Raw genomic sequence first — 56656 nt, 5'->3', positions numbered from 1 at the left:
GCTCCGGGTCGAGCAGGGCGGCGGTCAGCCATTCGCCCCAGGTCGTGTGGACGACGGCCCGCCCCACGGATTCGAACCGGTCGCACACCTCGTCCCAGGGCCCTTCGGGCCCGGCCACGTGCAGCGGTGCCCCGGAGGCCTCCACGCCGGTCATGTCCCACCCCCGCCCCGCCGCCGACCGGCCGCTGTCCCCGTCCCTGCCCCTGCCCCTGCCCCTGCCCCTGCCCACAGCAACTCCGAGCCGTACACGTCGCAGTCGACGCCCTGCCGGGTCCGCTCGGCGAGTTCCGCCCACACGTCGCCGGCCGGGTCGACGGCGGGCTCGGGCAGCGGGGCGCCGAGCCGCCGGGTGACGCGGGCGAGCGCGAGCAGCGCCCAGTGCGGGCGGCCGAGGAACCCCTCGGCCTCCTGGCCGACGCCCAGCACCGCCGCGGCCAGCAGCAGCAGGGCCTGACGGTCCGCCAGGGCCCGGGCGACGGGGTCGGCCGGGCCGGTGTGCCCGGCCGCCGGGTACGGCAGGCGCAGCGTGCGCTGTTCGGTCGCCAGCCGGCGGGCCACGCGGGTGAGCGCGGCGAGGGCCGGGTCGTCGTCGGTGCGCTCGGCCAGGCGGTCGGCGGCACCGGGCAGGGCCGCCGCGACGTCGGCGGTGGACAGCGCACCCACGCGCGTACCGGTAGGTGCCGTACCCGTCTGCCCGAGCCGGAACAGCTCGCGTGACGCGGGGTGCTTGTATCCCTCCCCCGCCCGGAAGGCGCCGTCGGCCGGGTCGGCGAGTGAGGGCAGCGCGCGGATGAGCCGTGCCTGGCCGTCGGCCGCGGCAGCGGGGTCCGCGCCGGTCGCCACACGGTCGGCGGCCAGCTCGGCGAGGGCCCGGCGTTCGGCGGTGTCCGGCCCCGACCCTGCCTCGTTCAGGACGAGTTCGAGATCGTCCAGCACCTGGCCGACCAGTTGCGGCACGACGTAACCGGCCGCGGCGGTCAGGGCCGGCGTCCCGCCCGCGGTCAGGTCCGCGGCCCGCAGCGCCACCGCGGTCAGGCTCTCGCAGGCCAGCAGGTCGGCGAAGTCCGCGGCCAGCACGGGCTGCCACTGCCGTACGCCCGGTTCGCGCGCGGCGACAGACTCCACGAGCCGCGCGGTCGTGTGCAGCGCGCCGCCCGCCGCCCCGATCAGCGCGGCCGGACCGAGCAGCGCGCCCAGCTCCGTACCCGGCCCGCCCGCCTCCGCACCGGCCAGGGCGCCGGACAGCGGGCGTACGGCCCAAGCGTGGCCGAGCCCCAGGTCGCGGCGGAAGAGCGGACGCAGCACGCGCACGACCCCGTCGGCGCCGAGGCGGCGCACGTCGGCCGGCCCGGGGAGCGCGGCGCCGAGCGCTCCCGAGGGGGCGGGGACCTCCCGCGCGGCCGCCGACGCCGTACGGCCGTAGAGCCCCGTGGGGCGGAGTGGATCGCCGAGCAGCACCTCCAGCCACCGCGCGCGCAGCACGACGTCGGCGGACAGCGGCCCGTCGCCGAGGGGCGGCATGTCGGCGTACGGAGGCGTCCCGGGGACTGCCGCGGGGACTGCCGCGGCCTCCTCCGGTGCGAGCGGACCCGGTCGGGTGAGCGTCATCGCCTGCTTCCTCCTCGTCCTCAGCGCAACCGTCGTACAGGGCTCTCGGCATGCCACTTGGCCAGGCGCAGCGTCTCCCGGCTCTCCCGCCCCAGCCGCTCGCGCACCTGCCTGCGGGCGTCCACCGGCAGGGCGCCCGCCCCCAGGGCCGCCTCGACCGACTCCTCGCCCAGCAGCAACCGGTGCGCGCACACCACCGTCAGCCCCGACTCGTCCGGTACGAGGCTCCACTCACCGCTGTGCGCGGCGATCGGCGCGGGCGGGGCCGTCTCCTTGAAGACGATGCGCCCGGCGTGCGGGAAGCACAGCCGTACGGTCTCGGAGCCGGCCGTCCCGTCGTCGGGGCCTGCCGTGGGAACGGCCTCGACCGCACCCGTGTCGAGCACCACGACCTGCGTGCCCGGCCGGTCCTCGCGCACGCTGCTGTCGTCCACGTGGGGGAGCAGCTCGGGCCAGTCCTCGACGCGGTACAGGAAGTCGTAGACGAGTTCGGCGGGGCCCTCGACGCGCACCCGCTCCTCGAAGGCCAGCAGCAGTTCGTCCAGCCGGTCCCACCGCTCGGCCGCCTCCCGCAGCCGGGCCAGCCGCTCGGCCGCGTCCGCGTCGAGGCCGTCCGGCCCGGCGGACGTGCCGGTGTGCGCGTGCGGCGTCTCCTGCCGCAGGGTCACCAGCGACCGTTCGGCGCCGTCGGGTTCGACACTCCAGGAGCCGGCGACCGTGTCACCGGGCCAGGCGGGGTCGTCCTGCTCGAAGTCGACGGAGTGCGCCTGCGGTCGCAGCGTGCGCCGCAGCCGCGAGGAGCGGACGCGACCGTCCTCGTACTCCCAGGCCAGCAGCGTTTCCCCGGCACCGTCGAAGTCCATCCGCTCGACGTGGACGTACGAGGGCAGGAGTACCGGCCAGCGCGGGGCGTCGGCGAGCATGCCGTAGACGACGTGGGCGGGTGCGGCCACGGAGACGGTGCGCCGGGCGGAGTGCACTCGCTGGGACGGCATGAGTGACCCCTTTTCTCGCAGTGCGCCGCCAGGCTGTCCCGCGCGCCTCGAGCGCCGCTCGAGCCCCGGCCGATCCGTTCACCGGAACCGGCCGAACGGATCAGGCGACCGGACCCGGCGACCGGACCGGTCGCCCGGATCAGCCGACCGGGGCGAGGCGGCCGGCGGCGGACGTGGCGGCGGCGGACGTGGCGGCGGGCGCGGGTGCGCCGGCCGGACCGGACATCAGGATGGAACGCTGGAGCTTGGCCAGTGCGGCCGACGGCTCCAGACCCAGGTTGCGCACCAGCCTGGCGCGCAGCTGCTGGTAGGCGTTGAGCGCCTCGCCCCGGCGCCCCGAGCGGTGCAGGGCCAGCATGTACTGGCCGCACAGGCTCTCGTGGGTGGGGTACCTGCTGACCAGCACGGTCAGTTCGGCGAGCAGCTCGCGGTGCCGGCCGAGCCTGAGGTCGGCCTCGATCCGCTGGTCGAGGGCGCACAGCCGGCTCTCCTCGAGCCGCCTGATCTCGGTCTCCAGGTGGACGCCCGCGTGCACGTCGGCCAGTGCGGGCCCGGTCCACAGCTCGAGCGCCTCGGACAGCCGGGCGGCTGCCCCGGCGTAGTCCTCGGCGTCCATGGCCCGGTAACCGAGCCCGGCCAGCCGCTCGAAGTCCCGCAGGTCGCTGGTGCCCTGCCCGCTCTTGAGCAGGTAGCCGCCAGGGACGGTCAACAGGACGTCCTTGGCACAGCGCTGCCCTTCCCCGCCGCCCTCGCCCTGCCGGAGCGCGCAGGCGATGTGCTCGCGCAACTGGAGGATGTAGGTCTGCAGGGTGGGCCGCGCGCTGCGGGGCGGCGCGGCGCCCCAGAGTTCCTCGGCCAGCATGCCGACGGTCACGACCTGGTCGGCGTGGAGCGCCAGCAGGGCGAGCACCTGACGCGGTTTCGGAGCGGTCGGCGTGATCGAGACGCCGCTTACACGTACAGCTAATGAGCCGAGTATGCCGATGTCCACGCTGTCTCCCCCGTCTGCTGCGGCGTTACGCACCGTGCCAGGCATCCGAGTAAAAAACAGCGCGTGCGGTTTGTCAACGACGCGGGCGATACCCCCGTGCCGCTCGAGCGACTCTCCAGCCACCGCCGGAATCGGAGCCGCCGCATCACGTGCGCGCGTGGCTGCCTGCTCTCCGTCGACATCCCCGGCCCGGACTAGGGAAGCCCTTCCTTCACCCCGAGACTCGTGCCGTCGGGGATCAGTTCCGGCGACACCGCCATCCGCGGAAGGACGAATTCCCAGAACCGCGCCGCCCGCTCGGTCGAGAGCCAGTCCTTGTCCCACCCGGCCAGCGCCTCGAAACCGACCGTGGCGGCCACGATCGCCGCGACCGCATCCTCGGGCGAGACGTCCTGCGCCAGCTCCCCCGCGTCCCGCGCCCGCAGGACGAGTTCGCGAACCGAGGCATGCCACCACTGGAACAGCTCCGCGCCGCCCTTGCGCGAGGGGTCACCGCTCAGCCGGAACCCCGCCCTGACCACGGGGTCGGAAACCATCGCGAGCATCAGACCGCTGGTGACGTCCACCATCGACTGCAACGCGGTGCCGGCTGCGGCCCGGTAGCGTTCCGCCAGCTTCTCGGCCGCGTCCACCGCCGCGCTCTCCACCTGACGGGCCAGGGCGTCCTTGCTGGCGAAGTGGAAATGGAGAGCCCCGGAGCTCACGCCGGCCCGTTTGCAGATCAAGGGCAGGGAGGCCCTGACGTAGCCCTCGTCGGCGAAGACCTCCGCCGCCGCGACGATGAGGGCCTGGCGCGTCCGCGCCGCCCGTACCTGCATGACCATCGTGCTTCACCTCCTGGGCCGACACCGGTCCGCCACCGTCGCGAACACCTCCGTCGCGAACCGCGCATGCCAGTACACCGACCGAGCGCCGAGCCCTGCCAGAAAACAGCAGGATAGGTCGGTTTTTCGGTCCGCAGGCGCCCCGGTCGCGCGATCAAGTCCTTCTCGAGTCGACCCCTAGCCCCCTACGCACTCCCACACTCGCGCGGACAGCGCGTCGCGACGCCCCGGATGAATCGGTACGCACGGTCAACTCCCTTACGAAACAGCCCCGTTCACGTCCCGGTCCAGGTCGAGCCCACTTCACGGAGGGAGGGGAGCCGCCGCCTCACCTTCTCCGGCGAACGCCTGGTCCGGCGCTGGGGAACCACTCAAGGACCGCTCGAGAACCGGGGCGCCGGCTCCGGGCCGCGCGCTCGCGAGCTGCGGCCCGGAGCCCTCGGGGTACCCGTCCCGCCGCTCGGACACCCTCCGCGCGCGAGGAGGCAATGCCAGGTCAGAACGTTTCGCCAACCCCCGCGGCGGACCATCGGCGCACCACTATGAGCCACTCTGGAAAACCCCTAGGCGGAAGGACTCATACCGCTAGAAACTAAACCGGCTGGTATGTATCTTCTCGGCCTGAGGACCCACACGAAAACTTCGCATACCGCGGCCCAGGGGGAGCAGGCATGTCTGCGAACACACTTCGCGTCGAACGTGCAACGCCCGGCGCACAGCGCACGGAGACCGACCGCCGGGCGGCGACAAGATCCGCCGCACTGCGTTACCCGTCCCTGACCACCACCGTTCCCAAGGAGTTCGTCCACCGGGCCAGCGTCGCCGAAGTCATGCTCACCGACTGGGAGCGCAGGGACGAGCACCGGTTCACCGTGACGGCCCAGTGGCCTCGCAGTCACACATTCTTCACCAGTGTGAACGGCTGCCACGACCCGCTGATCGCGGCGGAGACGCTGCGTCAGGCAGGCACCCTGCTGGCGCACGCGGAGTATGGGGTTCCGCTGGGGCACCACTTCCTGATGTGGGACCTGTCGCTCACGGTGTGGCCGGAACACCTCCTCGTAGACGGCGCGCCGACCTCCCTCGACATCGACATCGTCTGCAGTGACTTCAAGATGCGCGGGGACAGCTTGGCCGGGTTCCGCTACCAGACGGTGATGCGCCGCGCCGGACAAGTCGTCGCGACCGGCGGCGCATCCTTCACCTGCATGGCTCCCAAGGTCTACCAGCGGCTACGCTCCAACCGGCGGAACAGCGCCGGGCCCCAACTCCCCCTCACCGCCCCGGCGGCACCCCAGAACGTGGGCCGGGTCTCGCCCATGGACGTCGTGCTGTCACCTGTCGGGCAGGAGGGCCGCTGGCAGCTTCGGGTGGACACCCGGCATCCCGTGCTCTTCGAGCACCCGGTGGATCACGTGCCGGGCATGATGTTGCTCGAGGCCGCCCGCCAGGCCACGGTGGCGACCACGGGGCAATGCGCGACCCCACTGTCCGTCACCGCGGAGTTCAGCCGCTATGCCGAGCTGGACACACCCTGCATGATCGAGGCCCGCAGTCTGCGCCGCACAGGGGATGAGGAGTCCGTGGAAGTGACCGGCCATCAGAGCGGTGAACTGGTGTTCCGGTCCACCGTGACCGTGGCGGTGCCCCTCACCTGACCTCGCCGGGACCACCCCGCACCGGGGAGCCCTCGCACCCGCAGTTCCCGGGACCGCCGGTTCTCGGCTTCCCGCCCGGGACTCGTCGACCGAGCGCACGATCGTGGGCCGGCCGGAAGACACGGATGGGGCCTTCCGGCCGGCCCAGTCGCCGTTGACGACCAGATCACCGCGATCTCGGCCCTCCTACCTCCTCTGCCTCCCCACCCCTCTCTCCCCACCCCTTTCCACCGTCCAGGGGACGCCGATCAGCGCATGCATCCGGGCCCCTTTTCCGACCGGAGGGTCTTCATTCGCCGTGTGACGGCATATCGGTACCCGGAACCAGGCTGTTAAAATACGGACTGGATGGTTTGCAATGGGGCATCATCGAGTACGTAGATCGACCTGGAGGGGCAGCATGGCTGAGCAGGAACGGGCCATCCGTACACGCAGGACAATCCTGTTGGCTGCGGCCAAGGTCTTCCAGGAGCACGGGTACCAGGCGGCGACGATCTCCCAGATCCTCTCGGAAGCCGCCGTCACCAAGGGGGCGCTGTACTTCCACTTCCCCTCGAAGGAGGACCTGGCGCAGGAGGTACTCCTGTCCCAGAACCGGGACTTCTTCGTTCCCGAGTGCGGGTCCAAGGTCCAGGAAATCGTGGACATGGTGCTGCTGCACACCCGCCGCCTACAGTGCGACCCCATGGTCAAGGCAGCGGTAAGGCTGTCCGTGGACCAGTTGGCCCACGACCTCGACCGCGGTGAGGCGTTCGTGCGCTGGGACAGCCTGGTCCAGGAGCGGCTCGAGAAGGCCCAGGCACAGGGCGAGCTGCTTCCCCATATCGTGCCGGACGAGACAGCGGGCGTTCTCGTGGGTGCCTACGCGGGCATCCAGTCCCTGTCGCAGGCGGTCAGCGAGCACCGGGACCTCTACACGAGGGTCACCGCACTGCTACGTCATCTGCTGCCCAGCGTCGCGGTCCCCTCGGTGCTGGCGTCGGTGGACATGAGCGAGGACCGCATGCTGAGGCTCCACGCCGAGATGACGGCCCGGGCCCAGTAGGACACCCAGTAGGACGGCAACCACCTCCGTGACGACCGGGGCCGCCACGAAGCCGCCGGGCCGGTCAGACGCCCCCCGGCACATACGGTCGGCCCCGGCCGGCGAGATGGTGCGCGTACCAGTCGGCGGACTCGGCGAACCGTGCTTCGAATCCTGGTCCGGGGTCCTCGCCGATCCGGGCCCACAGGCGGTCGCTCCGGTACCAGTGGTCCTGGGTGAGCAACGCGTACTGGTGGTCGGAGAATTCGGGTACGGCGCGGGCGACCTGGGCCCGGTGCTCCCGCAGGGACGTGTCCCGGCGGGGCGCGGAAAGGCCGAGATGGCGCCGGAGAGCCAACAGGACATGGCTCATCGGCACGGGCCGGGGGTGGGCCGCGTGGTAGATCGTGGAGCGGTCCGCGGTCCCGGGCGCGCGCACCAGACCCGCCACACCGCGCGCCAGGTCGCTCACCGCGATCATCGAACTGTCAGCAGCAGCGCCGGACGGCCATGTCGGCACCCGGGCGAGAAGGCGTGCCACGGTGGGGATGAACCACGCGTCACCGACGCCGTACACCAGATGCGGACGCAGCACGGTGCCGCCCGCGTCGAGCACCGCCTGTTCGGCCCGCAGCCGTGACCGGCTCGCGGCGGACGCGGGATTCGGTGTCAGTTCCCCTTCGCCCGTCGCGCGGTGCGGTCCGGAACCGTAGACGGAAGCCGTGCTGACATAGATGACACGCGCGACGCCGGCGCGCCGTGCCTCACGCAGAAGGGCGAGGGTGCCCAGGTGGTTGACCGCCTCGCAGCGGGCGGGATCACGGCCCACGTAGGCGGCGGTGTGGACGAGAGTCCTCACACCCTCGCACGATCCGCGCAACGTGGCCGGTCGGGTCAGGTCAGCGCGGACATGGCGCACCGCGCGGTCACTGGACAACGGTGTGCGCCGTGCCAGGACATGGATCGCGGGCATGCCCCGAGATGCGCCGCCGGCAGCCAGTTCCTTGACCACCGCGCTTCCGACGAAGCCACTGCCGCCGGCGACCAGGACGGTGCCCGCGCTGTCTGACGGCGAACCGGCACCGTACGCCGGCTCGGGCTCCTCTCCCGACCGGGACGTCCGAGGGCGCATCACAGCCGAGACCCTCCGGACGCGTCGATGCACTGGCCTGTGATCCACCTCGAGGCGTCGGAGGCGAGGAAGGCCACGATGTCGGCGATGTCTTGAGGGCTGCCGAGCCGGTCGAAGACGGACCACGCGGCGAGCCGCGCCGCCTGCTCGGGGGTGCTTCGCTTGGCCAGGTTCATGTCTGTCTCGACGAAGCCCGGGGCGACCGCGTTGACGGTGATGCCGCGTTGACCGACTTCCTTGGCCAGGGCGAGCGTGAAGGTGTTCACCGCCCCCTTGCTCATCGAGTACACGACGGACTCCGGGTACGCGATCCGGGTGGCCGCCGACGAGACGTTGATGATGCGGCCGCCGTCGCGCATCCGTCTGAGCCCCAGCTGGGCGACGAACAGCAGGGACCGGGTGTTCACGCTGAAGAGGCGGTCGAAGAGTTCAGGCGTCACGTCGTCGATGCGGGCGGACCCGCTGATTCCGGCGTTGTTGACCAGGATGTCGAGACTCCCGGCCGCTCCGTGCTCGGCCAGTCCCGCGTCGAATCGCTCATAGAGCCCCTGGGCGTCCCCCTGGGCACCCAGCTCGGCACGCAGGCCGAAAGCGCGACCGCCTCCCTCCCTGATCGCCGCGAGTGTCTCGGCGACCGCGGCCTCGTCGGTGCCGTAGTGAGCGGCGACCAAGGCGCCTTCGCTCGCCAGACGGAGTGCGATGCTTCTGCCGATGCCGCGACTGGCACCCGTGACCAGCGCCGTCCTGCCCTGAAGCACGCCCATGCCCTACCCCCCGCTGAAGCCCGGACTGTGATCGCCAGGAAATATACCGGCTGGACGGTTCTTTTGTAATGTACGTACGCCTTCCACCTGGTGGCCGGCTCCTCAACGCCCGGCCGCTGGTCCGGCCGGGCGGGAATCCGTGGAACGCACCTGCGGAGCCGCTGGCTACAGCGGCAGCGTGTCCCCCAACTCCCAAGCCGTCACCGACGTAGGACCCCCCTCGGACCGCTCGGTCTTCCGCCCCTTCCTACCGGCCGCCAGCGTCCGAGGGTCCACCGCCTCGGCGGGCGCGCCGGTGGCGTACAGGCCCTCCGGTTCGGAGTCCCGGTCGTGCGGCAGCAGCCAGAAGACGCGGCGGCGGAAGGTTCCCGACGAGCGGGAGGGCTTGGCCCCGGGTCCCAGCAGGGCGTACCCGACCATGCGGCCGTCCCGGTGGTACCGCGGCTTGCTCTGACGGTTCGGCAGCCGGTCCAGGCTCTGGCGCACGTAGTCGAGAGAGCCGATGTCCTCGAGCCAGACGAGGTCGACCTCGTTGTCGATCTCGTCCTCGTCAATGAGGGCGCTCATGCTGTCTCCTCGTCGGCGACCAGTCCGATGCCCGGGTAGTACTTGCGCTGGTTGGACAGGATCATCTCCTTGGGAGAGGCCAGTCCCACCACTTCTCGGACCCGTGCGGCGAAGGCACGCGACGAGACGGCCGGGGACCCCTCATTCTGGCACCAGTCCCTGTAGGCCGCGTAGAGCCTGGCCTGTTCCGCCTTGAGTCCGCCCTCCATCCGGCAGGACTCGCCGAGGAAGCGCCCGGTGTGGTCCTCGGTCTCCGCGTAGGCGTTGGTGGCGATCCGGACGCGCTCGGGCCCGGTCAGGTCCCTCTCGCCGCTCAGATACCGACGGGCGCCCAGAATCAGCCAGTTGAGGATGCCGGGGCCCTCCTCGGTGACGAGGACGTCCGCCAGATTGTCGATCTTGCGGTCGTAGGGAACGACACGCTCGAACGGGACCATGCGCATACGCCGCCAGAACGCGAAGCCGCCGGTGCCCACCTCGGGCCGGTGGTTGCCCAGCAGCCACAGCTTGTGCGTGGGCTCGAAGCTGAAGAAGTCCTGGCGCATCCGCCGCGCCTTGATGCGGTCCCCGCCGGTCAGCAGCTTCACCCTGGCCTCGTCGAAGCGGTCCCCGGGCTTGACCTCGCTGCACACGACCACCCGGCGGCCGTGGAGTTCCGCGAGGTCGGTGGGGTGACCCTCGTAGGGGCGGGCCATCAGGAAGCCGGGCGGCGCGGCGTCGGCGTAGTCACCAAGCAGCTTCATCAGCACGTCCAGCAGGACGGACTTGCCGTTACGGCCGGAACCGAAGAGGAACGGCATGACCTGACCGCCCACGTCGCCGGTCACCGAGTACCCCAGCAGCAGGTGCAGGAAGTCGATCATCTCCGCGCCCTCCTGGTCCTCGCCGAAGGTGTCGGTGAGGAACCGGTGCCAGCGGGGCGTGGGCATCGGCTCGGGGGCTGCCGTGGTGCAGCGCGAGTGGAAGTCCTTGTGGGGATCCGGTGTGCTGATCACTCCCGTACGCAGGTCGACAACCCCGTCGGGGGTGCACAGCGCGTACGGATCGGCGTCCAGCATGGCCGCGTTGAGGACCATGCCGGGCGCCGTACGGGCCTGTGCGAGCAGCGCGTTGAGGCCGGTGGTGCTCAGGGCCCGCCGGCGGTGCTGCTGGAGCGCCGCGGTGGTGAAGAGCCCGCGCGGATCGGTCGTCGCGAGGGATTCCGCCAGGTCGCCCGCGGCCCACAGCACGGTGTCGTCCTCGTCGGCCTGCCAGCGGGTGTGGTCCCACCGGAACCAGCCGAGGCCAGGCACGTGCCGGTAGTCGTTGGCGTAGAGCCTGACGAACAGCTTGGCGTTGCCGCGATCGCTGAGCGTGTCCGGCAGCAGCCCGTCAGCGGTCACCTCTCCCCCGGCTCCCGTCCTGTCCACGGGCGCAGGTGCCGGTGCGTGGACATCCGTCCGCGCACCGGGCGCCGCCACGGTCCGGGTGAGGATCTGCCGGGCCACGTCCTGCGCGTCGAAGAGGCTCTTCTGCTGGTCGCGCGTCATGCGCGGCCTCCCCGGCAAGGCGTCAGCGGCCGAGAAGCACGCGCTGAACGAACCTCTGGACGTCTTGAGTCGCTGCGTAAAAATCGCAGCTCAGAAGCCATGCGCATCCCCCAACAGCGACCCAAGCGACTGAACGACTCAAACAGACTAGCGAAACGAAGGTGACTGAAGGAGACCTGTGAAAGAACTGAAACGACACACGCCGATCCGCCCACCAGGCAGGACAGCGACTGAAGCGACCCACTATGCCCACTTATGACTCACGCAGGCGCATGCCATGAGACCGCTGCTCACCCCCGGACCCGCACCTTGCGTCGCTTCAGTCGCTGGCGCCCTCCAAAAGAGGCTGTGACCTGGGGCTTTGACGGACCGACCGGAGCGCCCGCCCTCCACTCCCGCCGCTGTCACCCCGGTGGCCGTCGCGTTCCCGCCACTTTTCCACGGCCCACGCCGCCCCAGCCGTCGCGGTGGCTGAGCGACCGGAGCGACTCAAGGACCCTTCAAGCGGATACCGAGCCGACCGTGCAACCCCCTGCCGGGCACACCGGGCTCTCACCGCCCTCTTCGACGAACCCCTCCCCCGGCCCGTACCCGTCCGGGATCATGAGGCATGCTTCCGGACGCCTGGCACCTCACCGAAGACATCGACGACTTCCTCGACCGGGCGGGCCCCTTCCTCCGCTCGCGGCCCGTCCTGCACAACACGCCGCTCACGGTGCTGGAGAAATGGCGGACCCACCCGGACGCGTACGTCCCCGGCACCGTCCTCTTCGGCCTGCTGGAGGCGGACGGCGACGTCCAGGCCGTCTTCTACCGCCCGCCGACCCGCCGGCTGACCCTCACCCGGCTCTCCCCCGAGCGGGCCGACGGCCTCGCCCGCCGGCTGACCGGCCTCGGCCACACCCTCGCCGGGGTCACCGCCGACCACGCCACCGCCACCGCCTTCGCCGAGGCCTGGCAGCGGCACACCGCAGCGAGGCCTACCCTCCGCGTCGGAATGCACCTGTACCGCCTCGGCACCCTCACCCCGCCCGACCCTCACCCGCCCGGCCGCGGCCGGCCCGCCGACGACCCGGACCACGAGCACCTCATGCGCTGGTGCCGCGAACTCGCCGCCGACCTCGGGGAGTCCGTCACCATCGACGCCGCCTCCTGGCCCCGTACCCGCTTCGCCGAAAAGCGCTACACCTTCTGGGAGACCCCGGACGGCACCCCCGTCTCCATGGCGGGCCTCAACCCGATGGTCGCCGGCATGGTCCGGCTGGACCCCGTCTACACCCCGCACCACCTCCGCGGCCGCGGCTACGGGGCCGCCGTCACAGCCGAGGTCAGCCGGGCCGCGCTCGCCGCGGGTGCCACGGAGGTGGTGCTGTACACGAACGCAGCGAACCCCACCAGCAACGCCCTCTACCAACGCCTCGGATACCGCCGGGTCACCGACTGGGCCCCGTACGACTTCACGTACACCGAGCCCTGAAACCAGTGCGCGCAACCTGTGACTGAGCGCTTCGGTCGGCGAGTTGAGCGTTGTGGTCGGTGAGCAAGCCGATCTCGCCCGGACACTCAAGCTCTCGCCACCCGGATCGACCGGGACGCTACAGCCCGGCCGGCCCGGGGTGGTGGCGCATGAGTAGGCGAGGTGCGCGTGTCGGGGTGTGGCCAAGACTCCGCGTCAGGACCGGGCGAGGACGCAGAACTCGTGATCCTCCGGGTCGGTCAGGCACGTCCACGGGACGTCGCCCTGGCCGACGTCGAGGTCGGCGGCGCCGAGGGCCCGCAGCCGGGCGACCTCCGCTGCTTTGTTGTCACCGGGGTCCGGCACCAGGTCAAGATGGACGCGGTCCGGCACAGTCTTCACGTCGGGCGAGCGGAGGAACTCAAGATACGGGCCGACACCCTTTGCCGAGCGCCACACCGCCTGGTCGTCCGTCACCTCGTGCAGGGTCCAGTCCATCGCCTCGTCCCAGAACCGGGCCATGGCCCGCGGATCCGTGCAGTCGACCACCACCCGGGCGATCGGTCCGGTGTCGCGGTAGATCTCCCGAGGCTCCAGCACGCAGAACTCGTTGCCCTCCGGGTCGGCAAGGACCGTCCACGGCACGTCGCCCTGGCCCACGTGGGCGGGCGTCGCACCCAGAGCTTCAAGGCGCGCGACCAACTCCGCTTGATGGGCCGCAGAGGTGGTGGCGAGATCGACGTGCACACGGTTCTTCGTTGCCGTCTTGGGTTCCGGGACGGCAATGACGTCAATGCATACGCCGACCGGGTCCAGCCAATCGAAGCCGACAGGTTTGGCAGCGGTCGCGCCCGATCCCCCACCGGTAACCCTCCAGCCGAGCGCCTCCGCCCAGAACCGGCCGACCGCCGAGTCATCAAGAGCCTTTATGTTCACCAGGACAGGCCGTAGTGCCATGCCCGCGATCCTATGCACCTGCCCTGCAACGACATCCGCAGATACCGACGCCAAACAGAGATCACTCCCCCATCAGCCGCAGTGCTCAGCTCGCCAACCAGAGCGCTCAGCCCGCCAGGCCGCGTTCCGGCTCACCCCGAGATCGGACTCCTCCATCCAAGTGGCCGTGTTGCTGCGGGACGTGATGCTGCCGCTGCCGATGCGCCCGGGCTGGACGCGTCGACGCAGCCCGCTGCACTCGCCAACTCGCGCACTCACTCGCCAACTGAAGCGCTCAGTCACACAACCAGCGCGTCGTCACCGCCCCGCCATCCCCCTACAGCTCGAACTCGATCTGCTCCACGTCCGTGAAGCGGATCTCCTCCAGGGAGCCGGCGCGGCGGCCGCTCTCCTGGAAGTAGACCTCCTTGAGGCCCTCGGCGGCGATCTGCCGCAGCCGCTGCTCGCCGGCGCCCGCCTGCTGGGCGTCGAAGAGACGTGCGGCGTGCTGGGGCAGCAGCGCGACGGTCAGGTGACGGACACGAGCGTCGTCCGTCGTACCGACCGGCGCGGTGTACCCGATCCGCGCCCGGGTGTCGATGACGATCCCCCCGGTGGTCGCCGCCCTGCGCCTGGCCTCGGCCCTGACCTGCGGCTGCCACCGCTGCCGGACCTCGCGTTCCAGGCGGGCCGCCAGTTCCGGGCGCGGCTTCCTGATCTGGTTCCTCACATACCGTTCCACGGTGCGCTGGGTGATCCCCAGCAACTGCGCGACGGACCTGGTGCCCTTGAGCTGCTTGACCAGGTAACGCATCTGCGCGCCCGCGCTCTTGGGCACCGGGCGGGTGAACGCCTTCTGCACCGCGGCCTCCAGGCCGTCCCCGAACAGGGCCATCACCCGCTCCTACTCTCCGGTGTCGACGTCGGTGACCGTACCGTCCTTGATGTAGCGGGCGAGGTTCAGCTCCGGGGCGTCGAACCGCTCGCGGACCTCCTCGCCCCACAGCACGGTCTGGGTGCCCTCGTGCTTGACCAGACCCGGGTTGACCCCCAGCTTGAAACCGCCGGGCAGCGGCTTGCCGTCCCGGTAGGGCAGGAAGTCCAGCGGCGACGCCCCGTCGGCCGCATACACGACGCAGTCGGAGAGCACGGCTACCGGGTACTGCCCGGTGAACGCCGCGTGCTTGACCATCTTCCGGTGCAGATTGACCCGCGTACGGGAGATGACCGCCGCGCGAATGTCCGGCCGCCACGTCGGACGGGAAAGGGCCCGCCACGGCTCGCCGGGACGCCATCCCTCCCCGCGCGGGCGCTCCCGCAGTTTCCCCAGGCCGCCCTTGACGGTCGCCTTGATCGCCGAGACGACGACGGCCAGCTCCGGGTCACGCTCCTTGTAGCCGTCCATGGCCGCCAGGAACTCGGCCGGCGCCAGGTCCGCGTGCACACCGAGGTCCGCCATCGTGGCGAGGTAGGCATCGCGCAGTCGGCCGTACCAGCTGTCCAGGTAGCGGCCGTTGTCGTACCGCACCCACGCTTCCACGGGACGTACGTCGTAGCCCAGCTCCACCGCGTAGGCGACGGTCGGCGTCGCGTACCAGGCCGGGCCCTCGGGTCGCTCGCCCGTCGGCGTGAACGGGCTCGGCAGCAGACCGCCGTCCAGGTCCGCCCACTTGTCCTTTGCGATCCGCACCCGGGACAGGTCGACATGCGACAGGTCGACCAGCCAAGAACCGGGCAGTTTCGCATCGAACACCGGGGCCTTCACGTGCGTCGGCGCGCCGGTCCCCACCACCAGACCATTGGCACCGGCGGCGAAGGCCATGTTCACGTCGATGCCGACCAGGTGGCGGCGCATGCACTCCCCGTCGGTGAGCGGCCGCGCCCAGTCGCACGCCTCCTCGAACAGCTTCTCCTCGGGCCCCCGCAGGTGGAAACGCGGCAGGTCCTTGAGCAGCGGGTGACCGTCGGGCGCCTCGCAGGGCGCCGGCTCGACGGGATCCTTGCCGAGGCTGCCAGGGTTGTGCTCGGAGCACCGGGTGCCGTCGGCGTCGGGCGCGGAGGCACGGGTCGGCGGGTGCAGGGCGGTCATCAGCTCCAGGCCGGTGACGGCGGTGGAGCCGCGCGGCGTCATCACCCGGGACGCGTACACGCCCAGCACCCGGGCCAGCTCGGCGGGCGGGAGCGCGGCGGCGTCCCCCCAGTGCCGGGCGTCGAGCGCGTGCCACGACGGGACGCACAGCTGCACGCAGGCCCGCTTCGAGCCCTGTGCCGGACGGTAGATCCGCGCCCACGGCCCGAACCCGCGTTTGGTGAGCTTCCAGTCGGCGCGTGCCAGCTGCCGGACGACCTTGTGCCCCTCCGGGATCCGCCCGGCGAGCCGCTCCTCGTCCGTGAGGGTGCGGGGCAGGCCGTATCGCTCCAGCGCGGCCTCGGTGAGCACGAGCAGCGGGTCGGCGTCCTTGCCCGGTCCGGAGAGCCTCGGCTGCCCCAGACGGGCTTCGCACAGCGCCCAGTCGACCAGGGCCGGGAGGGACTTGGCGGGCACGTCCAGGACGAGCCCACCGGCGCAGTAGCCCGACACCTGGCCGTCGGCCACGTCGATGACCGCGAGAGGCCCGTGCGCGAACTCCGCACCCGTACCTGCCGCCGGGGTCCCGGCCGCCTCCGCCTGCCGCGCGCCCGGACGGCGGGACGACGTCGCCGAGGTGGAGGTGCGCGCCGGACGCGACACGGGGACTGGGGCGGCGGGTGCGGGGGCAGCGGGGGCTGGAGCGGCGGTGACCGGGGCAGCCGGGGCGGAGTCCGGTGGCGTGTCCGTGCCCTCGTCCTCGTTCCCGGGCGAAGCCGTGATGGAGGCAGGAGGTGTGGCGGCAGCGGGAGGCATGGCGGCGGACGGCGTCTGCTGCTGCTCGGGCACACCGCTGTGGGCGGGCGCGGGATAGAGATCCGCGAGCTGCTTCAGCATCCGCGCGTACGCGTCCCGCTCCGGCGGCCGTGGCTCGGTCCTGCCCGACTCCCACCCGCTGACCGTGGCACGGCGCACCTTCAGCGCGGCGGCCACCTCGTCCAGGGTCAGCCCGTGCGCCTGGCGCAGCCGCTTACGCTCCGCCGGCGGGGGCAGCGGCGAACGCGACGCGACCAGCGCATCGACCGCGTCGAACAACTCCGACATGGGCACCTCCTGCCACCACCCTATCCAAGAGCCGTACGCATCCCGTACCTATCCCGTACGAACGGCGTACGAAAGACGAGCCATGCCTCAGACGTCGCGAGACGAGCGCCCGGCATGGCACCGCTCCTGCGTGCGATGTACGCTGTCCCCGAAATCTAGACACACTGAGGCCCCCGCTCCGGCGGGGGCCTCAGTGGTTCAGCGGTTCACCCGGTAGCCCTACTGAGACGGCTTGCGCCGCGCCCGCCTCCGCGCAGCCGAGAACTGCAGGACATCGCCCGTCTCAGCAGTGGTCGCCTTCTCGGCGGCCGGAACGGAACCGGCCGTCTTGCGCCCCAGCCGCTTCGCTTCCTTCTCCAGCTTCGCCTGGGCCACGGCCGTGTCGTACCGCTCCTGATAGTCGTCGACGTCAAGACGGTCGTCCGGGTCGAGTGACCCGATCGCCTCCAGGTGCTCCGTGATGCTCCTCCCCCCGCTGATCATGGGGTTGAGGAGATAGACGCCCTTGGTCTGACGAAACACGAGCCGCGCGTGGATGAGGGCCTGGAGCCCGCGCCCCACCAGGGAACGGTGGACCTCCAACGCGTCGGCCAGGTCGTCCTCGGTAACGAGGCAGCGTCCCCCGGGCTCCTGCGTCCCGAGGAGCCGGAACAGTACTCGGTAGGCGATCCCGGGCATCGCGGGCATGTACGCGAAGCCGTTGAAGGTGCCGTACGTCAGCTCTGGCGGCTCGGGATTCACAGACGCTGCAGTCCTCATCTTCACGCCTCCGGTTTCTGCTTCTGCTTGCCCTTGCGCCTGCGCGTCCTCCTGGGCTCCGGGAGACGCGCGCCGGGAAAGGCCATCTTCCTGAACTCCTCCGGAACGTCCTGGTCCACGACCAGGTCGTTGAGAAGACTCAGTTGATCCACATGCACTTTGACCTGCCGCTTGGCCGCGCCTCGGACAGGCTTGTCGACGACCTTGAGCCCTCCCCGGAGGGTCGCAGCGGGCTGGAGCTGCACGGATCCCTTCTTGGGCGAGTAGGCCAAACCCAGACGCTTGAGCTTGGTGTGGGCGCGCGACACCTGCGCGGGGTCCATCTCCAGGGCCTCGGCAATGTCCACCTGCTTCAGTTCGACGTGCCCACCCACCTCCTGGCTGCCCATCAGGTAGAGCAGCACGCACAGAGTGACGTTGTCGTCCCGAAAGTACCGAGCGGCCCAGCGGAGGAACTCCAGACTGTCCTGGGCGAAGTACTTGCCGATGAACTCGCCGGCCGTGACAGGGGCTTGCACATACGCCGAATGCCCTTGAGGAAGCTCGACGACGTTCTTCCGGGGGCCGAGGGCGCCCGCGTAGGGACTGCTCGGACTCGGCGCGCGAGGAGGTGACGAACCCGGTGACCGCCGAGGGTCACCTTGAGCGTGCGCTGACATGGCGTTATGTGCTCCTCAAGATCGAAACCTAGACGGGGAGCACAGTAGTTATTGCGCACATAGATAGCAACGACGCGACCTATGTGCGCGTTGCGCGCGCCGAACATGACGGGGGAGTCAATTTCGAGGGCCGTAGCAGCATTGCGCACATAGGTCGCAATCAAGACGGAGCTGCATGTCTACCTTGACAAGTTGCGCGCTCTGAACTTGTCGCCGGAGTCATGTTCAGCGGTGACGACTATGCCTCTGATCTGCGGAAACGCAAGCGGGCCACACTATAAGAGTGCAGGTGTCGGCATGGTCGGGGACTATCCAACCGAAACCTGCTCCGCTCCCCCGCGCATCGCTCCCGCACCACCGAAAGTCAGCCCCGGCGATGCGGGCAGCCGACCGAGCAGGCGCGCGTATGCCACAGCAACCGTGTCCCGGTCTCAGCCACGCTTCCTTGTTCCCTGTTGGCCGGAGCACCTGACGACCTCTCGGACGCCTCGCCATCTTCACGAGGAGGGGGCGCGCCCTGAAAAAACGGCCCCCTCCCCCACTCCCAGGTCATTCCGCTCAAGCGGAGAGATCCTCGGTGAGCGACTGCACCAGCTCTGCGAGACGGTGGGGGTTGCGGGACGCTGCCTTCACGCTGAGGAACCGCAGCAGCGCGAAGAAGTTCTCGTCACTCTCGATCTTCCGGTCCAGCAGCATGGCGAGCGTGCCCGGCTCATCGTAGGGAATCCTTCGGACGGGTACTTCCTCGCGAGCGCTGTGAGCGAGAGGCCCGGGCGAGGCCTTGTCCGTTCGTGGCTCTGGCACAGCCTGGGGCAGCGGCTGCTCCCCATCGATCTGACCAGTTGCCGTCGCGTCTGTTTCGGCATCCTCTATTACGCCGTAATAGCCTTCCGGCTTCTCCGGCTGCCGCGGCTCCTCGGCCACTGGCCTGTCGCGCGTATCAGCCGGCTTGCCACCGCGCCTCTGCCCTCTCTCGGCTTCCTTGCGCGCCCGCTCTTCCTTGAGCGCCTGAAGAGCCGTCTCCTGCTCCGCTGCGGGCTTGTTGCCCACCGCGCGCAGCAGGTCGATCGGTTCGCTCCCCATCCGGGCTTGCAGTTCCGGCGTGAGATTGAGCAGGGCAAGGCGCTGAGACACCCAGCCCTGGGAACGGTGAAGCCGCTTGGCCAAGGCGGTCTGGCTGCCGTGAATGGCCAGCAGCCGTTGCAGAGCACGGGCCTCATCGAGTTCTTCGAGGTCCTGGCGGTGGATGTTCGCGACGAGAGCGGACTCGAGAAGCTCCTCGGAGGTGCTGCCCTCGTCGTCGCTGACCATGACCTTGACCGTGGCGAGGCCGGCCTCGCGGGCCGCGGCGAGACGGCTGCTGCCGTCGATCACCACGTGGGTGATGTCGGGCTCGAGGTGTGTTTCACGCTCCGGGTTGGCCTTGATGTACGCATCACGGTTCATGACCGTGATCGCCTGCTTCTGGCCGTGGGTCTTCAGGCTCCCTACCAGGTCGGTGAGATCACCGAGGGTGGTACGGGGATTGTCGGGGTTGAGGCTGATGCGGTACGGGGACAACTCGGTGGGTGGGGCGATGCCCTCGGTCGGAACGCCTGTAGCGGCGGCGACCGCCTGGCGGCGGGCGCTGACAGGGCGCGCGCCCCCACCGAATCGGCCGGCGCCCAGCCGGTCGGCCTTGCTCATGCGATCTCCCTGGCCAGTGCGCGCATCCCGATCGCCTGCTGGGACTTGGGGGCGTACGACAGCAGCGGCAGTTTCATACGGACGGCTTCCTTCTGTTCCTTGAGGTCTCCGATGAGTCCGACGACCCGGGGATCCTTTATGTCGACCCATCCCTGGAGCGAGGACGTGGCGATGTAGCCGCGGCGGGAGTCGTAGAGGTTGACGACGATGCCGAGGTAGTCGACGTCGATCTGGAGGTCGTTACGCAGATCATCGATCTGAGTGGTGAGCAGCTCGTAGGCGTCGGCGGAACTGTCCTCGGCCTGGACCACGATGAGAGCGCCGGACTGACCGGGCTTCTCGCCGTCACGGCGACGGCCGTAGTAGGAGGCAGCGTCCATGCTGAGGCCAAGGCTGGGAGGACAGTCGACGACGATGACGTCGTAATCGGCCTCGAGCGGAGCCAGCGCCCGCTCAAGGGCCGCCTCTCGGGCACGTACGGCGGACAGGCGCACGTCGAGGAGGAAGGCGTCGTTGCACGCCGGCAGAAGGTTGAGGCGACCGCCGAAGGTGTCGTCGTCGATGGACACGATGAGGTCCCGAAGATCGCCCTTGGGGTCTCCCGCCATGTGGTTGGTGAGGCTGTCACCGTTCATGGGAAGAGGGCTTGCGCCGAGTTGGTTGGTGAGGTGGCACTGCGGGTCGAAGTCGACCAGAAGGACACGGAGCCCCAGACCTGGAAGTTTCTCGATGTCGAGAGGGTCATTGCTCTGAGTCTGGTCGGACTCGGTGTCGCTGGCCCGGAGCGCTTTGGCGAGGGCCTTCGCGATCTGCACGCTGTGCAGGGCGTTGGGGTCTTCGGCCAGGGCCTCACCGAGCCCGGCCGTGATGGCCGTCTTCCCGACCCCGCCCTTCTGGTTGCAGACGATGATGCGCCGGGTGATCTCGGGACGGGCGACGTCCGGGGCCGGGTGCGAGTCGAGCCAGAGCTGCACGGACTGGGCCAGGCCCTGAATCAGGGAGACACGGCGGTCCGCGACGACCTGCCGGAACTCCTCCCACTGCCCCTGAGGCAGGAAGGTGGCGAAGGAGTCCGCGCCCGCGGTGTCGACGGTTCCCGTGGTGGAGGCCAGGCTGCACCAGTCCCTGACGCCCTGTTCGACGGCGCTCTGGATCTCGATGCCGTGCTGAGCAGCTCTGATCTTGAGGTTCTGCCGGAGCCATCCCGGCAGCTTGGAGACGACCTTCTCGCGGTCGCTGGAGGTGACTGGAGAACTCATGGGGTCACCTTACTAACGTCAACGACCTATCGAGGCATCGACACGTTAGTCAGTCATCTCCAGTTGGGTTCAGGCGCTGGCTATTACGCCGTAATAGCCAGCGTACGGGGGAGTGGCCCTCAGAAGGAGGCCACCGGACCGAAACCGACACGAGGCACCGACAACACCGTGCCTGCACCGGCCTCCAGACACCACCTCAGCGGACGCCTTCTCAGCGAACGCCCCCTCAGACACCACGGCTCAGGACCACCAGCACAGCAGCTGCGGTCTCCAGTCGCTGCGACAGCTTCAGTCGCTGCCTCTCAAGGGCTCTGAGACTGAAGCCATGCCTCTGAGACTGAAGACCAGCGACTCAGCGACTCTTCAGTCGCTCCTTCAGTCTCAGAAAAACCGCAGGTCAGAAGGGGTCTCTAAGCGGAACAGCGACTGAAGCGACTGAAGTTCCGGGTATATGAAGACATTCGTGCGCGCGTGTGTGCGTCATATATAGAAGGCTTCAGTCGCTTCAGTCGCTTTTGGATCTTTGAAACGCCTCTGACCTGCTGGTTCTCCGAGCGACTCTGACAGCGACTGAAGCGCGTCAGTCGCTGGGGGTTCTCACCTCAGTCGCTACAGGCCGGTTCTGCCCCTCACCGACACGGCGTAGCAGGACTTTTCCCCAGGCTCCACGCCCGCCCCCAGCACGTTCGCTAGTCTGTGTCCATCGTTGAGTCGCTTCAGTCGCTGATGGGGGAGAGAGATGCATCCTGAGCTGCGCTTTCCTCGCAGCGACTCACGACAGCCCGCCCAGGAGACTTCGGTCGCTGAGCTCTCGCTCGCCACCGCGAGATGGTGTGCCCGCAAGGGCTGGCCAGTGCACCCCCTGGCTGCCGGACGCAAGACGCCCGTCGCGAATTGCAGCGACTGTCGCGCCCGCCCGCACGCACCCGCCGACTGCCCCTGCATTCCCGCGGGTCGCTGGTGCCACGGCTTCCACGCCGCCACCTTGGACCAGGACCGCATCCAGCGATGGTGGGGGAGTAACCCCAGGTTCGGCATCGGCGTCTCCTGCGGCCGCGCCGGACTGGTCGTCATCGACATCGACGCCCACCCCGTCCAGCCGCCCACCCGGGACCGGATCCTGCCCGGCATCCCCATCGCCGACCACATCGACCTCACAGGGCTGGCCAACGGCTTCCACACCCTCGCCGTCCTGGCCGCTCTGAGGGGCCAGCCAAGCCCTGCCGACGACGCATCCACGCTACGGGTCCGTACCCCCTCCGGAGGGCTCCACGTCTGGTACCGGACCGGCGATGCCCGGCACTGGCAGTCGTCCGTCGGTTCCAGCCCCGGTCGGGCGCTTGCCTGGCAGGTCGACATCCGAGCCCACGGGAGCTACATCATCGCCCCCGGTACCACCACCCGGCAGGGCGTCTACACACCCCTCGGCAGCGTCCGTGAACCGGCGGGGCTGCCCCTGTGGCTCGCTCAGGAACTGGAACGCACCGGTCATCTACCCGCACCCAGCATCCCCGCGCCCCGGCCGGTCCCTCCCCGCGCCCGGCAGGCTGTCCTCGCCGCGGGCGGCGGACGCGACCAGAACCTCCTCGCGTCGGTCCTGGCCCCGGTCGAGGCCTGCGGGCAGGTCTCCGAGGGGGCAGCGTTCTCGGACACGCTCAATCGCGCCGCCTACACGCTCGGCGGGCTCGTCGCCGCCGGCCGGCTGCCCCACGAGGCGGCCGAGCAAGCCCTGAGGCAGGCCGCGAGGACGGCCCGCCCCGGACAGGAACGCCGAGTCGAGCAGATCATCCGCAGTGGCCTCGCCGCGGGCCTGAACCGCCCCCTCCAGGACAACGGGAGGCGCCAGTGACGTCGCCCCGGCGCGAGACCCTCTTCGAGTTCGATCCCGAAGCCGTCGCCGCGCAGATCCGCGCGCAGGGCTCCACGGCCGTCCCCCGCCCCACCCAGGCCGGCTCACCCTCCGTCCCGGCAGGCGGAACGGCGACCGCCGATGGCCTCCTGCCCGACACCCTGTCCGACCGCGGCAACGCCAAACTCTTCGTCAGGCTCTACACCAACGACTACCGGCACGTCCCCGGCATCGGCTGGTACCGATGGGACACGACCCGTTGGCAGATGGACGAGGACGACACCGTGCTGTGGGCCGCCGGTGACCTCGCCGAGTCCATCGCCACCCACGACCCCCGCGGCGTCTTCACCACCACCGCCCTGCAGAGTCACCGACGCCGCGCCCTGTCCACCACCGGCATCAACGCGATGCTCACCCAGGCCAAGTCGGCGCCCGGCATGGTCCTCAACGCGGCCCGCCTCGACGCCGACCCGTACGCACTGTGCACGCCGGACGGCATCGTCGACCTGCGCACCGGACTGCTCAAGTCCCCCGACCCCAACAAGGACTTCCACTCCCGCTCCACCGCCGTGGGACCCCTGCACAACGCCACGCCCCGCTGGGAGAGGTTCCTGACCGACACCTTCGGTGCCGATGCCGAGGGCCGGGAGATGATCGACTACCTGCAGCTCCTGCTGGGATACTCCGTCACCGGCGACGTCGGCGGGCAGGTCCTGCCCTTCCTGTTCGGTTCCGGCAAGAACGGCAAGTCCGTCCTCCTGGACGTACTCATGAAACTCCTCGGCGACTACGCGGACGCCGCCCCACCGGGCTTCCTGATGGCCCGGCCCTACGAAGGCCACCCCACGGACCTGGCCGAGCTCCACGGCCGTCGAGTCATCGTCTGCTCCGAGGTCAAACCCGGCGACAAGTTCGACGAGGCCCGCGTCAAGCTCCTCACCGGTGGCGACCGCATCAAGGCCCGCCGGATGCGTCAGGACTTCTTCAGCTTCGAACCCACGCACAAACTCTGGCTCTTGGGCAACCACCGCCCCGAGGTCGGCACCGGAGGCTTCGCCTTCTGGCGCCGTATGCGCCTGATCCCCTTCGAGCGTGTCGTCCCCGACCACCGGAAGATCGACAACCTCGCCGACATCCTCGTCACCGAGGAAGGCCCCGGCATCCTGGGCTGGCTCATCGACGGCGCACGCCGTTACCTCGCCGGCGACCGTGACCTCACCGGTCCCGAACGCGTCCGCATCGCCACCAGCGCCTACGCCGAGACCGAAGACCACACCGGACGTTTCTACGAGGAGAGCTGTGTGCTCGGGCCCGATCTGCGAGCGGAACAGACGACGCTCTACGCCGCGTACAAGACCTGGTGCCAGAATGAAGGGGCACCGGTCATGTCCTCCAGGACGTTCGCGGCCCGCACCCGGGAGCTTGTCGGGCTGGCCTCGCCGAAGGAGATGATCCTTTCCAATCAGCGCAAGCACTACCCAGGCATCGGCCTGCTCACGGACCAGGAAAGGGCTTCGGGCGCATGAGCTCCCTGATCACAGAAGACGAGATCAGTCACGAGAGCCAGCTGGTCTGGCTCGAAGACATCGACGACCTCGACTACGTTCGCCAGAGCCTGGACCGGCTGCCCACCCGGAAGAGCAAGCCCGCCTACCATCGTGACGGGCGCATGGTCGGCTACGCCATCCTCGCCCCCACGGCCAAGGCCTCCCGGGCCTCCGGGACCTTCCGACGCCGTGTCTTCTGGCTCCTGCCCCACGACCGCGACAGCCAGCCCGACGGCCTCTACGCCAAGAGCGCCCCCGCCGAGGCCGTAGACCCGCGGACCCTGGAAGCCTGCGTCAAGGGCTACAAAACCGAGCGCTCCGAAGGCGGCCCCCCGTCCAGCGCCATGCAGCAACTGGGCATAACTCTGCCGCTGTGAACCCAGGAGGAGGCTCCTGGCCCTCTCGCGGGAACCCTCCTCCTGCACGGGGTGTCGCAGCGCCCGGTGGTGGCCACTCCCGCTGCAACCTCCGGCTTCTCCTGGGTGTACCCGGCCACCACTCGGTGGCGCCGATGCCGGCTATGCGCGTCTGCCGCGACCAGTTGCCCGGCGCGTACCGCGGTCGGCCGCAGCCAGGTGTGGGCCGGGTCCCGTTCGTGCAGCGCATGCCACGACAGGGTCTCCACGAGCAGTCCGAGCGCGAAGGGCAGGTCGACGACGACCATGTCGTTGCCCGGGGTCTACGGGTGAGCCGCCCGTTCGGGCACGAGGCCGATCCTGGTGGTGCCCGCGACCAGGTGGGGTACGACGAGGAAGTCCTCGGTGGTCACCTCCACCCGTACCTCGACGCCCCGGTCCCGCAGACGCTGCAGCGGGGGAGGGGCGAGGCTCGTGTTGTGGTACGGCACCACTCACCGGTGGTCCGCGAGATCCTGGGCGCTTGCGGCCGTGGCCGTGGGGGAGTCGGCGGAGGCGATGCAGACCCAGCGCTCCTGGTGGAGGTCGAGCTTGGCGAGTTCCGCCAGCAGGCCCTGGGGGAGCGCGACGGCGTCCACGGCCGACCGGCCTGTGCTGGACTGGGATCGGTCCAGGGGGACTTTGATCCGTGGGTCGTACGCACGTGGCGACGAGCTGGCCGACGTCCTACTCGGCGTGGACGAGACCTACCAAGGCAACCTTGCGCGTGTTGGATCCTTACGGGGACACGTCCGAAAGAGCGCCACCTCGGAGGATGAATGCTGCCGCGTCCAACGCGACAGCGGGCTGGACCGCCGCCCAGGCCGGGTGACCGGCCGGTGAGCGACGCCATGCACATCGTCCTGGACGACACCGCGATGGCCGCGGCCGGACAGGGCGATGTTCTCGCTTCCCGCCTCATCCACCGGGCTTACGGTTAGGCCGGCTGGTTCCTCCATGCCCCGGCGTGCGCGTTGGTGAAGGCCGACCGGTCCCGGCCCGGCACGGCGGAGCATCTGGCGTCCCTGCCCGGCATCACGGTCCTCGCGGATCGCCATGAGGCCGGGCATATCGCGCTCGGCGAGGGTGATCTCCGTGCGGCCAAACTCGGCCAGGGAGAGGTCGGCGACCCTGAGATCGTTGAACTCAGCTCACATGAGGACTCCTTGCGTCCAGCACGTTGCGGTGGACGTCCAGGACCGCCGTGCACTTGTTCAGCGTGATGTAGTGCAGACCCGGTGCGCCCTCGGCCAGCAGGCGCCCGGCCATGGCGGTGGCATGCTCGACGCCGATCCGGTGACCGGCCACGGGGTCGTCGCGGACCGCCTCCAGGCGGTGTGCGAGGTCCTCGGGAAACGCGGCGTGGGACAGCTCCGCGAAGCGGCGGATCTGGCGGACATCGACCGCCGGCATGATCTCCGGAATGATCGGGATGTCGCAGCCCGCTGCGGCGACACGGTCCCGCATCCGTAGGTAGTCCTCTGCGTCGAAGAACATCTGGGTGATCGCGTAGTCCGCGCCTGCGCGGCATTTGGCGATGAAGTGCCGGATGTCGCTGTCCCAGTCAGGCGAGCGCGGATGCTTCTCCGGGAAGGCGGCGATTCCGATGGTGAAGTCCCCCAGGGATCGGACCAGCTCCACCAGCTCGTAGGCGTGGGTGAAACCGCCCGGGTGGGGGATCCAGGGGCCGTTCGGGTCGCCGGGTGGATCACCGCGCAGGGCCAGCACGTCGCGGATTCCCGCGTCGGCGTACTGGCCGATGATGTGCCGCAGTTCGGTGATCGAGTGCCCCACGGCGGTCAGATGAGCCACCGGTCGCAAGGTTGTCTCGGCCGTTACCCGTCGCGTCACGTCGATGGTCCGCTCACGCGAGGACCCGCCGGCCCCGTAGGTGACGGACACGAAGTCCGGGGCGAGCGCTTCGATCCGGCGGATGGCCCGCCAGAGCGTCTGTTCGCCCTGAGCTGTCCTAGGCGGGAAGAACTCGAACGAGAAGGTCGCGGAGGTGTCCGTCAGGGCGTGCTCCCGGCCGGCCCCACCACTTTCGAGGATCATGACAACTGTGCGAGCCGCGGCTCCAGAGCGCGGGCCGGATCGCTGCCGTAGGTCTGCTCGATACGGGTGATCAGGTCCGAAGGGCTGAGCTTGTACTCCTGGGTGCCGACCGCCTCCAGCACGGTGGTGGCCAGGGCGCAGCCGAGCCAGGCCGCCTGTTCCTGTGGCCAGTCCCACGCCGTACCGGCGAGGAACCCGGACCGGAAGGCGTCTCCCGCGCCCGTCGGGTCAGCGATTTCGTCCGTGGGCACGGCAGGGATCCGCAGCGTGGGGGCACCCGACCTGGCCAGCGCCACACCGGCCTCGCCCAGCGTGGTGATCCAGGTGCCTGTCCGCCCCAGCAGCTGGTCCCGCGTCCATCCGGTGCGTTCCAGGAGCAGAGCAGCCTCGTACTCGTTGGTGAACAACCACCGTGCTCCGTCCACGAGGTGACGAACCTGGTCGCGCTCCAGGCGGGCGAGTTGCTGGGAGGGGTCGGCGGCGACGGGGACACCGAGTCGGTGGGCCGTGGCGGTGTGCCGCAGCATGGCGGCGGGATCGTCCGCGCCGACCAGGACGAGGGTGGGCGTGCCGGCACGTTCGGCGATCGCGGCCAGGTCGATCCGGGGGGCCTCGGCCATGGCGCCGGCATAGAAGGTGGCGATCTGGTTCTGGTCCTCGTCGGTGGTGCACACGAAGCGGGCGGTGTGCAGACGCTCGCTGACCCGGACCTCGGACGTGTCGACGCCGTTCGCCCGGAGCCAGGCGCCGTACTCGCCGAAGTCGACTCCCGCCGCGCCGATCAGGACCGGATCGAGGCCGAGCAGGCCGAGGCCGAAGGCGATGTTGGCGCCGACGCCTCCGCGGCGCACCTGAAGCCGATCAGCGAGGAAGGAGAGGGAGACCCGCTCCAGCTGATCCTTGAGCAGTTGTTCGGCGAAGCGTCCGGGAAACACCATCAGATGGTCGGTCGCGATCGATCCGCTTACGGCGATACGCATGACAGCGCTCCTTGGTCCTAAGGCGGGGTGGGCGAGGGGACGACCGGGGTGGGTGCCGACGGGGGAAGCGGTGCGCGGCCCGGGGGAAGGCCGCGCACCGCTGTCCTTTGGGCCGGGGGGAGTGTCCCGGCGCCGCACGGTCAGCCCGTTGCCGCTGCCTTGCGCAGGGCGTCCGTGCGGTCGGTGCGCTCCCAGGTGAAGTCTGGCAACTCGCGGCCGAAGTGACCGTAGGCCGCGGTCTGGCCGTAGATGGGGCGCAGCAGGTCGAGATCGCGGATGATGGCAGCCGGGCGGAGGTCGAAGACCTCGTGGATGGCGCTCTCGATCTTCTCGACGGCGACAGTGTTGGTGCCGAAGGTCTCGACGAACAGGCCCACGGGCTCGGCCTTGCCGATGGCGTACGCCACCTGGATCTCGCAACGCGTGGCCAGGCCGGCCGCGACGGTATTCTTGGCCACCCAGCGCATCGCGTACGCCGCTGAACGGTCCACCTTGGACGGGTCCTTGCCCGAGAACGCGCCGCCGCCGTGCCGGGCGTAACCGCCGTAGGTGTCGATGATGATCTTCCGTCCGGTCAGTCCCGCGTCACCCATCGGGCCGCCGACCTCGAAGCGGCCGGTGGGGTTGACCAGCAGACGGTAGCCCTCCGTCTCCAGTTTGATGCCGTCGTCGGCGAGTTGACCCAGGACGTGCTCGACGACCTCCGCGCGGATGTCGGGGGTGAGCAGGCTGTCCAGGTCGATGTCGCTCGCGTGCTGGGAGGAGACGACTACCGTGTCCAGGCGTGCGGGACGACTACCCAGGTACTCGATGGTGACCTGGGTCTTGCCATCAGGGCGGAGGTAGGGGACGGTGCCGTCCTTGCGGACGTCCGTCAGCCGGCGTGAGAGCCGGTGGGCCAGCTCGATCGGCAACGGCATCAGGGAAGGTGTCTCGGCGGTCGCGTAGCCGAACATCAGGCCCTGGTCGCCCGCGCCCTGCTGGTCGAGCCCGCCGGTCGCGGCGCCCGTGGCCGAGCTGTCCAGCCTGCTCTCGTACGCCGTGTCGACGCCCTGCGCGATATCGGGCGACTGCGCGCCGATCGACACCGACACCCCGCAAGAGGCACCGTCGAAACCCTTGGCCGAGGAGTCGTAGCCTATGTCCAGGATCTTGTTGCGGACCAGGGTGGCGATGTCGACGTAGGCGGAGGTCGTCACTTCACCCGCGATGTGCACCTGACCGGTGGTGATCAGGGTTTCGACCGCGACGCGCGAGGCGGAGTCGGCACGCAGAAGTGCGTCGAGGATAGTGTCGCTGATCTGATCGGCGATCTTGTCGGGATGTCCCTCGGTCACGGACTCCGAGGTGAACAGGCTGCGCGACATGACACTCCAGGGCAGACGGGGTGGATACCGGTCGACGTGCGCGTGGCCCCGGGGGCCGGAGCCGAGGGTGCGTGGCCCTGTCACCGCTGGGGACTGCGTGCGTTCCTGACGTGCGGTGCGGTCACAGGAGGGTTCGGAGCCGGATCAGCGGTTCGAGGTCCTTGTCACCGCGCCGGACCGGTCTTGCGGAAGACCCAGTAGTCGGCGCTCTCTTCGGCGATGTAGTGGGCGTCCTGCAGCTTGAACTCCAGGGAGGCCAGGGCAGCGACCTCGTCCGACCGGGCGAAGTCCTCGAAACCGGTCTCAGCCGCGTAGCTGCCGCGGGTGGACACCGCGATCAGGCCGCCGGGCAGGGCGTACTCGATCAGAGTGAGCAGCGCTGTGGGGCGCACATGGCCGAGTGTGAACACACCGCTGCTGACGACGATGCCGTACTGGTCCAGACGCTCGTCGCGCCGGGGGACCGAGAGATCCACGCCACCGTAGACCTTCCGGTACGCCTGGGTCTTGAGGGCCTCGGCGGCCATGTTCTCCGAGAGATCGACGCCGTCGATCACGTAGGTGCCCAGGGTGCGCAGGACACTGCCGACGAGGCCGGTGCCGCAGCCGGCGTCGAAGACGGTCGCGTCCGGCGTCGGGTAGGCGGAGGCGAGCAGGTGCACGAGATTGGCCGCGACGCGCGGCGCCTCCCACTTCTGGTCCGCCAGGTCCACGTCGTACCGCGACGCCCAGTCCTCGTAGTAGTTCTTCAGTCCCGGGGAGTCGTCGAAGAACGCGTGGGACTGCTTGATGTTCGTGAAGGAGCTGCTCATGGGAATTCCTCCCTGTCGGTGCGGATACGGTCGGACCCGGTTCGGATCAAGGTCCGTGACGGTCTTCTTCTCGCTCTGCTAGGTCACCGCGGGCACGTCCGGCGCATCCGATCGCTGCTCGGTACCGTCTCGTCGCGATCGAGAGTTCTTCACGTCGAACACCATGTAGACCGCGATGCCGGCGAGAATGAACAGGGCGCCGCCGACCTCTACCCAGGACGGCATCCGCCGTTCCGCCGGGAGACTCATGATCGCGCCGAAAATCGTCTCCGTGGCGAGCAACGGCCCCACCAGGGGCACCGGAATGCCCTGTGCCGCCTTCACCCAGATATAGGTGCCCCACCAGGAACCGAGGACCCCGAGGAAGACGCACCAGGCGATGATCTTGAAGAGAGGGTACGGAGAGAAGGTCTCCTCAGGCGTTGTGGCGATGGCGAAGGGCAGCAGGAGCATGGAGGCGCCGCCTGCCCCCATGGCCACCAGCGCCGCCCAGATCTTGGGGTCCGGCTTCGTCTCCCAGGTGCGCTGTGACTGGGCGTTGCGGACGACGAAGTAGGACCAGGTGAGCATGGCCATGAGGGCGAGCAGGATTCCGAGAAGTGAGTCGTTCGCGTGGTCCGAGGGGCCTTCGTGAATGAAGTCCACGGCGCTCAGAAGGGTGAGGCCGCACAGGATCAGGAGGACCGGCGCGACCAGCTCGCTCCACGACATGCGCTTTTCCGCGAAGTTGCCGGCCACCGCGATGGTGATCGGTGAGGACCCCACGATGACCGCGGTGATGAAGCCGCTGCCCATGGTGGCGGAGTACGAGACGCATATGTAGAAGACGAAGTACCCCACGAAGCCGATGTACAGGCCGAAGAGGATCCTGCGCATGGACATCAGCTTGAGCTGGCGCCGTCCTCGGTACAGGACGTACAGGCCGCACAGGCCGAACAGGGAGTACCGGCCGGTGACCAGAAGCAGTTCACTCGCCGGCTTGACGGCGGCCGGGGCGGGGAAGGCGAACGCCCACAGCAGAGCGGCCGTCAGTGCCGCTGCCACGTTCTTCTGCGTACTCCCCATCACACAGTCGCTTCCAGCGCGTCGTTCCGCCCGGCGGTGAAACCGTTCCGCATCAGCCAGTCCTGGTTGTAGATCTTGGAGATGTACTTGTTTCCGCTGTCCGGCAGGACGGTGACGACCGTGGCTCCTTCCGCCAGTGACCGGGCCACCTGCACAGCGCCCCACACATTGGCACCCGAGGTGCCACCGCATATGAGCCCCTCGCGTCGGGCTAGGTGCTGACAGGTGGCGAAGGCATCGGCGTCGCTGAACTGCAGCACATCGTCGATGACCGAGAAGTCCATGCACTTCGCCAGGTGATCCTCGCCCGCGCCTTCGACGAAGTACGGTGAGATCTGCGAGGGGTCGACGACGCCTTCGTGGAAATACCGGTGATAGATGGAGCCCACCGGATCGAGAAGGACGGACGTCACGGACGGGTTCTTCGACTTCAGGAACCGCGAAGTCCCCGAGACCGTCCCGCCTGTGCTCCCCGATGCGACGAACGTCGTCACCGACCGGCCGAGCGCCTCCCAGATCTCGGGTCCCGTCGACCGGAAGTGCGCCTCCGCGTTGAGTGGGTTGTCGTACTGGTTGAGCATGAACGAGCCCGGCGTCTCCGCGTGGAGGCGCCTCGCGCGGGACACATAGTGTTTGGCCGAGTCCGGTGGGGCCGAGGCCGGGCAGACGATCACTTCGGCGCCCATGGCGCGCAACGCGTCCTGCTTCTCCTGGCTCACCTTGTCCGGCATGGTCAGGATCGCGCGGTAGCCACGTGTGGCCGCCATCATCGCGATCGCCGCACCTGTGTTTCCGGAGGTGTTCTCCACGATCGTTGCGCCCGGCCGGAGCAGACCGCGGCGCTCGGCGTCATCGAGAATGTAGCGGACGATCCGATCCTTGATGCTGCCCCCCGGGTTCATGAACTCTGCCTTGGCGAATATCCGAACACCGGCCGGAACGTCGAAGGTCTTCAGTTCGACGAGTGGCGTCCTGCCGATGAACGACTGGACATTCATGCCGACTCCCTGCTGAGTGTGGAAAACGGTGACGCGGGGCCGCTCAGGCGGATGTGGTGCGGACACCGGGCCGGTGCGGGCCCGGTGTCCGCACCGGCCGCTGCCGACTGTCCCTCTGCCGAAGTGACGCTGAGGTTCCGTCAGAGGGCCCAGTCGGGAATCTTCACCGAGTCGAGAATCGCGACCGTGTGACCGACCCTTTCGCCCTTCTCCACCAGGGCCAGGGCGTCCAGCGCCGACATCTCGAACGGCGCCAGCTGTTCCTCCAGCGCCAGGGCCTGTGCCCCGGCCGCCGCGGGTGACAGGCCCTCGAAGGCGTCGCGCAGTACGTTCACCGGGTAGAAGTGGAACGGACCCAGCCCTTCCCTCTCCCACTGGGCGTATCCGCCGACCACCTCGGTCGGCTCGGACTGGACCTTCCAGGTGTAGGTCAGGATGCTGCCGTTGTACCCGGCGGCTCCGGACAGGGCCAGGATCTCGGACAACGGAATGCGCGCGCCGATCGACGACAGCACGCGCCCGCCGACCCGCAGGAGAGGATGCGCCTGCTGGAGAGCCAGGTAGTGCAGCGTCACGAGGTTCTTCTCCGCGGAACCGGGGATCTCCTCGCTTCGCTCGGTGATGAAGGTCGAGCTCGTCTGGCCGTCGGCCAGATCCTCGCTGCCTGCCATCGGAATGTTGGGGAGGTTCTCGTAGATCACGTCGATCTGCGACAGCTTGCCGGCCATCGGAGCGAGAAGGTCGCCCGCTCCACCGATCAGTTCGACATCCGTGTCCAGGAGGTTGCTGCGGATGTTTTCCCGCGCATACGCGAGGACGTCCTCGTGGAGGTCGGTGAAACCGACGGTACGTGCGTGCAGGATCTCCACGGCCGCCAGGGCGTCGAGGCCCGCCCCCGTCCCGATCGTGCAGAACCGCGGGGCGAGAACGCCCATGTGCGCCAGCGTCTTGAACGCCGGCACGGCGACGCTCGCCACCCAGTCGGCCCGCGGATCCTGTGCCTTCGGGAGATAGGAGTGGTCCGAAAGCCGGAGCCCGATGGATGACCTGATCCGTTCGGTTTCGCTTATCTTGAAGAACTCGCCGGGCGACACAACCAATTCGGCATGGTCGACGCGTGTACCCATCTCGGTCTCCTTAGAGGTGGCGGCAGTACTGCTTTCGAGCGAGTCCTCGGCTCACGATTCGACGACGAAGGGCCGACGGGCGCACGAACCCGCCTGTGCCGGAGGAATCAACGTGATCGAATCGCGCCCTCCGGGAGGAACGGCATCCTGTGCCGGACGTGACTTCACTATCGGCATCGTCGGTGAAGCTGTACAAGGGGGTGCCTATTGCCTGTCGTCAGGCAACGGTGGCAACAGGAGGCCCCGGAGTGTCGCGCCGGGTGTGTCGCCCGGCCTTGAAGCCGGTGCACCGGCCGGCCGCGATGAGCCCATGTCGCCATTGACCGGACAGCCGCCGCTTGTCGACGGCCCCGTCAGCTGTCGGCCGATCTGCTGCACTGCGACGGGGAGCTGAGCTTTCCAGCCACCTCGGGAGTAGCCCGTTGACACTGGAAAGATCGGCTCCCTAGCATGTAACTATACCGGTAGGTATACATCGCTGTCTCTCCCCCCACGAAGGAGATGCACACGTGTTGCTCCATCTGTCCGGCGTAGCGGCTGATGAGGCGTTGGCTGTCCCCGAAAGGTGCACGGTCGGTCCACTGAGAGGCCAACGGAGCGGCGGCGGCGGCGGGTGCACGCGGACACAACCACTGGCCCGTACGGGAGAAGAAAATCAGTGAGACCCGTATACATCCGCGATGACGTCGAGTCGCAACGTGAGCACCTCCTCTCGGCAGTCGGCGAGTTACTGTGCCGGCGTGGTGGGCTGCTGGGAACGTCCGGCAGCGTCTCGGTTCGATCGGGTGAAGCGGTTCTGATCACCGCCGACGGCCTCGACAGGACGGTGATGACCCGTCAGGACACCGTGATGGTGGACCTGGTCGAAGGACTGCCGTTGATCGGGGAGACCGAATGGCCCCCTGCCGAAACGCCGGTGCACCTCGCCCTCTACCGGCACGTGCCCGACTGCCAAGCAGTGATCTGTGCGCGAGAACCCCGCGCTGAGTCAGGCGCCCCGCTGACCGGCGGCAGCAGTCCTTTCCGCCGAGCGACCCCCGGGGAACCGCAGACGGCTCGGACACTCGGCTCGCCGCATGCCTGTCTGCCGGCACCGCCGGCCGTCGCGGACCGTCTCGAGGCGTCGCGTTTCGCTGAGGAAGTGGTGGCTGCTCTCGACACCCCGGCCACCACCCCTGCGGTTCTGCTCGTCCAGGGCGACGCCGTGATCGCCTGGGGCCGTGACGCTGACGAAGCGCTCAGCAGACTGGAGTGCACCGAACAGCTCAGCCATCTGCTCAGAGCCGAAGTGGGCTCCGGCATACCCGCTCCGGCCAGGGAGAATGCCCGGTGACACTGCTCCAGATCATGCCGGAGAACGCGCCGGAGAGGGTGCGGGTGCGGACCGGCGACCTGGACGTCATCCACAACGAACTGCTCAGGATCGGGGTGCGCTTCGCCCGGTGGCACGCCGCCCGCCGGCTTCCCGCCGACGCCGATGACACCACGGTCATGAAGGCCTACCAGAGCCACATTGACCACCTGAGCGCTGAGGGCGGCTACAGGATCGTCGACATCGTCCGCATGCATCCCCCTCCGGCCGACACCACCGGCCAAAGGCGGCAGACGTCTCCAGCGCGTGACGAACTCCGGCAAGAGCACGTCCACGACGACGATCTGGTGCGTTTTGTCGTGGCGGGGACGGGATGCTTCTCTCTCCACGTCACCGGCCAGGTGTACGCGGTGCTGTGCACGGCAGGGGACCTGCTGACCGTACCCGGCCGAACGCCCCACTGGTTCGACGCGGGCGCAAGCCCGAACTGCACCGCGATCCGCTTCCTCCAGCGGAGCGACCGCGGCGCCATCCGGATCCTGCCCGACGGCATCGCCTCCCGGTTCCCGACCCATGACGATTTGCTGGCGATGCCGGGCGACTAGCCGGCCGCCGAAGACATCCGCAGTCATCTCCGCCGGTGCGGGGCACGAGGCGGCTGCCTCAATAAGTGGTGCCGACGTCCATGGCCTTGCGTGCGCAACCGCCGAGACGGTCCGAAGTACGCGCTCCGGACCATCTGACCCACCGCCCAGGCCGGAAAGCAGGCCCGGCCGTCGCAGCGACCCTGGTGCGAGCCGACTGCTTCAGACCAAACTGAACAATGCTGGGGACTACACAATGGAACGAGAACCGACGCAGGGCTCATCGTCGACTCAGCTCACCCAGGACACCATCGACTGTCGCACCGGCCTGCCGACGACGTTCGGGCAGCTACTGCGCGCCCACCGCACGGAGCGCGGGTTTTCGCTCACGCAGTTGGCCACCCGGGTGCATTACAACCCGGGCCACATCAGCAAGGTCGAGACCGGAAAGCGGTCCCCGTCGGCGGGCTTCGCAAGGGCCTGCGATCAGGCACTGGACGCCGGAACCACCTTCACCGCCATCGCCTCCGCCCTGGAAGCGGCGACTCGCCAGCAGCAAGGCTGGGTCCGGCCTGGGCAACTCCCCACCGCGAAACGGAATTTCGTGGGGCGACACCATCACCTGCGTCAACTGGACGGACTTCTCCAAGGCCATGAGCAGCCGCTCGCAGTACCCGTGGGAGTGATCAACGGCCCGCCCGGTGTGGGAAAGACCGCACTCGCGGTGCAGTGGGCACACCGAGCGGTCAACGACGGTCACTTCCCCGACGGGCAGCTTTTCGTCAGCCTACAGGGGCCCGAACCGGACGCCGCGGCTGCACCCTTCGACGTGCTGGAGGATCTCCTGCACGCCGTGGGCGTGCCTGCGGGACGCATTCCTGCGGACTTGGACCAAAGGGCTGCTACCTTTCGGTCGTACCTGCACGGCCGGGAAATGCTGCTGGTCCTGGACAACGCCGCGGACGCCCAGCAGATCCGCCCTCTGTTACCCGGGTCTGCGGGATGCGCCGTCGTCGTGACCAGCCGGTCGCGTCTACCAGGGCTGATGCCCTTGGTGGACGCCGTCTCGCTGCCTCTGCCCGAGCTGCGCCAGCCGGAAGCCGCCAAGCTGATCGGCGCGGTCATAGGCCAGGTACGGGCCGACGCCAATCCGGGCGCGGTGGCAGTACTGGCGGAGCGATGCGGGCGCCTTCCACTGGCACTGGTCCTGGCCGCCGAGCGGATCGTGAGCCAACAGCACGACAGTGCCGAGCTCATTGCCGCCGATCTCGAACCCCAGCAGGCCCGGCTGGACCTCGCCGAGGGTGACGTGGCGCTCCGCGACGCATTCGAGACCTCGTACAGGGCACTCGATGAGCAGAGCGCTCACGTCTTCCGGGGGCTCGGCTTGCTCCCGGGGCATCTGATCGACGTGGTCGGCGCGGCCTCGATCGCGGGTGTCCCGCCGGAGCAGGCCTCGCTGTCGCTGTGCAACCTGGCAGCAGCGCACCTGGTCCAGCGTCATGACGAGCGTCACTATCGCATGCACGACCTGCTGCGGGCCTATGCGGCCGACCTGGCCCGGCAGTCGAACGGTGGCCTCGGACGCGTGATGACGAACGGCCGAGCGGCCGGTACGGCACCCACGTCGAATTCCCTCGCCGCCGCTTCTCTCGTTGCTTAGTAACCTCGCCGGCGGCCGGGGCTCGTAGGTCGGTCCCGGCCGCCGAGGCGAACGGGGATCAAGTCTCGTGTGTCATGCGACTGGGACCGCAGCGATCACTCGGCGAGTGACCTCTCGATGAGGACCCTGGCCACATGCTCAGCGCGGTCCACGGCCTGATCCAGCGACCGCATGGAATCGACGACGCAGGCCCCCTCGTGCAGGATCAGAACCTCGGCGGCCAGCCCCGCGGGGTCGTCGACACCAGCTTCCACGGCCAGTGCTTCCAGATAGGCGAGCAGCCACGCCTTCTGATCGCGGGCGACATCCCGGCCCGGGTGGCCTTCGGGGAGCTCCACGGACGCGTTGATGAAGGCGCAGCCCCGCAGGTTCCGCTCGCGCATCCACTCGCGCAGGGCACCGAACGTGGCCAGGATCTTCTCTGTTGGGGGACCGTCATGACCGTTGACGTATGTCACCAGCGAGGAACGCCACAAGCCGTCCCGAGCGCGCAGATAGGCGACGATGAGGTCCTCTTTCGAGCCGAAGCGGTCGTAGAGGGTCTTCTTGGTGACGCCCGCTTCCTCCGCGATCGCCTCGACACCGACGGCGCGGATGCCCTGCTCGTAGAAGAGCCGCGAGGCTGTCTGCAGGATCTTCACACCGGCCGGCGTGAGGTGCTGCGCGCCGGAACGCTTGTTGCTTCGACCGACGGTCTCGCTGTTGACAATCACGACTCAACGCTACACCCATCGGTATGGCTACAACAGCCACTGTGCAGGTGTCAACGTCCGAGGACGACCCGCTAAACGCCTGTCCGTCCGACATGCCACGAATGGGGTAATGGCGGGCCCGATCAACCGGTTCGATCCACCGTATGACGCCGGAACGCCGTAATGAGGAGGCTGGATGAGCGAGGCATGCGGCATCGAGGCCGTCGTCTTCGACGTCCTCGGCACGATGGTCGACGAACCCGGCGGAATGCGAGCGGCCATGCGGGAGGCGGCTGACGCCTTGGAAGGAGCGCCCGGGGGGGTGTCTGTGGGCCAGATGCTCGATGTGTGGCGAGAGCACGTGGAGCAGGAGCAGCGTCGCATCGCGGAAAATGCGCGGCCCTACGCCAACTCGCAGGTCCTCGACCGGGAGGCGGCCGAGCGCGTGGCCGAGCACGTCGGCCTGTCCGACGCCGGCGCCCTCGATCGGCTGGCCTCCGCGAGGCAGCGCATGGAGCCCTGGGCCGACTCCCTGGTCGGCCTCGCACGTCTGGCCGAGCGCTTTCCGGTGCTGGCCCTCAGCGATGCCGGCCGCAGCGCCCTGCTCCGGCTCAACGCTCACGCGGGATTGCGCTGGCACCAAGCACTGTCCGCTGAGGACGTCCGGGCGTACAAGCCCGCGCCTGAGGTCTATCAGCTCGCGCTGGACGCGGCGGGTGCTCCGCCGGAGCGTGTACTCATGGTTGCCGCGCACGCCTGGGACCTGCGCGGGGCCCAGGCCGCGGGCATGCGAACCGCTTACGTGCAGCGACCGGTCGGGGATCCGCCGAGTGAGAGCGACTCGTTCACCTGTCGGTCGGCCGGTCTGGAGGAGCTGGCCGCCATGCTGACGGTGGCGTAGTGCCGGAACGTGCCAGGCGCTCGGTGCCCGGCGGTCGGATCCTTCGCACCGAGGTGCCGCCGGGATTCCGGGCACGCCAAAGCACGGCGGGTGTTGGGCAAGTCCGGATAGCGCCGGACACAGGGGCGCAAGGGGCGGGCGGGGTGACCTTTCGCCTGCACGACCCGACCCTTCCGTCCTGGCGGCTGACCGTCATGTCGACAGCTAGGCGGTAGCCATACTGGTGGGTATACTCCAGGGAGAGCGTTTTCGCCTCCTGCTCGCCAGTCGAGACTGCTTGGAGACCCTCACATGAGGTTGTTGCTTCAGCATGTACGGAACCTCCTGCGAGACATCGTGTACGGGGTCAATGCCGGACACGCCATCAGGCACGGAGTGCCGGTGCCGACACGCAAACCCCCAGGCTCACCTGCAGGCGGGTGGGAGTGAGGCTGGAGAGCGCCTTCGCGAACGGTCTGAAGCGCGACCGAGCCGCCGTCGAGGCCTCCCCCACCACAACGGCCGCACCGAGAGTGCCAACACCAAGGTCAAACTCCTCAAGCGCCTGATGTACGGCCGTGCCGGCCACCGCCTCCTGCGTCACATCGACCTGCTCAGCTGACGCGCAGTCACGGACGATCAAGGCCTACGGAAATCTAGGAAGAGCCAAACGATTCACAGTCCCCCTGCCTGCCTCACGCCGGCGGGTTACTACACCACGTCGACGGGCGAGACGCTGGGCCCGGCCGATGGGAACCTGCGGGCTGCCCGGCGTGTGACGGACTGCAGGGGAGTGTTGCCACCGTCGGCACGGAAGGCATCCCTGGGGTCGGCGATGTGCTCCTGGTGCAGGCGGCGGGAGAGCAGGGCGTCATCGAGGAGGTTGGCCCCTCCTTCCCGTCCGCCGTGCCGCCCGGACAGCTGTGTGCAGTGCGCCGCCTGGACGGCCCATTGGATCAGGACTCGGCGTACCACCGACCGCCAGGCCTGCAGATCCGACGCCTTCTCCCTGTCGCCGTGCCGTAGGCCGAGCGGGCCGCGTAGCCTGCCCCGACTGTGTTGCGGACCTGCAGGCGGTCATCGTCGTCCGCACCGACGAGCACCGCGGCGCGCTGCTGGACCTTGCGGCTCAGATCGGTGCCCCCGCCGTCCCCGCCGGCCAGCAGACACTCCACGCTGAGCGCCGAGACCACTGTGCATCCGTGAGTGTGCACACCGCCACCCACGCGGCAGGCACCCTTGGTCGCCCCGACCATGGCGCCGACCATGGCTGGTCAGGGGCATGCCGCGGTTTCGTGGCGGGTGGCCGGGGGTGGTGGCCGCCTGTCTGGTCGGGGGCAGGAGAGGCTGGCTTGGTCGGCCCGACCACGGCCCCGCCCGTGTGCCCGACCACGGCCCACGGAGGACGCGCGTCGGCACAGTGAAGACGACGGTGTGCCTGCCAACCCTGCATCAGCAGGCCGAGGGTGCAGCCAGGAGGTGACTGTGCGGCTGCGCTGTGCACAGTCGTCGCGCTCGCCGACTGTGCGTGCCCTCGCCCTCGTTGTGCAGGCGCCTGCACATTGCGCACCGGAGCCACTGTGCATCCGTGAGTGTGCACGCCGCCTAATACGCGACAGGCATCCTTGGTCGCCCCGACCATGGCGCCGACCATGGCCGGTCAGTGGGCATGCGGCGGTTGTGTGGCGGGTGGCCAGAGACGGGTGGCTGCCTGTCTGGTCGGTCGGGGGAGAGGCCGGTTTGGTCGGCCCGATGATAGGTCCGTCCATGGCTGGTCAGCGGCCTGCCGCCTTTTCGTGCCTAGCGGCCGGAGCCGGACATGGTGGCCGCCGCCTGGGCGCCCGACCAAGGGCCCGACCACGGTCAACGGCAGGATCTGCGCCGGCACCGGGGCACGAGTTGGGGCACCTCGGCTGGGGGTCGGCGGAGCGTCTGCGCATCCGGAGGTGACTGTGCGGCCGCGCTGTGCACAGTCGCCGCGCTCGCCGACTGTGCAAGCCCCCCGGCTCGTTGTGCAGGCACCTGCACATGGAGTGCCGAGACCACTGTGCATCCGTGAGTGTGCACACCGCCACGCACGCGGCAGGCGCTCTTGGTCGGCCCGACCACGGGGCCGACCATGGCTGGTCAGTGGGTGATTCCCCGTTGATGGCGATATGTGAACTCCCCGTCCGGTGCACGGTTTGTCCTCAGACTGGCCCGGTTGGTCCCTGCTCGGCAAACGCTGCGGGCGGTCCGCTCCTGGTGCGTCACCAGGCGGCAGCGGCTACGGGATCGACCTTGCACTGCGCGATCTTGTCCGCGTACTGCGAGCCGGCGATGGGCACCCGGTAGGTTGTGGTGCCCTTGGCGGAAACCAGCAGCTGATGGCCGGTGTCGAGCAAGGTGAAGCCGTGCTGGTCCGCGAAGCTGACTTTCAGGTCCAGGACGGTGTCACGTCCGTTCGGATTCCTCACCTCGACGGTCGCGTATGGGTCCTCCGTGCTCGCGCACCGCACGAGCACGGCGGTGCCGTCTTTCAAGGGCTGGGCGGAACTGCTGGTGGGGGACACCGTGGGCGTGGGCTGCGCGGTGCCGCCGCCGGCTTCATCGTCGCTCGCCTTGGAGTCGTGCGAGTCACTGCTGGGCGAACCGGTGGGCGAGCTGCCGGGCGGAACGCTGCCGTCCGGCGTCGAACCGTCGTGGTCCTGGCCGGAGCTGCTGCAACCTGCTCCGCCGCTGTTGTCCTCGCTGCTGTTTGCCTGGTCGCGGCCCGACGAGAAGCCGGTCAGGGCCAGGACGACCATCACCGACACCGCTGTGAGTCTGAGGCTGCGCCCTTTCATGTACATGATCGCATCCTATGTACGGGCGTCATACCACCCTCGGCCAGGCCTCCAGCAGCGGTTCCGCCCCCTGTCGTACGCGGCGGCCCAGCGGGTGCACTGACCGCTCCGCGTCCCTCGCGCGTCGGCGCGCAGCAGGTCGCGGGCCGCCCTCACCTTCGGCGGGCAAGCCGCCGCACTCAGCGTCACTTCGGGCCAGTTCCGCGCTTGCCGACTCGGTCCGCGGCGTAGTCACGCTCCCTCGTCGAGCGCCGCCTTCAGGATGTCGGCGAGCGACGCTTTGGCGGACGAGGACAGGACATCAAACTCCGCGTTGGCCACCGCGCGAGCCGCCGCGCCTCCAGTCCACCGGTCATGGCCGGTAGATACCGGCCCGGGCCAGGGCGTGACGCATACGGGCCGCGTCAGCCTGCATCCCTGCCGCGCCAGGAAGGGGCCTTGGTCGGGCCGACCATGGGGCCTACCAAGGTTGTTCAGTGCGTCTGTTGTCGTTTTGTGACCTGTGATCGAGGGTGTGGTCGTCTGTCTGGTCGGGGTGGCCGGTGGGCTGACCGGCATGGAACTCGTGTGCGTCTCCTCATCCGGTGGCCTGGGGCGGCCTGTTGGCGTGGTCCGGCTGCAGGGCCTCGACGACCGTGCGTGCCTCGTGTGCGGGGGTCCGCGGTGAGCGGTTGCGGGGCGGGGATCCGCCGGGGCGTGATGGCGGGGGATCAGTTCACGCAGATCGCCAACGGTCTGTTCCGTGACGTCGGGTTGTCGTTCAAGGCGAAGGGGCTGTTCGGGCTGCTCTCCACGCACCAGGTGGGCTGGCGGATGACGGTCACCGACCTTGCCCGCTGCGGCCGGGACGGCGAGGCGGCCGTCAGGAGCGGCCTGAAGGAACTGGAGCAGCACGGTTTCCTCGTCCGTGAACGCGAGCGCGGTCGGGGCGGGACCCTCGGTGCGGCGGTGTACTTCATCACCGACCTGCCCGCCCTGCAAAGCTGCAGGTCACAACCAGAGTCGGGTTTTCCACCGGTGGATAAACCTACGTTGGTTAATCGCCCCGCTAAGAAGACCAAGAGAAAGAAGACCAACAAGCAGAAGACCGCACCCCTCCGTCCCTGCGCCCGCGCCGCCAGCTCGAGGGGCTCCTCGGGGACGGGCCAACCGGACGCAGCCGCGCCCCCGGCCGTCAGCTTGCCCGCAGCCCCCGACGCTCCGCGGGCTGCGCCGCCCGTGCCTGCGGCCGATGAGATGCATCCCGGGATCCGGCTGCTGCTGGAGATCGGCGCCGCCCGCCCCGAGCTGCTGCTGACCGGGAAGACGCTGACCGACCGGGGCCGGGTCGCGACCGTGATGCCGGAGTCCGGCTGGACCAGCGCCCAACTGCGCCACGTCATCGCCGGCCGTCCCCTGCCGACTCCGGTGCGTACCAGTGTCGGCGCGATCATCGCCGCCCGCCTGCGCGCTGCCCAGGCCTACCCACCCCCCGCCACCCTCACCAGCCCGCACCACCCCGGCTACCCCCTGGACGACGTCCTGGACGACGAACCACCCGCCCACCAGTCGATCCAGTGGCCGTCCACAGCGCCCGCGGCCCGCACGGTCGCCGAAGCCCTCACCTACCGCGCCCTGGTCGAGTGCGCCGGCTGCGGCGTCCCTGCCACCGCACCCGGCGAAGACCTCTGCCCCGCCTGCCTCGACTGGCCCCAGTGCTCCACCTGCCCCGGCCCCACCCCACGCCGCGCCCACCCTCGCAGCGACGGACGCTGCACCACCTGCGCCACAACCTTCACCGGCCCGACGGAAGGAAGCACGCCATGACCAACCGGACACCACCGGCCCACGGGACCGTCCCCAGGCTGCGCCCCCTTCCGGCAGCAGCCAAGCCGGTGGAAGAGGGCACAGGCCCGGGCGCTGAGCGGCGGCCACGTCTGCTGCGGCGCCGACTGCGCGCAGGGCTGCGAGCCCGTCTGGATCCGCGAGCGGACGGGGTGGGGGTGGACCGACTGGACGGTTCCGGCCGACGGGAGCCTGCCCCACGAGCCTGACCGGATCGCCGTGTTCAGCCCGCTCGCGACCCGCGCGCAGCGCCTCGGTCTGCGCCGGCTGGAAAGGCGGCCGGCATACCGGATCTGCCTCGACCCGCAGGCCGTATGGCCGGCCACGGCCGCTGCCTCGGTTCTCGCCCTGATCGCGGCGACCCTCGCCACTCTGCACGGTATCCCGTTGTCCATCACCGTGCCGGTGGCCGCCCTGGCTCCGCTGCTCGTGGAGCACCTGCCCGACATCCTCGACGTCCGTGCCGGCGAGAACGCCCGCACATCAGCGCCGGACCCGCCTGCCGCTACCTCCACGGCCTCGCCGCCCTGCACGCCGCGCTCACCGACGTGGCTGCCCGCAGCGACCACTCGCGCGGAGCAGGCCCGCCGCGATGCCGCCCGTGCCGCTGCCTTGTCCATCCGCCACATAAGGTGCTCAGTTACAGCCGCTGTCTCTGCGCACTGCCCGGTGGTTCTACCGACGGTAGAATGAATGGCATGAGCAAGCCGACGAGCATTAAGACCAGCGAGGAAGTGCGCGACCGGCTGCGTATCCTCGCCGACGAGCGCGGCACCACCATTACCGAGTTGCTGGAAGAGCTCGCCAAGCGTGAGCTCACGGAGGCCGAGCGGGAGCAGCGTGCTGTCGAGGCCGCCCGTGAGCTCGGCGTGGAGTACACCGAGCAGGTCCAGCAGGTCGGCCAGAATGCCTGGGCGAAGATCCGTGCCCATCAGGGCGGCGCCGCCGCATGAACCTGACGGCCGTCCTGGACCACACGGCTCTGGCCGCCCTGTACCGCGCGGACCCCTTCTTCACGGGCCTCTACATCGAGGCTTCGCGCGGCACCGGTCGGGTCCTCGTCCCGTCCCTCGCCGTGCTCGCTGCCGAACGGCAGGTCGCGGGCGCCGGCAAGCACGCGGCGTCCCTGCGGTACGCGGAGAACGTCCCGTTCACCGCGGCACACGCGGTGGACACGATGGACTGGACGGAAGTGGTCTGGCCGGTGGCCCACGCCGCCGCAATCGCCTGGCACGCGGTGAGGGCGGGAGAGCCGCTCACGGTCCTGTCACTCGAACCCGAGCTGTACACGGACACCGGCATCACCCCGCTGAACCCCACGTGACCCACGCCGCCTCGGACGAAGAGGGCCGCATCCTCCCGGGAAACGGCCCCCTTCCGCGGTCGTCGCCGAACGTCCGGCGGCCGCCTGGCTAGCGGCCCTCGACCAGCAGGACCGGGGTCGGCAGACCGTCCTCGCCCCCGTCGAACCCGGCGACCGCGAGCCCTCGCGGGGTCCAGGCCAGGCCGTTCAGGTACCGGCTGCCGACCGGGTCGCCCTGCGGCACGTCCAGCGAGGACCAGCGACCGTCCCGCAGCCGCATCGCGTAGGCCCCGCCGTCGGGCCGCTGCCCGGCCACCGCGACCCCACCGGGCGTGAGCGTCAGGTCGTGGACCCGCCCGGCGTCCGCGGGTACCGGCACCTGCCGCCAGGCGTGGCCGTCCCAGCGCGCGACGAGGGCGTGGCCGGTGTCCTCCTCGTCGTTCAGCTTCCGGCCCGCCGCCCACACGTCACCAGGGCCGCGCGCCTCCAGGTCGATCAGCTCACCGTTCACCCCGTCGTACGGAACCGGGACGCGCGCCCAGGCACGGCCGTCGTAGTGCAGCATCACAGGCTCGTCCTGCGCCGAGTACCCGGACACCCACACGTCGTCGGCGCCGACCGCCGCGATCGAACCGACCGACAGGGAGGCGGCGTCCGGCACGGGCACGATGCGCCACGCGTCACCGTCCCAGTGCTGGACCAGCGCCTCGTCGTGCGACTCCTGGGTGATACCGCCGGGCTTGCCGGGGGTGGGTGTCTCGCTGTCGACGACCTGGACCCAGCCGACCGCCCACACGTCGTTGGCGGACCGGGCAGAGACGTCCAGCAGCCCGCCGCCGGCCAGCCGCACCCCCGTGGGGGCCGGCGCGTCGACGACCCGCCAGGCCGTGCCGTTCCAGTGCTGGGTACGGAAGGTCCCGCGCGCGTCGTCGTACAGACCGACGGCCCACGCGTCGCTCCCCGAAACGGCGCTGATCTCGTTGAGCTGGTCGAAGCTCTGGTCGAACGGCGGCATCGGGACCTCCCGCCAGGCCCGCTCACCGTCGTGCCGGCTGAGCAGTAGCGGCGCCGAACGCTGCGCCTTGCCCTCTCGGGTCACCCGCATCCCGTACGCCCAGGTGGTGTCGCCGTCCAGCCGGGTGATGCCGGTCAGCGCCGCGTCCCCCGTGTCCGGCAGCATCGGCGTGGACCACCGCGCGTCGGCGTGCGCCGTGACCGACGACACGACGACCGCGGCGGCGGCCAGGACCACGGCGGCCGTTCTCGTCCGTATCTTGCGTGTGCGTACCGCACTCATGCCGAACACTTCCCGTCGCTTCTCGGTGACAACTCCTGCCACCCCTGCCAGTGCGCCGGAAAGGGCGGAAGGTTGCACCGGACGCCTGCCGCCTCGGGCGCGGAGGAATCACCTTCCGGATGCCGCAACCCGGAGCGGGGCCCGACGCACTGGAGGGGTGGGACGGTCCGCGTGCGCGGACCGGGAAAGCGGGGCGGAATGAGGCGCGACGAGGGCGCGCTGCACGATTTCGTCGAGAGCAGACGTCTGGCGCTCTTCCGGAGCGCCTGTCTGATCTGCGGCAACCGCGAAGAGGCGGAGGATCTCGTCCAGACGACCTTGGTCAAGGTGGTGCTCGGTTGGCGGCGCCTGCACGGACTGGACAACGTCGAGGCATACGCCCGCAGGACGCTCTATCACACGTTCATCGCCGGGCGACGCCGCTTGTGGCGACGCGAGCACGCGTACGGGGAGGTACCCGACCTGGCGGAACCCGAGCCGGACACGGAGACCGGGATGGTCGTCCGGGCGGCCCTGGCCCGGCTCACACCCAAACAACGGGCTGTGCTGGTGCTGCGCTACTGGGAGGACCTCAGCGTCGAGGCGACGGCCGCGGCGCTCGGCATGCGGGAGAACACGGTGAAGAGCCACACGGTCCGGGGACTGGCGGCGCTGCGCGCCGAGGTGGGGAGGGAACTCGTATGACACCCACGGATCATGACGGTGACGGGTCGGACACCGACATCAGGGAACTGCTGGCACGGGCCGTCGAAGCGGACGTCACCGGCCCCGCGTTCAGCACGGAGTCGGTCCTCGCCAAGGCGTCCTCCGCACGCCGCCGGCGCCGGGCGGCGCTGGGCGGAGCGGCGCTCGGCCTCGTCACCGTCGCCGTGTTCACCGCGCCCGGCATGGTGACCGGGGGCACGGACCGGACCCCGGCAGCGGCAGCCTCCTCGGCGGACACCGCGCCGGTCGGCGGCAGCGGGCGACAGGAGAAGCTCACCGCACTGCTGCCCGCGAGCGTCGGAACGGTGGAGGAGGTCTCCCTAGCGGTGATGATCAAACGCGCCGACACAGAGGCCGCCACCGGAGGAAGGTCCCAGGGCCTCCTCGACGGCGACTACACCGTCCGCCGGGACCACGGCGTCGGACTCCTCCACATCGCCCTGAAGGACCGGAGTTACCTCGAGGCGAAGACGGGCACGGACGGCCTCACCGACGACCTGTGCGCCCCGGGCCGTCACCAGGAGCACCGCGCCGACTGCGTACGCGAGGAACTGCCCGGCGGGCGTGTGCTGACGATCTGGCGCCGGCCCGCGGACCCCGCGCCGGGCGCACCGTCCTGGGGCGAGGAACTGCACGCCCGGCTGTCCCTCCCCGACGGTCGTGCGCTGCTCGTGCGCGACAGCGCCGGCTTCCGCGGCCAGGGACAACTGGGCCCCCTACTCACCTCCCCGCCCCTGACCCGCGAACAACTGCGCGAACTGGCCCTGCGCCCGGAACTGCTGGCCGAAACGGACGGCGCCTCCCAGCCCGAGGCCTCGGCTCCACCGGCGTGACCAGTGCGGTACACGGAGCGCCGGTAGCCCCACGAGAAGGCGACGGCAGGCGCCGGGGAGGCGGCTGTCTTACCGCTGAACAACTGCACGAACCGACTGGCACCACTGTGCAGTGCACGAGCCACGGAACCCTGGACGGTCAGCGCGCACGTCGCACCGCGCAAAGCGCACCGACACCTGTGGCGAGGATGCCGAGCAGCAGTCGAAGCGCGAACTTTGCCACGCGCGGCTGGAGGCACGCGCCCATGACTGCCGTCGGTCCAGCTGGCTGATGTTCGGGTACGTCGTCTCAGTCGTGTTGCAGCCTGTAGGACTTCCATCAGGCCTCTGACCTGCGGGGCTGCAAAAGTGAGAATGGAACCAGGCGAGCTCTGGCCGATCGAAAGTTCTCTGACCTGCAAAGCTGCAAGGATTGAGACTGGCCTGCAACCTCATTGAGAGGGCTAGAAGTAGGGGGGATCGCGGGTGTGCTGTGGTCATATCCGGCTGGTCTCTGGGCGGGAGGCGCTAGGTTCCTCCTCGATTGGGTAGTTGACTGCGCCGAGCCCGGGTCGACGGTCGCTGGCTTCGTTGGGCCTGCGGGCTGGAGCTCGTGGCCGGGGGAAATCGGGGGTGATGCGGCGGCCCGCCCGGCAGAATCGGGTGATCGACACGCCCTTGGGGGAGCTATGCAGGAACTCCGCTTCGACGACGACATCCGGTTCACCGCGGTGGTCAGCAGCGACCAGACGTGGCTGCGCCGCGCGCTGGGAGCTCACGAGCTGAGCGTCCAGCTCGCCGTCGGGGTGTCGCCCTTCACCGAGGCCGGGAAGATCTTCGTCCTGGAGGCGGACCTGTTCGGCTTCGAGGCGACCGGGCAGCGCTCGTGGCTCGCCCGGACCACGGTGAACCTGGCGTACACCCCGAAGGTGACCGTCCACCGCGTCAACCTGTCGTTCCCGCTGACGTCGTTGCAGGTCCACGCGATCGAGGAGGGCCGCACCGGCGACGTACGGTTTGAGATCGACCTCAACGCGACGCTGCCGCAGGCGCCCGGGTATCCGGGGAGTACGCAGGACACGGCGCACATCACCATCGCCAAGAGCCGGTGGGAGCAGCAGCTCGCGCTGCTGGGGCCGTCCGCGGCGTTCGAGATGGCCGTGCCATACCCGCTCGGCGATCCGGAGCGGGACGAGGTCGGACGGACGCTGCGGGAGGCGCAGCGGCTGCTGATCGTGGGGGAGATCCGGGCGTCGATCCTGGAGGTCAGACGCGCGTTGGAGTGGGTCCGGGAGAACGTCGGCTGGGAGACTTCCGGGTCGAGGAAGCAAGGCAGCCAGTGCAACCAGTCGCGGGGCGGGCGCCCGCCTGCCCCGGGCTGTTCCCCTCAGATGGCTGACGTCTGAGGGGAACATCACCCGGTGGCGGTAGGACGATTGCACGCACACGGGTGCGGGGCCTGAAACCGCGTGCAGTGGGCGCTCGTCCTCCTGGGAGCGCCCACGGCACACTGCTGTGACCTGTGTGGTTGGGTCTGTGGTCGGGCCTGGTGTGGTGGCTGGCGGTCGTGGTCGGGCTGGTGCGCAGCGTGGCAGGGGCGTGCGCACCGGTGCGCGTCGGGTTGGTTACGGGTGTCGTGTGTGGGTCCAGGCGACCGTGTGGCCAGGGTGGGTGACAGGACGCCAGATGGGCGCTGCGGGTCCGTGCTGCAGCAGCTCGGTTATGGCCGTGGCCAGGATTGGCACATCGCGCAGGAACAGGGCCGGGAGCTTCTTGGCGGCAGCGTGCAGGGCTTCGACGCGGTTGTCGATGCCGGCGGGACCGGTGCCGTCGAGGATGAACAGCAGCCGCGGGAAGAGCGGGTAGCGCCGCCGCCAGCTCTCCTCCTGCACGGTCAGGTGGGGCCTGGTGCCGGGCGGGGGCGCGGGAACGTAGCTGTGGAGGCGGGCGTACGCGCCTAGTTTGGCGGCGAGGCGTTCGGGCCCCATGGTGGCCCGGTCGACTTCCACGAACGCCCGCAGCATCGACCCCCCGTCCCCGCCGGTGCCGGTGCCCGCGCCGGTACCGCGGCTGCGGTAGTAGAGCAGAGCGTCGGGGATAATCGCCTCACCACTGCCGAGGGCGTGGTGGACTTCGGGGATCCAGTCCAGTGGCTGGCACACGTCTCCCCGCTTGCGGGCGTCCTGGACGAAAGCCAGTCCGGTCTCCGTCACTGTCAGCGCGTGCCCGACCCGCAGCCTCGTGGCGGTGCGGTCGGACACCGTCCGCGACGGCCGCCAGTTGCGCAGCTCCGGCCACTCGGAGGCGATCTGGGCCCCGTACTGGGTGACGAACCAGCACCTGGTCCGGCCGGCCTGCGGCAGCGTCACCCGGTCCACCAACCCCTCGGTACGCAGTTTGGCCAGCCGCCGCCGCGTCTGCTCGATCCGCACCCCGGGTGCGATCAGCAGATGCATCTGCTCCGTCGTCGCCATCCGCCACTGCGCCAAGACGGCCAGCGCCAGCCGGTCTGCACCGCCCGCATCCGCGTGCACCATTCCTGAAGCTCCTACCGTGACGGGTCCTTGCGGAGCCGCTTCCGCGCGGCACCGCCGATCCCGTCCACGGCAACAGCCGGCCCCGACCAGACCACCGACCACGAAGGCCCGACCATGGTCACGAAACGACAACACCGCCCCCGACCACGCCCGCAACGCCGCCACGGACCGGTCCGACAACCCCGCCCACTACCGTCCGCACCCGCACACCGCGTGATGGCATAGCCGCAGGTCACCATGCACGCAGTCGTGTGGTCGGGGGCCCGACATCCCCCTCTGCACACCCCCTGCGCTGGCCCGGACCAGAAAGAAGGAAGGGGACGGGGAAGGGCGGGGCGGTGAGTGTGCGGTCGGGGGATCGGGGGTGGGTCGTGGTCCTGTTGCGCGTCGGCCGGGGCCTTCGCGCTCCGGCGCCGTACGAGGCGGCGGGCACCAGAAGGACCAGGCGCCGGCGGGGCGCGGCTGCCCGGGAAGTCAGCGGGGGCGGCACAGCCGGCACCGTTGCTGGCCTTCTCATGGCCGTCGTGGTCCTGACGGTAGTTGTGCTGGAACTGGGCGCGGGCCTCGTTCGTCGCGTGCTGGCAGCGGTGTTCATTGCCGCCGTGGTCGGGCGCCAGTCGTGCGGCCATGCGCCGCGCCGGTACCCGTCGGCTGCACGGAGCTTCTCGAGGACTGCGGCGGTGGGCTGTTTCCTCTGCTGGCGTGGATCTGTGTGTCAGAGGCGGGGCTGGTCCTGCCTACCAGTGGCTGGGGGTGCTGTCGGGGGGAGTGAGGGGCTGGCGCAGGTCGAGGTAGCAGCGCAGTCGTACGCCGGCTTGCCCGGCTTCCCGGGTGGTGCGTTCCACGGACGTGGTGGCCCAGCGGGCGGCCAGCGCGGTGTGGAAGGCGAAGGCGGTCTCGTCGTCGGCTGCGGCGACGTCGACGACGATCAGGCCGGGTTCGGACACGTGGACATCGTTGATCGCTTCCATGACCGGGACGACGTCCCTGCCCGGGATGGCAGTTCTCCTCCCGGCCCGCGATCACCCGGTCGAGTGCCCCGATGACCCGGTTCATGCGGTAATCGCATTTTATCTATGTTTGCTTCGCTTGGTGATCACGTTCGGTAGGCTCCGGGCGCTCCATTCGCACCACTGAGGGGGGATTCCTCATGCGCATCAGGCGCACTCTGACCGCTGCCGCGACCACTGCGGCCGTCGCGGTTCTGGGCCTGGCCGTGGTCGTTCCGGCGCAGGCTGCCGAGTACGCCTCGGCCCTGAAGATCAAGGGCGTGCAGTACGACGCTCCTGGCCGGGACTCCAACAAGTGCTCGGGCGGCAACACGGCAGCCGAGTACCTGACGATCAAGAACTACTCGAAGACGGCGACCGTGAACCTGAAGGGCTACAAGGTCAGGGACGCCACCGGCAATACCTTCGCCTTCACCAAGAACCACACGCTGCAGCCGGGCGACCAGGTCAGCCTCCGGGGCGGCCGCGGTACCGACTCGGACGCGGGCAACGTCGTCTACCGCCAGAACTGCAACTTCATCTGGAACAACGACAAGGACACCATCTACTTCTACAAGCCCACCGGGGCCCGGGCCGACGTCCACGCCTACACGCAGAAGGCCGACGACAAGGACCGCAACGGCTATATCACCTACCACGGCTGACCTGGCCGCCCACGTGAAGAAGCTGGCCGCCGGGCAGACGCCCGGCGGCCAGCCCCGATCCTGCCCTACCGCCCGCGGCGGGGGAGGATGCTACGCGGCGGGCTCGTACGTCACGCTCTGCTCCGGGCAGCCGCCCGCCGCCTCCCGCAGAGCCGTCACCTCTGTCTCGTCTGCCGTCAGGTTCCAGCGCAGCTTCGTGGCCACCCACTCGGCGATGTATCGGCAGTGCACCTCGGCGGCCGGCGGCAGCCACGTGGCTGGGTCCTGGTCGGCCTTGGACCGGTTCGACCGGGCCGTCACAGCGACCAACGATGCTGTCGCGCCCTGGTCGTTGGCGTACGCCTCACGCCGCTGCGCGGTCCATGCGGACGCGCCGCTGTCCCAGCTCTCTGCCAGGGGCACCATGTGGTCGATGTCCAGGCCGGAGGCCGAGGTCACCCACGTCTGGTCGTAGTAGGACCACCAGCTTCCGCCCGACAGCCGGCACCGGGGTCCGACCGTAGGCGGCTCGACGGCCTCGGTGATCAGGACCTCGTTGCGTGTGGAGCAGCCGTCGGACGGGTCGTCGCCGGTGTTCCAGTGGCGGAAGGCGTCACGGTCGTACCCGTCGCGGGACTCGGCTGCGACTGGCAGGCGGTTGACGGCTTCGGCGAGCGGGAGTGTTTCTGCCGCATGGGCGGGCGTGGAGGCGGTGACGGACAGGACGGCGAGGGAGGCGGCGGCCAGGCCGCGCAGCACTGAGGTGAGCATGAGCCGTTGATAGCGGCCTGCAGTGGGGCGCGATCAGTGGTTTGCCGAGTGCGCCGCCCGTGTGAGTGGAATGGTCATACCGGATCACCCTGAGCACGGCGCTGCGTCGAAGCCGTGGGGCGCGCTCAGTCGTTTGCTTCCCGGTCCCGTCAGTTGATGAGGCTGGAGAGGAGACGGTGGGTGGTGGGGTGGGTGGTGTGGATGTGGGTGGTGTGGGTGCCGCGGGTGAGCAGGACGCGGTAGGTGTTGAGGGCGTAGGGGAGGTACTGGTCGGGGGTGAGGTCGCGGAGGGTGGCGTCGTGGCTTTCGCCGGGGTGGGCTTCCCAGTGGTCGTTTTCCCAGGTGAGGTCGGGGCCGATGAGGGTGCCGGCGGTGTGGTATTCGAGGCCTTGGGCGGTGTAGATGCAGCCGATCTGCTGGTGGCCGCCGCTGTGGCTGGCCCAGAGTTGGCTGTGCGGGGCGAGCGGGCGGCCGTCGTCGGGGTGGGTGAGCGCGGTCGCGGCGTTCCAGGCCGCTTTCCAGGTCCTGGCCGGGGTTTTGGGGGTGGCGGGGACGTCGATGGTGATGTCGAGGGGCAGGGTAGTGGCGCCGCGGGGCCGGTTGCGGGTCCAGCGCCAGCAGAACCCGGCGGTGGTGCGCGCGGTGTGACCGGCGGCGGTGGCCTCTTCGATGGCCTGCTGGAGCTGGAAGGGATCGTCGGCCAGTCGCAGGTCGTAGCCGCTCTGACCGGTCCAGGGCTGGGGCGTGCCGTACAGGAGGGCGTCGACCCAGGCGGTGTAGGCGGCTGAGCCGCTGCACCGGAAGGATCCGGTGAGTTCGAGGTGGTGGTGGGCGCGGCCCAGGGCGTGGGCGGCGCTGCGGACTTCTTGGACGGTGGTGCCTTCGTCGGGGCGGATGATCTGGCGTTCGTCGAGGAAGATGACGGCGAGCGGGACGTGCTCGACGACGGCGGCGAGGTCCGGGGGCAGCCTGCGGGTGCCGCCTCGTTTGATGCGCTGGGCTTCGTCGATGACGAGCGCGCTTGTGTGGCGGGCGGTGCTGCGCAGGGAGCCGGCGGAGGGGAACAGTTCGCGGGCCGCGCTGTGGCCGCGGGTGGCGTCCAGGAGGTGGGCGCGCAGGGTGCCGGACGGGGTGATGAAACGCGGCCGGGTGTGGGGGTGCTGGCGCATGAGGTAGCCGAGCAGCCGCACGGCGAGCGCGGTCTTGCCGCTGCCCGGACCGCCGCTCACGGTGATGACGGCCCCCTCACGCCCTCCGTCCCTGTCCGCGGCCGGGGTCCCGTCGTGGCCGGCGGGCAGGTGGCGGCCTGCGGCGTGGCGGATGGCCACGAAGGCGTCCTGCTGGTCGCCGACCAGGGCGAAGGCACGGGCGCCGTCCAGGACGGCACCGACATGGTCGAGGAGCCGGCTGGAGGGCTGCCACCGGATCTCCTCGAACGCCGCCACCTGCCCGGCGTCCGGCGCCGACAGGTCCCCGCACCGCAGCCACCGAGCCAGCGCCCCGGCAGGCTGGGACAGTTCCTGCCCGGTCAGCACCGGAACACCGATGACCTCCGCGCCCGCACCGGCCGACAGCACCGCTCCCTCACTGGCGGTGGCGTTGTGCAGCACCACCACCGCCCGCACGTCCAGCACCGGTGCGCTCGCGGGCCGCCAGTGCGTGAAGAAGCTGCGGTAGGCCGCGACCTGATGGACCGGATGAGCCGTCACCACCCCATCGCTGCGCATCACCCGCTCCGCGTCCAGGACGCGGCAGCTCTGCCACTGCTTCAGCTCGACCACCACCAGCCCGAGCCCGCCACCGGGCGCGGCACCCACCAGCAGCACGTCCAGACGCCGCCCGCCCCCCGGCGTCGCGTACTCCAGATACACCTGCAGGTCCTTCAGCCCGGCACGCTCCAGTGCCGCGAACAACGGCGGCCAACTCCTGCGCCAGCTGCGCTCCTCCGCGGCCCCCGGCGTTCCGAAGCCGGCAGCGCGGTACCGGTCCGCGCACCGGGCGAAGAACGACGCGTCGCCGAGGCGGGCGGCGAGCTCACCGACCCGGCCCGCCGCCACACACGCGACCGCCCCGGCCGCCACGGGCTCCCCGGCCACCGGGACCCGCACGGCACCTACGGTGTTACGAAGATCCTGAAGTTCGCCGACGACGTCCGTGCGCGGACGCGGAACCTGTTCGGACACGCTCTTCCCCCCTGTCCCGGCTGTCTCGGCGACTGCTGCGTGAGCCCCGCCAGCCCTCGCCGGACCGTCCCTCCTGACCGTCGTGCTGCCTCAACAACCCTCTCACCTGGCCGAGTTATCCCGCACACCAGCTCACCTGCCCAGCAGAAGGCCAAAACTGAAAAACTATCGACTACTCGATAGTGACATGCTTATGATGCCCTGCATGAAGAGTTCGACGTTCGTCATGGTCCATGTCGGCCAGAGCACCGAGTCCCAGCGCAACCTTGAGCACGGCATCGAGACCCTTTCCTGGGGCTTCCCGGAGAAGAAGCCCGAATACGACGACGCACGACCGGAGTTCGCCGTCCTGGCCACCGGAGCCTCGCCCCGTGTCCAGCTCGAGGACTGGCTGCAGAACACCGCCACCCTCTACCTCTTCCAGGTCCGCGGCGGCTTCTACGAGGGCACGGCCTGGCACTGGCCCGATGAGGAGGCCGAACGGAGCCTGAAGTACCCCCAGCGCTTCGGCATCGAACCGCTCGCCAAACTCGACAACGTCCCCCTCGGCCCCGAAGGCCCGCTCACCGAAGCCGGCAGCGACGCCATCCGCCGCTCAGGCACCGACCGCGGCATGGGCAAACTTGTCCAGATGCCGGCCCAGCGCCTGCTGGAACTCGCCGGCATCCCCTTCGACCCCGACGACCCCGAAGACGTGCCCCTGGACCAGTCCCCTGGCTTCACCGCCGAACAGGTCGAGGGCAAGAAGAAGCCCCAGCGACGCCGCCGCGGCGCCGGCTACATCTCCGACCCCAAGAAGCGCAAGGCCATCGAGGAACACGCCGAACAGCGCGCCACCGCCCACTACGAGCAGCGGGGCTGGACGGTCGAGAAGCTCGGCAAGCCCTACGACCTGCGCTGCCTCCGCGGCACCGAGGAACGCCACGTCGAGGTCAAGGGCACCACGGGCGCCGCCACCAGCGTCGAACTGACGATCAACGAGGTCCTGCACGCCAGGGACAAGGACAACACCGTCGACCTCTACGTCGTCAGCGACATCAAGGTCGACACCGCCACCGACCCCTACACCGCGAGCGGCGGCACCGTCTCGCACTACCCCGACTGGGAGCCGGCCGAAGAGGACCTCCGGCCCCGCAAGTACGAGTACCGCCTCCCCGACCTCACCTCCTGAGCGCACAGACTCCGGCCGCAGGAAGCGAGTCGATGGGCTGACGCCCGGTCACCTGTCCTGCGGCCGGAGAACCACATTGTGCCACTCGCCCGCATGTCCCCGCCCCCAGGGCCTCAGCCCATGCGTGCAAGAAAGAGAAATGGGTGGTGCCCCTGGGCGAGGGTTTGCTTAACTGATTTTGGAAGCACAAAGACCGTCCACCGAGGGCTCTGTCAGAGGGGCCTGATAGACTGTCATAGACAGCAAGTAGAAGGGCATCGAGGAGTCTTTCAAGCCCCTCTCTGAGGGCATCTGACGGGTCGACAGAAGGCCCATTCCCGTGTACCATAGAAAGAGAAGGGCAAGACGTACCGCCAAACCAAGCGTTACACGCACCATAACTACACCCGTTTTTGCGCCGGAGGCCATCATCCTCCGGCATAGTTTTGCCCAAAAGTAACTACTACGAGTAAATAAAGGAGCACTATGAGTAATGACAGTCAGAATAAGGAAGGCCAGCTCATCAAGAGGGAGCAGCAGAAGAAGCTCAGCCGGCCCAGCTACACGGCGAGAGGACTACTCAGGAAGGGTCTCACCGGCATACTCCTTCTCGACAAGTTCATCACTGTTATTCAATTCATCCTCGACTATCTAGGCTGACCACTTCACAACTTGACGAAGGCCCGTGAAGCCCACGAGGCCTATTTTTTTACCCTAAAACAAGTTGGATAGACGCTAACGCCACGGATAAGTACCAGAGGCAAGCAGAACGTAGTTCACCCGCAGTCCCACAAATCCACGAAGGAGGTAGGCATTAGCGCATTCCGTAGTGGGTCATTACCGCACTTCCAAGGAGACAGCAGACCCACTACGGAACCACTAACAAAGCAATGGGGATACTCGCTCAAGTAAGGAACATCCCCATCCAGAGGAAAGGCTGTAGTCCAGAGTCAATCTCTGGCATGAAAATGAAGCAGAGGGGTGGGAAGGATCTGCCAAACCTACATGATGCATCACCTGGCCATCCCTTCCCACCCCGCTGCCCGGGCCGAAGGCCCGTTGACGGCACCGCGCAGCGGGGCCGGCCTTCGGGGCGCGGTGCGCCCCGAGTGGCCGAAGCGCAGCGCAGGCCACCGCTCCGGGAGCGCAGCGGACGGAGCGTCACAGGCCCGGCGCAGCCGGGCCTGTGAGCTGCTCGCACAGCGAGCAGCAGCGCTCACGCGGAGCGGGAGCGCAACCCCGGCGCGCAGCGCCGGGCCTGGACGCCTTCG

Annotated in this window: 51 protein-coding genes and 3 pseudogenes (1 of these 54 cut by a window edge); 21 read left to right on the top strand and 33 right to left on the bottom strand. The window is 69.4% G+C overall.

The window, feature by feature from the left end:
* The 5 genes from ACFIF2_RS31265 to ACFIF2_RS31245 all read right to left on the bottom strand — a co-directional run.
* Positions 1-154, bottom strand: the 5' end (the start) of a protein-coding gene (locus tag ACFIF2_RS31265) for a 4'-phosphopantetheinyl transferase family protein (protein WP_395576633.1). It extends 776 nt beyond the left edge of the window; the window shows 154 of its 930 coding nt (coding positions 1-154); the start codon lies at positions 152-154; its stop codon lies off the left edge, out of view.
* On the bottom strand, positions 151-1608 hold the full coding sequence (locus ACFIF2_RS31260; RefSeq protein ID WP_395576632.1) for a hypothetical protein: 1458 nt from the start codon (positions 1606-1608) through the stop codon (positions 151-153). Before ACFIF2_RS31260 ends, ACFIF2_RS31265 begins: the two co-directional genes overlap by 4 nt.
* 20 nt (positions 1609-1628) lie before the next feature.
* Entirely contained in the window at positions 1629-2603 is a 975-nt protein-coding gene (locus tag ACFIF2_RS31255; RefSeq protein ID WP_395576631.1) for an SRPBCC family protein, read from the bottom strand.
* A 139-nt stretch (positions 2604-2742) separates the two neighbouring features.
* Entirely contained in the window at positions 2743-3594 is an 852-nt protein-coding gene (locus ACFIF2_RS31250; protein ID WP_395576630.1) for a BTAD domain-containing putative transcriptional regulator, read from the bottom strand.
* A 194-nt stretch (positions 3595-3788) separates the two neighbouring features.
* Positions 3789-4418, bottom strand: coding sequence for a ScbR family autoregulator-binding transcription factor (locus ACFIF2_RS31245; RefSeq protein WP_395576629.1), 630 nt, complete (start codon positions 4416-4418; stop codon positions 3789-3791).
* A 671-nt stretch (positions 4419-5089) separates the two neighbouring features.
* Here ACFIF2_RS31245 and ACFIF2_RS31240 point away from each other — a divergent pair.
* Both ACFIF2_RS31240 and ACFIF2_RS31235 read left to right on the top strand, forming a co-directional pair.
* Positions 5090-6076, top strand: a complete 987-nt coding sequence (locus ACFIF2_RS31240; RefSeq protein WP_395576628.1) for a ScbA/BarX family gamma-butyrolactone biosynthesis protein — start codon at positions 5090-5092, stop codon at positions 6074-6076.
* Positions 6077-6476: 400 nt separating this feature from the next.
* A complete protein-coding gene (locus tag ACFIF2_RS31235) occupies positions 6477-7121 on the top strand; it encodes a ScbR family autoregulator-binding transcription factor (RefSeq protein WP_395576627.1) in 645 nt (214 codons plus the stop codon).
* 64 nt (positions 7122-7185) lie between these two features.
* On the opposite strand, the gene ACFIF2_RS31230 is transcribed toward ACFIF2_RS31235, so the two are convergent.
* From ACFIF2_RS31230 to ACFIF2_RS31215, 4 genes are all read right to left on the bottom strand, one after another.
* Positions 7186-8232, bottom strand: a complete 1047-nt coding sequence (locus ACFIF2_RS31230; protein ID WP_395576626.1) for an NAD-dependent epimerase/dehydratase family protein — start codon at positions 8230-8232, stop codon at positions 7186-7188.
* On the bottom strand, positions 8232-8996 hold the full coding sequence (locus tag ACFIF2_RS31225; protein WP_395576625.1) for an SDR family oxidoreductase: 765 nt from the start codon (positions 8994-8996) through the stop codon (positions 8232-8234). The genes ACFIF2_RS31230 and ACFIF2_RS31225 overlap by 1 nt, the downstream gene beginning before the upstream one ends.
* A 165-nt stretch (positions 8997-9161) precedes the next feature.
* A complete protein-coding gene (locus ACFIF2_RS31220; RefSeq protein WP_395576624.1) occupies positions 9162-9563 on the bottom strand; it encodes a DUF6009 family protein in 402 nt (133 codons plus the stop codon).
* The gene (locus ACFIF2_RS31215) at positions 9560-11092 is read right to left on the bottom strand and encodes a phage/plasmid primase, P4 family (RefSeq protein WP_395576623.1); all 1533 of its coding nucleotides are present in this window, start codon (positions 11090-11092) and stop codon (positions 9560-9562) included. Before ACFIF2_RS31215 ends, ACFIF2_RS31220 begins: the two co-directional genes overlap by 4 nt.
* Before the next feature lie 610 nt (positions 11093-11702).
* Between ACFIF2_RS31215 and ACFIF2_RS31210 the strand changes: the two genes are divergently transcribed.
* Positions 11703-12569 carry a GNAT family N-acetyltransferase gene (locus ACFIF2_RS31210; protein ID WP_395576622.1) on the top strand — a complete coding sequence of 289 codons (867 nt, stop codon included), beginning with the start codon at positions 11703-11705 and terminating at the stop codon, positions 12567-12569.
* A gap of 195 nt (positions 12570-12764) precedes the next feature.
* Here ACFIF2_RS31210 and ACFIF2_RS31205 read toward each other — a convergent pair whose 3' ends face one another.
* The 7 genes from ACFIF2_RS31205 to ACFIF2_RS31175 all read right to left on the bottom strand — a co-directional run bounded on the left by ACFIF2_RS31205 (position 12765) and on the right by ACFIF2_RS31175 (position 21019).
* Entirely contained in the window at positions 12765-13505 is a 741-nt protein-coding gene (locus ACFIF2_RS31205) for a VOC family protein (RefSeq protein ID WP_395576621.1), read from the bottom strand.
* A 316-nt stretch (positions 13506-13821) separates the two neighbouring features.
* A complete protein-coding gene (gene tpg, locus ACFIF2_RS31200) occupies positions 13822-14379 on the bottom strand; it encodes a telomere-protecting terminal protein Tpg (RefSeq protein WP_395576620.1) in 558 nt (185 codons plus the stop codon).
* 9 nt (positions 14380-14388) lie between these two features.
* Entirely contained in the window at positions 14389-16656 is a 2268-nt protein-coding gene (tap, locus tag ACFIF2_RS31195) for a telomere-associated protein Tap (RefSeq protein ID WP_395576619.1), read from the bottom strand.
* A 219-nt stretch (positions 16657-16875) separates the two neighbouring features.
* On the bottom strand, positions 16876-17397 hold the full coding sequence (locus ACFIF2_RS31190) for a hypothetical protein (RefSeq protein ID WP_395576618.1): 522 nt from the start codon (positions 17395-17397) through the stop codon (positions 16876-16878).
* Positions 17398-17417: 20 nt separating this feature from the next.
* Positions 17418-17933, bottom strand: coding sequence for a hypothetical protein (locus ACFIF2_RS31185; protein ID WP_395576617.1), 516 nt, complete (start codon positions 17931-17933; stop codon positions 17418-17420).
* A 699-nt stretch (positions 17934-18632) separates the two neighbouring features.
* The gene (locus ACFIF2_RS31180; protein WP_395576616.1) at positions 18633-19760 is read right to left on the bottom strand and encodes a ParB/RepB/Spo0J family partition protein; all 1128 of its coding nucleotides are present in this window, start codon (positions 19758-19760) and stop codon (positions 18633-18635) included.
* A complete protein-coding gene (locus ACFIF2_RS31175; RefSeq protein ID WP_395576615.1) occupies positions 19757-21019 on the bottom strand; it encodes a ParA family protein in 1263 nt (420 codons plus the stop codon). Before ACFIF2_RS31175 ends, ACFIF2_RS31180 begins: the two co-directional genes overlap by 4 nt.
* Positions 21020-21872: 853 nt before the next feature.
* On the opposite strand from ACFIF2_RS31175, the gene ACFIF2_RS31170 reads away from it, so the two are divergent.
* Genes ACFIF2_RS31170 through ACFIF2_RS31160 form a run of 3 tightly spaced genes read left to right on the top strand, consistent with a single transcriptional unit; the run spans position 21873 to position 24792 of the window.
* Positions 21873-22868, top strand: coding sequence for a bifunctional DNA primase/polymerase (locus ACFIF2_RS31170; RefSeq protein WP_395576614.1), 996 nt, complete (start codon positions 21873-21875; stop codon positions 22866-22868).
* Positions 22865-24394, top strand: a complete 1530-nt coding sequence (locus tag ACFIF2_RS31165) for a phage/plasmid primase, P4 family (protein ID WP_395576613.1) — start codon at positions 22865-22867, stop codon at positions 24392-24394. The genes ACFIF2_RS31170 and ACFIF2_RS31165 overlap by 4 nt, the downstream gene beginning before the upstream one ends.
* Positions 24391-24792 carry a DUF6009 family protein gene (locus ACFIF2_RS31160; protein WP_225654841.1) on the top strand — a complete coding sequence of 134 codons (402 nt, stop codon included), beginning with the start codon at positions 24391-24393 and terminating at the stop codon, positions 24790-24792. The genes ACFIF2_RS31165 and ACFIF2_RS31160 overlap by 4 nt, the downstream gene beginning before the upstream one ends.
* Positions 24793-25094: 302 nt before the next feature.
* Here the strand turns inward: ACFIF2_RS31160 and ACFIF2_RS31155 are convergent, their stop codons facing one another.
* Together ACFIF2_RS31155 and ACFIF2_RS31150 are read right to left on the bottom strand one after the other, a co-directional pair.
* The gene (locus tag ACFIF2_RS31155) at positions 25095-25262 is read right to left on the bottom strand and encodes a hypothetical protein (RefSeq protein ID WP_395576612.1); all 168 of its coding nucleotides are present in this window, start codon (positions 25260-25262) and stop codon (positions 25095-25097) included.
* Between the two features lie 3 nt (positions 25263-25265).
* Entirely contained in the window at positions 25266-25409 is a 144-nt protein-coding gene (locus tag ACFIF2_RS31150) for a hypothetical protein (protein ID WP_395576611.1), read from the bottom strand.
* A gap of 252 nt (positions 25410-25661) precedes the next feature.
* On the opposite strand from ACFIF2_RS31150, the pseudogene ACFIF2_RS31145 reads away from it, so the two are divergent.
* A pseudogene (locus ACFIF2_RS31145) lies at positions 25662-25856 on the top strand (hypothetical protein); the annotation flags it as partial.
* On the opposite strand, the pseudogene ACFIF2_RS31140 reads toward ACFIF2_RS31145, so the two are convergent.
* The 8 genes and pseudogenes from ACFIF2_RS31140 to ACFIF2_RS31105 form a co-directional block, all read right to left on the bottom strand.
* Positions 25836-25925: pseudogene (locus tag ACFIF2_RS31140) on the bottom strand (adenosylhomocysteinase); the annotation flags it as partial. The pseudogenes ACFIF2_RS31145 and ACFIF2_RS31140 sit on opposite strands and share 21 nt — an antisense overlap.
* Before the next feature lie 31 nt (positions 25926-25956).
* Positions 25957-26865 (bottom strand): methylenetetrahydrofolate reductase [NAD(P)H], encoded by a 909-nt coding sequence (gene metF, locus ACFIF2_RS31135; protein ID WP_395576610.1) that lies wholly within the window; start codon positions 26863-26865, stop codon positions 25957-25959.
* Entirely contained in the window at positions 26862-27845 is a 984-nt protein-coding gene (locus ACFIF2_RS31130) for a carbohydrate kinase family protein (RefSeq protein ID WP_395576609.1), read from the bottom strand. The genes metF and ACFIF2_RS31130 overlap by 4 nt, the downstream gene beginning before the upstream one ends.
* Positions 27846-27985: 140 nt before the next feature.
* Positions 27986-29212, bottom strand: coding sequence for a methionine adenosyltransferase (gene metK, locus ACFIF2_RS31125; RefSeq protein ID WP_395576608.1), 1227 nt, complete (start codon positions 29210-29212; stop codon positions 27986-27988).
* Between the two features lie 164 nt (positions 29213-29376).
* Positions 29377-30024, bottom strand: a complete 648-nt coding sequence (locus ACFIF2_RS31120; protein WP_395576607.1) for a class I SAM-dependent DNA methyltransferase — start codon at positions 30022-30024, stop codon at positions 29377-29379.
* A gap of 78 nt (positions 30025-30102) precedes the next feature.
* Positions 30103-31068, bottom strand: a complete 966-nt coding sequence (locus ACFIF2_RS31115) for a DMT family transporter (RefSeq protein ID WP_395576606.1) — start codon at positions 31066-31068, stop codon at positions 30103-30105.
* A 20-nt stretch (positions 31069-31088) separates the two neighbouring features.
* Entirely contained in the window at positions 31089-32087 is a 999-nt protein-coding gene (locus ACFIF2_RS31110) for a PLP-dependent cysteine synthase family protein (protein ID WP_395576605.1), read from the bottom strand.
* 140 nt (positions 32088-32227) lie between these two features.
* Complete coding sequence (locus ACFIF2_RS31105) at positions 32228-33214, bottom strand: class I SAM-dependent methyltransferase (RefSeq protein WP_395576604.1); 987 nt, start codon at positions 33212-33214, stop codon at positions 32228-32230.
* Positions 33215-33872: 658 nt separating this feature from the next.
* Between ACFIF2_RS31105 and ACFIF2_RS31100 the strand changes: the two genes are divergently transcribed.
* The 3 genes from ACFIF2_RS31100 (at position 33873) to ACFIF2_RS31090 (ending at position 36773) form a co-directional block, all read left to right on the top strand.
* On the top strand, positions 33873-34547 hold the full coding sequence (locus tag ACFIF2_RS31100) for a class II aldolase/adducin family protein (protein WP_395576603.1): 675 nt from the start codon (positions 33873-33875) through the stop codon (positions 34545-34547).
* Positions 34544-35131 carry a cupin gene (locus tag ACFIF2_RS31095; RefSeq protein ID WP_395576602.1) on the top strand — a complete coding sequence of 196 codons (588 nt, stop codon included), beginning with the start codon at positions 34544-34546 and terminating at the stop codon, positions 35129-35131. Before ACFIF2_RS31100 ends, ACFIF2_RS31095 begins: the two co-directional genes overlap by 4 nt.
* Positions 35132-35366: 235 nt before the next feature.
* Entirely contained in the window at positions 35367-36773 is a 1407-nt protein-coding gene (locus ACFIF2_RS31090; protein ID WP_395576601.1) for a helix-turn-helix domain-containing protein, read from the top strand.
* 95 nt (positions 36774-36868) lie between these two features.
* Here the strand turns inward: ACFIF2_RS31090 and ACFIF2_RS31085 are convergent, their stop codons facing one another.
* Positions 36869-37486, bottom strand: a complete 618-nt coding sequence (locus ACFIF2_RS31085) for a TetR/AcrR family transcriptional regulator (RefSeq protein WP_395576600.1) — start codon at positions 37484-37486, stop codon at positions 36869-36871.
* A 175-nt stretch (positions 37487-37661) separates the two neighbouring features.
* Here ACFIF2_RS31085 and ACFIF2_RS31080 point away from each other — a divergent pair, with 175 nt between their 5' ends.
* Positions 37662-38366 (top strand): haloacid dehalogenase type II, encoded by a 705-nt coding sequence (locus tag ACFIF2_RS31080; protein ID WP_395576599.1) that lies wholly within the window; start codon positions 37662-37664, stop codon positions 38364-38366.
* 2228 nt (positions 38367-40594) lie between these two features.
* On the opposite strand, the gene ACFIF2_RS31075 is transcribed toward ACFIF2_RS31080, so the two are convergent.
* Complete coding sequence (locus ACFIF2_RS31075) at positions 40595-41176, bottom strand: hypothetical protein (protein ID WP_395576598.1); 582 nt, start codon at positions 41174-41176, stop codon at positions 40595-40597.
* Positions 41177-41839: 663 nt separating this feature from the next.
* Here ACFIF2_RS31075 and ACFIF2_RS31070 point away from each other — a divergent pair.
* From ACFIF2_RS31070 to ACFIF2_RS31055, 4 genes and pseudogenes are all read left to right on the top strand, one after another.
* Positions 41840-42976: pseudogene (locus ACFIF2_RS31070) on the top strand (hypothetical protein); the annotation flags it as partial.
* Between the two features lie 237 nt (positions 42977-43213).
* Positions 43214-43687 (top strand): hypothetical protein, encoded by a 474-nt coding sequence (locus ACFIF2_RS31065; RefSeq protein ID WP_395576597.1) that lies wholly within the window; start codon positions 43214-43216, stop codon positions 43685-43687.
* Between the two features lie 5 nt (positions 43688-43692).
* Positions 43693-43947 (top strand): hypothetical protein, encoded by a 255-nt coding sequence (locus tag ACFIF2_RS31060; RefSeq protein WP_395576596.1) that lies wholly within the window; start codon positions 43693-43695, stop codon positions 43945-43947.
* Positions 43944-44318, top strand: a complete 375-nt coding sequence (locus ACFIF2_RS31055) for a PIN domain-containing protein (RefSeq protein ID WP_395576595.1) — start codon at positions 43944-43946, stop codon at positions 44316-44318. The genes ACFIF2_RS31060 and ACFIF2_RS31055 overlap by 4 nt, the downstream gene beginning before the upstream one ends.
* A gap of 88 nt (positions 44319-44406) precedes the next feature.
* On the opposite strand, the gene ACFIF2_RS31050 is transcribed toward ACFIF2_RS31055, so the two are convergent.
* Positions 44407-45594 carry a hypothetical protein gene (locus ACFIF2_RS31050; RefSeq protein WP_395576594.1) on the bottom strand — a complete coding sequence of 396 codons (1188 nt, stop codon included), beginning with the start codon at positions 45592-45594 and terminating at the stop codon, positions 44407-44409.
* Positions 45595-45792: 198 nt separating this feature from the next.
* Between ACFIF2_RS31050 and ACFIF2_RS31045 the strand changes: the two genes are divergently transcribed.
* From ACFIF2_RS31045 to ACFIF2_RS31035, 3 genes are all read left to right on the top strand, one after another.
* Complete coding sequence (locus ACFIF2_RS31045; RefSeq protein ID WP_395576593.1) at positions 45793-46278, top strand: SigE family RNA polymerase sigma factor; 486 nt, start codon at positions 45793-45795, stop codon at positions 46276-46278.
* Positions 46275-47132 (top strand): hypothetical protein, encoded by an 858-nt coding sequence (locus ACFIF2_RS31040; RefSeq protein ID WP_395576592.1) that lies wholly within the window; start codon positions 46275-46277, stop codon positions 47130-47132. The genes ACFIF2_RS31045 and ACFIF2_RS31040 overlap by 4 nt, the downstream gene beginning before the upstream one ends.
* A gap of 668 nt (positions 47133-47800) precedes the next feature.
* Positions 47801-48517: a hypothetical protein gene (locus ACFIF2_RS31035; protein WP_395576591.1), complete on the top strand. Its 717-nt coding sequence runs from the start codon at positions 47801-47803 to the stop codon at positions 48515-48517.
* 219 nt (positions 48518-48736) lie between these two features.
* On the opposite strand, the gene ACFIF2_RS31030 is transcribed toward ACFIF2_RS31035, so the two are convergent.
* On the bottom strand, positions 48737-49648 hold the full coding sequence (locus ACFIF2_RS31030) for a replication-relaxation family protein (RefSeq protein ID WP_395576590.1): 912 nt from the start codon (positions 49646-49648) through the stop codon (positions 48737-48739).
* A gap of 737 nt (positions 49649-50385) precedes the next feature.
* Positions 50386-50595, bottom strand: a complete 210-nt coding sequence (locus ACFIF2_RS31025) for a DUF6207 family protein (RefSeq protein WP_395576589.1) — start codon at positions 50593-50595, stop codon at positions 50386-50388.
* A gap of 203 nt (positions 50596-50798) precedes the next feature.
* Here ACFIF2_RS31025 and ACFIF2_RS31020 point away from each other — a divergent pair, with 203 nt between their 5' ends.
* Positions 50799-51302, top strand: coding sequence for a lamin tail domain-containing protein (locus ACFIF2_RS31020; RefSeq protein ID WP_395576588.1), 504 nt, complete (start codon positions 50799-50801; stop codon positions 51300-51302).
* A gap of 90 nt (positions 51303-51392) precedes the next feature.
* Here the strand turns inward: ACFIF2_RS31020 and ACFIF2_RS31015 are convergent, their stop codons facing one another.
* Positions 51393-52052, bottom strand: coding sequence for an HNH endonuclease family protein (locus ACFIF2_RS31015; protein ID WP_395576587.1), 660 nt, complete (start codon positions 52050-52052; stop codon positions 51393-51395).
* A 149-nt stretch (positions 52053-52201) separates the two neighbouring features.
* Positions 52202-54235: a DNA/RNA helicase domain-containing protein gene (locus tag ACFIF2_RS31010; RefSeq protein WP_395576586.1), complete on the bottom strand. Its 2034-nt coding sequence runs from the start codon at positions 54233-54235 to the stop codon at positions 52202-52204.
* 205 nt (positions 54236-54440) lie between these two features.
* Between ACFIF2_RS31010 and ACFIF2_RS31005 the strand changes: the two genes are divergently transcribed.
* Positions 54441-55406, top strand: a complete 966-nt coding sequence (locus ACFIF2_RS31005) for a protein NO VEIN domain-containing protein (RefSeq protein ID WP_395576585.1) — start codon at positions 54441-54443, stop codon at positions 55404-55406.
* Positions 55407-55871: 465 nt separating this feature from the next.
* Complete coding sequence (locus ACFIF2_RS31000) at positions 55872-56045, top strand: hypothetical protein (RefSeq protein WP_395576584.1); 174 nt, start codon at positions 55872-55874, stop codon at positions 56043-56045.
* Positions 56046-56656 lie beyond the last annotated feature (611 nt).

Source organism: Streptomyces sp. BK79, assembly GCF_044142145.1.
In the GTDB taxonomy this organism is placed as follows: Bacteria; Actinomycetota; Actinomycetes; order Streptomycetales; family Streptomycetaceae; genus Streptomyces.
Note: the sequence above shows the minus strand (reverse complement) of the source record. Positions and strands in the feature narration are given on the sequence as shown.

Coding starts and splice junctions, on each gene's coding strand:
- ACFIF2_RS31205 (WP_395576621.1), bottom strand. CDS start 13,505: ATGGCACTACGGCCTGTCCTGGTGAACATAAAGGCTCTTGATGACTCG.
- metF (WP_395576610.1), bottom strand. CDS start 26,865: ATGATCCTCGAAAGTGGTGGGGCCGGCCGGGAGCACGCCCTGACGGAC.
- ACFIF2_RS31020 (WP_395576588.1), top strand. CDS start 50,799: ATGCGCATCAGGCGCACTCTGACCGCTGCCGCGACCACTGCGGCCGTC.
- ACFIF2_RS31000 (WP_395576584.1), top strand. CDS start 55,872: ATGAGTAATGACAGTCAGAATAAGGAAGGCCAGCTCATCAAGAGGGAG.
- ACFIF2_RS31220 (WP_395576624.1), bottom strand. CDS start 9,563: ATGAGCGCCCTCATTGACGAGGACGAGATCGACAACGAGGTCGACCTC.
- tpg (WP_395576620.1), bottom strand. CDS start 14,379: ATGGCCCTGTTCGGGGACGGCCTGGAGGCCGCGGTGCAGAAGGCGTTC.
- ACFIF2_RS31050 (WP_395576594.1), bottom strand. CDS start 45,594: ATGAGTGCGGTACGCACACGCAAGATACGGACGAGAACGGCCGCCGTG.
- ACFIF2_RS31040 (WP_395576592.1), top strand. CDS start 46,275: ATGACACCCACGGATCATGACGGTGACGGGTCGGACACCGACATCAGG.
- tap (WP_395576619.1), bottom strand. CDS start 16,656: ATGTCGGAGTTGTTCGACGCGGTCGATGCGCTGGTCGCGTCGCGTTCG.
- ACFIF2_RS31255 (WP_395576631.1), bottom strand. CDS start 2,603: ATGCCGTCCCAGCGAGTGCACTCCGCCCGGCGCACCGTCTCCGTGGCC.
- ACFIF2_RS31045 (WP_395576593.1), top strand. CDS start 45,793: ATGAGGCGCGACGAGGGCGCGCTGCACGATTTCGTCGAGAGCAGACGT.
- ACFIF2_RS31120 (WP_395576607.1), bottom strand. CDS start 30,024: ATGAGCAGCTCCTTCACGAACATCAAGCAGTCCCACGCGTTCTTCGAC.
- ACFIF2_RS31260 (WP_395576632.1), bottom strand. CDS start 1,608: ATGACGCTCACCCGACCGGGTCCGCTCGCACCGGAGGAGGCCGCGGCA.
- ACFIF2_RS31175 (WP_395576615.1), bottom strand. CDS start 21,019: ATGAGTTCTCCAGTCACCTCCAGCGACCGCGAGAAGGTCGTCTCCAAG.
- ACFIF2_RS31240 (WP_395576628.1), top strand. CDS start 5,090: ATGTCTGCGAACACACTTCGCGTCGAACGTGCAACGCCCGGCGCACAG.
- ACFIF2_RS31015 (WP_395576587.1), bottom strand. CDS start 52,052: ATGCTCACCTCAGTGCTGCGCGGCCTGGCCGCCGCCTCCCTCGCCGTC.
- ACFIF2_RS31130 (WP_395576609.1), bottom strand. CDS start 27,845: ATGCGTATCGCCGTAAGCGGATCGATCGCGACCGACCATCTGATGGTG.
- ACFIF2_RS31055 (WP_395576595.1), top strand. CDS start 43,944: ATGAACCTGACGGCCGTCCTGGACCACACGGCTCTGGCCGCCCTGTAC.
- ACFIF2_RS31060 (WP_395576596.1), top strand. CDS start 43,693: ATGAGCAAGCCGACGAGCATTAAGACCAGCGAGGAAGTGCGCGACCGG.
- ACFIF2_RS31225 (WP_395576625.1), bottom strand. CDS start 8,996: ATGGGCGTGCTTCAGGGCAGGACGGCGCTGGTCACGGGTGCCAGTCGC.
- ACFIF2_RS31110 (WP_395576605.1), bottom strand. CDS start 32,087: ATGAATGTCCAGTCGTTCATCGGCAGGACGCCACTCGTCGAACTGAAG.
- ACFIF2_RS31090 (WP_395576601.1), top strand. CDS start 35,367: ATGGAACGAGAACCGACGCAGGGCTCATCGTCGACTCAGCTCACCCAG.
- ACFIF2_RS31215 (WP_395576623.1), bottom strand. CDS start 11,092: ATGACGCGCGACCAGCAGAAGAGCCTCTTCGACGCGCAGGACGTGGCC.
- ACFIF2_RS31180 (WP_395576616.1), bottom strand. CDS start 19,760: ATGAGCAAGGCCGACCGGCTGGGCGCCGGCCGATTCGGTGGGGGCGCG.
- ACFIF2_RS31235 (WP_395576627.1), top strand. CDS start 6,477: ATGGCTGAGCAGGAACGGGCCATCCGTACACGCAGGACAATCCTGTTG.
- ACFIF2_RS31075 (WP_395576598.1), bottom strand. CDS start 41,176: ATGTACATGAAAGGGCGCAGCCTCAGACTCACAGCGGTGTCGGTGATG.
- ACFIF2_RS31210 (WP_395576622.1), top strand. CDS start 11,703: ATGCTTCCGGACGCCTGGCACCTCACCGAAGACATCGACGACTTCCTC.
- ACFIF2_RS31230 (WP_395576626.1), bottom strand. CDS start 8,232: ATGCGCCCTCGGACGTCCCGGTCGGGAGAGGAGCCCGAGCCGGCGTAC.
- ACFIF2_RS31245 (WP_395576629.1), bottom strand. CDS start 4,418: ATGGTCATGCAGGTACGGGCGGCGCGGACGCGCCAGGCCCTCATCGTC.
- ACFIF2_RS31035 (WP_395576591.1), top strand. CDS start 47,801: ATGCAGGAACTCCGCTTCGACGACGACATCCGGTTCACCGCGGTGGTC.
- ACFIF2_RS31105 (WP_395576604.1), bottom strand. CDS start 33,214: ATGGGTACACGCGTCGACCATGCCGAATTGGTTGTGTCGCCCGGCGAG.
- ACFIF2_RS31030 (WP_395576590.1), bottom strand. CDS start 49,648: ATGGTGCACGCGGATGCGGGCGGTGCAGACCGGCTGGCGCTGGCCGTC.
- ACFIF2_RS31005 (WP_395576585.1), top strand. CDS start 54,441: ATGAAGAGTTCGACGTTCGTCATGGTCCATGTCGGCCAGAGCACCGAG.
- ACFIF2_RS31080 (WP_395576599.1), top strand. CDS start 37,662: ATGAGCGAGGCATGCGGCATCGAGGCCGTCGTCTTCGACGTCCTCGGC.
- ACFIF2_RS31160 (WP_225654841.1), top strand. CDS start 24,391: ATGAGCTCCCTGATCACAGAAGACGAGATCAGTCACGAGAGCCAGCTG.
- metK (WP_395576608.1), bottom strand. CDS start 29,212: ATGTCGCGCAGCCTGTTCACCTCGGAGTCCGTGACCGAGGGACATCCC.